Annotated in this window: 30 protein-coding genes (1 of these 30 running past the window's edge); 20 read left to right on the plus strand and 10 right to left on the minus strand. The window is 47.4% G+C overall.

Features of this window, described 5'->3' with window-relative positions:
- The 4 genes from BC792_RS13065 to BC792_RS13080 all read left to right on the plus strand — a co-directional run.
- Positions 1-1,563, plus strand: the 3' portion of a protein-coding gene (locus BC792_RS13065) for a PspC domain-containing protein (RefSeq protein ID WP_148909460.1). Its footprint begins 171 nt before the window's first position; 1,563 of the gene's 1,734 nt are visible here — the last part of the coding sequence; the start codon falls outside the window, past its left edge; its stop codon occupies positions 1,561-1,563.
- A 90-nt stretch (positions 1,564-1,653) separates the two neighbouring features.
- Positions 1,654-4,077: an outer membrane beta-barrel family protein gene (locus BC792_RS13070; RefSeq protein WP_148909461.1), complete on the plus strand. Its 2,424-nt coding sequence runs from the start codon at positions 1,654-1,656 to the stop codon at positions 4,075-4,077.
- A gap of 325 nt (positions 4,078-4,402) precedes the next feature.
- Positions 4,403-5,221 (plus strand): SMP-30/gluconolactonase/LRE family protein, encoded by an 819-nt coding sequence (locus BC792_RS13075; protein WP_148909462.1) that lies wholly within the window; start codon positions 4,403-4,405, stop codon positions 5,219-5,221.
- 92 nt (positions 5,222-5,313) lie between these two features.
- Positions 5,314-6,615: a UDP-N-acetylmuramoyl-tripeptide--D-alanyl-D-alanine ligase gene (locus BC792_RS13080; protein WP_148909463.1), complete on the plus strand. Its 1,302-nt coding sequence runs from the start codon at positions 5,314-5,316 to the stop codon at positions 6,613-6,615.
- 100 nt (positions 6,616-6,715) lie between these two features.
- Here BC792_RS13080 and BC792_RS13085 read toward each other — a convergent pair whose 3' ends face one another.
- The 5 genes from BC792_RS13085 to xseA all read right to left on the minus strand — a co-directional run bounded on the left by BC792_RS13085 (position 6,716) and on the right by xseA (position 13,432).
- Positions 6,716-7,168 (minus strand): RrF2 family transcriptional regulator, encoded by a 453-nt coding sequence (locus BC792_RS13085; RefSeq protein WP_148909464.1) that lies wholly within the window; start codon positions 7,166-7,168, stop codon positions 6,716-6,718.
- 62 nt (positions 7,169-7,230) lie between these two features.
- Complete coding sequence (gene pafA, locus BC792_RS13090) at positions 7,231-8,871, minus strand: alkaline phosphatase PafA (protein WP_148909465.1); 1,641 nt, start codon at positions 8,869-8,871, stop codon at positions 7,231-7,233.
- A gap of 11 nt (positions 8,872-8,882) precedes the next feature.
- Positions 8,883-11,696 carry an excinuclease ABC subunit UvrA gene (gene uvrA / locus BC792_RS13095; protein ID WP_148909466.1) on the minus strand — a complete coding sequence of 938 codons (2,814 nt, stop codon included), beginning with the start codon at positions 11,694-11,696 and terminating at the stop codon, positions 8,883-8,885.
- Positions 11,697-11,878: 182 nt separating this feature from the next.
- The gene (gene xseB / locus BC792_RS13100; RefSeq protein WP_148909467.1) at positions 11,879-12,100 is read right to left on the minus strand and encodes an exodeoxyribonuclease VII small subunit; all 222 of its coding nucleotides are present in this window, start codon (positions 12,098-12,100) and stop codon (positions 11,879-11,881) included.
- Positions 12,101-12,163: 63 nt separating this feature from the next.
- Entirely contained in the window at positions 12,164-13,432 is a 1,269-nt protein-coding gene (gene xseA / locus BC792_RS13105; RefSeq protein WP_148909468.1) for an exodeoxyribonuclease VII large subunit, read from the minus strand.
- A gap of 266 nt (positions 13,433-13,698) precedes the next feature.
- Here xseA and BC792_RS13110 point away from each other — a divergent pair, with 266 nt between their 5' ends.
- Both BC792_RS13110 and BC792_RS13115 read left to right on the plus strand, forming a co-directional pair.
- On the plus strand, positions 13,699-15,432 hold the full coding sequence (locus tag BC792_RS13110) for a serine hydrolase domain-containing protein (RefSeq protein ID WP_148909469.1): 1,734 nt from the start codon (positions 13,699-13,701) through the stop codon (positions 15,430-15,432).
- Positions 15,429-16,583 (plus strand): dipeptidase, encoded by a 1,155-nt coding sequence (locus tag BC792_RS13115; protein WP_148909470.1) that lies wholly within the window; start codon positions 15,429-15,431, stop codon positions 16,581-16,583. Before BC792_RS13110 ends, BC792_RS13115 begins: the two co-directional genes overlap by 4 nt.
- Here the strand turns inward: BC792_RS13115 and BC792_RS13120 are convergent.
- Together BC792_RS13120 and BC792_RS13125 are read right to left on the minus strand one after the other, a co-directional pair.
- The gene (locus tag BC792_RS13120; protein ID WP_148909471.1) at positions 16,580-17,200 is read right to left on the minus strand and encodes a hypothetical protein; all 621 of its coding nucleotides are present in this window, start codon (positions 17,198-17,200) and stop codon (positions 16,580-16,582) included. The two genes, BC792_RS13115 and BC792_RS13120, sit on opposite strands and share 4 nt — an antisense overlap.
- The gene (locus BC792_RS13125; protein ID WP_148909472.1) at positions 17,200-17,706 is read right to left on the minus strand and encodes an RNA polymerase sigma factor; all 507 of its coding nucleotides are present in this window, start codon (positions 17,704-17,706) and stop codon (positions 17,200-17,202) included. The genes BC792_RS13120 and BC792_RS13125 overlap by 1 nt, the downstream gene beginning before the upstream one ends.
- 232 nt (positions 17,707-17,938) lie before the next feature.
- Between BC792_RS13125 and radA the strand changes: the two genes are divergently transcribed.
- A complete protein-coding gene (radA, locus tag BC792_RS13130; protein ID WP_148909473.1) occupies positions 17,939-19,327 on the plus strand; it encodes a DNA repair protein RadA in 1,389 nt (462 codons plus the stop codon).
- Between the two features lie 41 nt (positions 19,328-19,368).
- Here the strand turns inward: radA and BC792_RS13135 are convergent, their stop codons facing one another.
- On the minus strand, positions 19,369-20,034 hold the full coding sequence (locus BC792_RS13135) for a peroxiredoxin family protein (RefSeq protein WP_148909474.1): 666 nt from the start codon (positions 20,032-20,034) through the stop codon (positions 19,369-19,371).
- 68 nt (positions 20,035-20,102) lie between these two features.
- On the opposite strand from BC792_RS13135, the gene BC792_RS13140 reads away from it, so the two are divergent.
- Complete coding sequence (locus BC792_RS13140; protein ID WP_148909475.1) at positions 20,103-21,266, plus strand: methionine aminotransferase; 1,164 nt, start codon at positions 20,103-20,105, stop codon at positions 21,264-21,266.
- A gap of 123 nt (positions 21,267-21,389) precedes the next feature.
- Positions 21,390-23,312 carry a glucosamine-6-phosphate deaminase gene (gene nagB, locus BC792_RS13145; RefSeq protein WP_148909476.1) on the plus strand — a complete coding sequence of 641 codons (1,923 nt, stop codon included), beginning with the start codon at positions 21,390-21,392 and terminating at the stop codon, positions 23,310-23,312.
- A gap of 592 nt (positions 23,313-23,904) precedes the next feature.
- On the opposite strand, the gene BC792_RS13150 is transcribed toward nagB, so the two are convergent.
- Positions 23,905-24,813 carry a helix-turn-helix domain-containing protein gene (locus BC792_RS13150; protein WP_148909477.1) on the minus strand — a complete coding sequence of 303 codons (909 nt, stop codon included), beginning with the start codon at positions 24,811-24,813 and terminating at the stop codon, positions 23,905-23,907.
- Between the two features lie 91 nt (positions 24,814-24,904).
- On the opposite strand from BC792_RS13150, the gene BC792_RS13155 reads away from it, so the two are divergent.
- From BC792_RS13155 to BC792_RS13180, 6 genes are all read left to right on the plus strand, one after another.
- Positions 24,905-27,376 (plus strand): TonB-dependent receptor, encoded by a 2,472-nt coding sequence (locus BC792_RS13155; protein WP_148909478.1) that lies wholly within the window; start codon positions 24,905-24,907, stop codon positions 27,374-27,376.
- Between the two features lie 22 nt (positions 27,377-27,398).
- On the plus strand, positions 27,399-28,799 hold the full coding sequence (locus BC792_RS13160) for a hypothetical protein (protein WP_148909479.1): 1,401 nt from the start codon (positions 27,399-27,401) through the stop codon (positions 28,797-28,799).
- A gap of 63 nt (positions 28,800-28,862) precedes the next feature.
- Positions 28,863-30,413 (plus strand): ankyrin repeat domain-containing protein, encoded by a 1,551-nt coding sequence (locus BC792_RS13165; RefSeq protein WP_148909480.1) that lies wholly within the window; start codon positions 28,863-28,865, stop codon positions 30,411-30,413.
- A 269-nt stretch (positions 30,414-30,682) separates the two neighbouring features.
- Complete coding sequence (locus BC792_RS13170) at positions 30,683-31,165, plus strand: DUF2271 domain-containing protein (RefSeq protein ID WP_148909481.1); 483 nt, start codon at positions 30,683-30,685, stop codon at positions 31,163-31,165.
- A gap of 10 nt (positions 31,166-31,175) precedes the next feature.
- Positions 31,176-33,356, plus strand: a complete 2,181-nt coding sequence (locus BC792_RS13175) for a PepSY domain-containing protein (protein WP_148909482.1) — start codon at positions 31,176-31,178, stop codon at positions 33,354-33,356.
- Positions 33,325-34,320 carry an FAD:protein FMN transferase gene (locus tag BC792_RS13180; RefSeq protein WP_246155056.1) on the plus strand — a complete coding sequence of 332 codons (996 nt, stop codon included), beginning with the start codon at positions 33,325-33,327 and terminating at the stop codon, positions 34,318-34,320. The genes BC792_RS13175 and BC792_RS13180 overlap by 32 nt, the downstream gene beginning before the upstream one ends.
- Here the strand turns inward: BC792_RS13180 and BC792_RS13185 are convergent, their stop codons facing one another.
- Positions 34,321-34,671, minus strand: a complete 351-nt coding sequence (locus BC792_RS13185; protein ID WP_170250033.1) for a phage holin family protein — start codon at positions 34,669-34,671, stop codon at positions 34,321-34,323.
- Positions 34,672-34,943: 272 nt separating this feature from the next.
- On the opposite strand from BC792_RS13185, the gene BC792_RS13190 reads away from it, so the two are divergent.
- From BC792_RS13190 to typA, 5 genes are all read left to right on the plus strand, one after another.
- Positions 34,944-35,357, plus strand: coding sequence for a DUF2147 domain-containing protein (locus BC792_RS13190; protein WP_148909483.1), 414 nt, complete (start codon positions 34,944-34,946; stop codon positions 35,355-35,357).
- Between the two features lie 79 nt (positions 35,358-35,436).
- Positions 35,437-36,684 carry an ABC transporter permease gene (locus BC792_RS13195; RefSeq protein ID WP_148909484.1) on the plus strand — a complete coding sequence of 416 codons (1,248 nt, stop codon included), beginning with the start codon at positions 35,437-35,439 and terminating at the stop codon, positions 36,682-36,684.
- 263 nt (positions 36,685-36,947) lie between these two features.
- Positions 36,948-38,135, plus strand: coding sequence for a glycine C-acetyltransferase (gene kbl, locus BC792_RS13200; protein ID WP_148909485.1), 1,188 nt, complete (start codon positions 36,948-36,950; stop codon positions 38,133-38,135).
- A gap of 74 nt (positions 38,136-38,209) precedes the next feature.
- Entirely contained in the window at positions 38,210-39,457 is a 1,248-nt protein-coding gene (locus BC792_RS13205) for a serpin family protein (protein WP_148909486.1), read from the plus strand.
- 94 nt (positions 39,458-39,551) lie between these two features.
- Positions 39,552-41,357, plus strand: coding sequence for a translational GTPase TypA (gene typA, locus BC792_RS13210; RefSeq protein ID WP_148909487.1), 1,806 nt, complete (start codon positions 39,552-39,554; stop codon positions 41,355-41,357).
- Positions 41,358-41,527: the final 170 nt, after the last annotated feature.

Consider the following 41,527-nt stretch of genomic DNA (forward strand, 5'->3'; position numbering starts at 1 on the left):
GAACGTATACAGACGGGGCGGAAAGAGGTAATCAACTTAGAAGACGTGCAGCAGGTTATAGGGCAGATGGGAAGGGTAAGCGACTTTGAGGATAGTGAAGAGACAGCTGGCGAGTTTCGTCAGGAACAGGCCAGGCCCAATTTCGGAGGTGGCGAGCATGTGGGACGTAAATTAATGCGCGACCCCGACGATAAGGTGCTCGGCGGTGTGTGTAGCGGGTTGGCGCATTACTTCGGAATGGAACCCCGTTGGATTCGGGTCCTTCTGGTGCTCTTCGTATTAATCGGTGGATCGGGGTTTTTGGTATATGTCATCCTGTGGATTGTCATGCCGCTTGCCGAAACGCGTGCCGATAAAATGGCGATGCGCGGCGAAGTGCCCAACCTGCAGAACTTTAAGAAATCTTTCGACGAGGAGGTGAAGACTTTTTCCGAAAATTTTTCTGGAGCCGGCGAGCAAATTAGCCGCGGTGCCCGCACGGCAGGGAATGCTCTTGGCGGCTGCCTTGGATTCATCGGCAAGATGATTGCTTGGCTGATGCTTATTTACACAGGACTCAGTATTCTGGGAATGTTCATCTTTTATGTCTTCAACATGATGAACCTGTTTGGTTTAGAGAACCCAATATTATTCCCTCCTTTACAGATTCTGTCTCCGGACGATGCTGTGATTGCGCTGTCCCTAGGCTTTATGGCGGCAACGATCCCCTTTCTGGCACTTTTTTTATGGCTGGTCCGTATACTCTTCAAAACAGATAAGCTTAATAACTATTTGTCTTTGACCATGTTTGCCGTATGGATCGTCTCGGTGGTCGGCGTAATTTACTATTGTGTATACGCGGCTCAGGACTTCCGTGAAAAGAGCACGATTAACGTCCAAAAGAATATTACTCCGCAGAAAGTGTATTATTTTACAGAGAAGGATGTACGTGTCTTAGATGCCAGTGAGAAGGATTCTCTACGCTCTAAGTTCAACATACAGATAGATGGCCAGGACTTGCGAAACCATCTACACACCAACATCGGTATCTACTTCGAAAGTATTGACTCACTGAGCCAGCCTTACATACAATATAGCTATTCAGCGAAGGGAAAAACGTACCAGCTGGCAGCAGAAAGGGCGAAGAACATCGTGTATGAAAGCGTTCAGGAAGGAAATACGGTATTGTTCCCAAGCCACTTTATTCTGAAAAGGGACGAACTGGATCGCGATCAATATGTTCGGGCGACCGTTTATTTGCCCCGTGGATCAAAAGTTGTTTTGCACAGAGAAATAGAAAATAAAGTGCGGGATGTGCCATGCTGGGAATGTCTTAACAACTATCCGGATCGGGACCATCAGAAGTTTACGGAATGGACGATGACAGCGACCGGCCTGGTCTGCTCGCAGGTGCCGCAGCCGCAAACTGACGAGGAGACTCCGGAAATAGAAGAAAGCGAATCGCCTAAAGCCGAAGAAGAAATCGGCAGAAAAGATTCGATCATTCGGATTGACGGCTCGAATGTTACGATCGAAGTGAAAGACAACAACGTGAAAATTAACGCCAAGAAGGAAACAGAATAGTGGCGTAATTTACAGACTACCAACGAAATGAATATCATTCTCCTGTTTCTGAGAACAGTGAGTCGGGAGAAACATGTACTATAATTTTTTATGAAGAAACTATCTACACCATTACTTTTGAGCTTTTTTTTCACTTTGTTTACGGCAATGACACTCCGCGCGCAGCAAGCAGAAATTGCGGGGAAGGTGGTCGACAGTCAGGGGGAGCCCATGGCTAACGTGTCCATCTATCTTCTGACAGTGCGGACCGAAGCGATCATCAAAACGGCAGTGTCCGATGCCGAAGGCTTATATAGTATTAAGAACGCCCCGAACGGCGAGTTTGTTGTACAAGCATCCTCCGTTGGATACGAAACTTTTAAATCGGCAACCATTCAGGTCGCCGGACGAAAAATTGCAATGAGCGATATTGTCCTGACTCCACAGGCGCAGACGATCGGCAACGTGACAGTCGAGGGGCGTGTTCCGCTCGTGCAGCAGCGGGACGGAAAGCTTATTCTGAACGTTGAAAATTCCCCTCTTGCAGCAGGTAACAACGCCTTGGAAGTCGTGCAACGCGCCCCGGGAGTAAGTGTGGATAAAGACGAGAATCTGCAGCTAATGGGGCAGCAAGGTGTAAACGTTACCATTGACGGCCGTCAGACGTTCATGAGCGGGGAGCAACTGGCAACGTTTCTAAAGGCAATGAATGGCGACCAGATAAAAAGCGTCGAAGTAAGCACCCAACGAAGCGCAAAAGATGATGCCGAAGGCGCCGTGGGAACGATTAATATCGTGTTGAAAAAAAATCGCATGGAAGGCTTCAACGGGACTTTCCTCGCGAGTGCGGCGCACGGCCAGCATTTTAGGGGCAACTCCTCGCTTAACTTAAATTATAAGAAGAATAACACCACCGTCTTCGGATCCTATGGCTATACGCACAACGAAAGGCAGTTCGATCTGGACCTAGCCCGTATCATCCCTTCTGAGGAAATAGGAGACCGGTATTTTGATCAACGTTCCAGCCTTATTGAAACGAATAAAACACACAACTACAAATTTGGTATCGAACAGAAAACTTCGGAACGGAACACCATGCTTCTTCAGTTTTCGGGCGATAACGACGAAGAAAGCTCAGCGAACAATAGCCTGACAGACATCGGGCCCCGCAAGGGCATGGCCGACTCTGTCCTCACGTCTACTTCCATAAACCGCGCACCATTTAACCGGTATTCCCTGAATTTTAATAACGAGTTGAAGCTAGATAGTACCGGTGGAAAGGTCGTGTTAGATCTCGATTGGAGTGCCTTCCGAAATAATTCGGACATAAATTACGAGTATAGGACAGCCGACCCTCAGGGCAATCTCCTATACGATCCCGAGTTTGAGCGCAGCCGCATGCCGGTGAATATCGACATCTATGTAGGAAGACTCGATGTCACGAAAGGTCTAGGGAAGGGTACTTTGGAAGCGGGAATCAAATACAGTAACGTAAAGTCGGACAACGACCTGCAGTTCGAACATATTGTAGGTGGGGAATGGCAGGACTATGAAGGACGTCCAAACCACTTCGTTTATACCGAGCAGATAGCGGCCGGATATGTGGATTATAGCAGAGCTTTCGGGAAATTAAGCGCGAAAGCCGGACTGCGGGCGGAACATACCGTTTCCGACGGAAACTCTATTACGTTGTCAAAGCGCGTGAAAAGGAACTACCTGAACTGGTTTCCCTCTGTCAATCTGAGTTACACAATCGATGAGAACAACATCTTATCGCTTAGCTACGCGAAGAAGATATCCCGTCCAAACTACAGGTTTCTGAATCCGTTCGCCTACTATATCGACAAATTCACGTATATGTTAGGAAACCCCTATCTGAACCCGCAATATACCGACGGCTTTACACTGAATTACACCTTGTATAAGATGTTTAATATCACGCTGGGGACAGATATCACGAACGACGCCATGGTCGAAAGTATGGGACAGGACGAAATCAAGGGCGAATCGTGGGTTACACGTGAAAACCTTGCGACAAATGTCACTTCCTATTTAAATATAAATGCTCCTGTACAGATCGGTAAAATCTGGACAATGAATAACAACCTAACGACGATTTATATGCACTTTAAAGGTCCGATAGCAGGAGAATACGCGGATTTAGGGTCTGTGTTTTTCCAAGGGCGCAGCACGAACAATTTTAAGTTCGGGCGAGGCCTGTCAGCCGAACTGTCCGTCAATTATAATAGTCCGTTTTTATATAACATTTACAAAATACATAGCAGATGGGGAGCCGACGTCGGCCTGAATTATAACTTTAAGGATCAGCGGAGTTCGTTGAAACTTGCCGGAACAGATATATTCCGGACGCAGAGGAACAATGTTTCGACAGACTTTGGACAGTTTAACTCCGATATCAGGCAATATAACGATAACCGGACGATACGTTTAACATATACCTTTAAGTTTGGCAATCTAAAGCAACAGACGCGCAGAAACAGCGATGACTCGGAGGAGAAGAGTCGTGCGCTATAAGACACACCTTGTTTGTCCTATTTAGTTTAGTTAGCCGCAGGTCATTTGCCTGCGGCTTTTTTATTGGTGAAAATCCCCATATCGCTGGAGCCTGCCGGTCGGATGAACGCCCGGTAAATCTGATGTCCGGACTCTCCAAAACTTTCCTTTCCTCCGGTTGTTTCTTAATAGATAAGAATAAAATTACTATCTTGTGGATTTACTATAACTGGTTAATATACAAGGAGCAGACGGACATGTTGTCAAAGCTAAGCGTGTTTTCTGCTAAAATACGCCCAACATATCATGAAACAATTAAACAGATACACTAAATAATTATTTACTTATGAAACAGTTCATATTTTTAGCGTTGTGGCTGGGAACGGCCGGTGCAGCGTTCGGACAGAGGCAGCTCGCCGAATTATGGGAAACGAAAGATCTTCCGACGCCGGAGTCTGTCTTATACTCACCAAGCAATAACCTGCTTTATGTGTCTCTAATAGACGGAGAGGCGATGGGCAAGGATGGAAAGGGAGGCGTGGCCGTTTTGAACATGGATGGCACCGTTAAAACGAAGGACTGGGTCACGGGCATGGATGCACCAAAAGGGCTCGCTATTTATAAAGATATGTTGTATGTTGCCGACATTACCTCGGTCTCTGTCGTCGATATCATCACCGGTAATGAGGTTAATAAGATAGAATTTCCGGGGGCGGTGATGCTTAATGATGTAACTGTCGACGACAACGGTGTGGTGTACGTGTCCGACACCCGCGCGGGAAAGATTTATCAGATGCGCAATAACAGGCCTTCTGTCTTTTTGGAAAATACACCATCCGTGAACGGCCTCAAGTATACGAACGGACACCTCCATGCGCTGGTTGGGCCGGAGCTGTGGAAAATTGACGGCGACGGAAAATCGACCATAATAGCAAAAGGGTTCGAGCTCGGCGGAGATGGGCTGGAGCCGCTGAAGGACGGGGAGTTCTTGGTGACATGTTGGGGAGGATTGGTGTATCATGTGAAAGCCGACGGCACTTTTGACAAGCTGATGGATGTTCGGGGGCAGATGAATACTGCGGATCTCGGATTCCATCCGGAAACCAACACCGTTTATATTCCCACATTTAACAATAACAGTGTGAAGGCATATCAACTAAAGTAGCCGTTAAGAGGTCGATCCCGACTTTTTCGTTTGATCATACAGCATATCATTTTTAACGAGATGATGACTACCTTTGCTAAAAATAAATCAGTATGACGATCGATCATTTATATAAGCTATATAAGGAAAGCCCCTTTGTATGTACCGACACAAGGCAGATTGTTCGGGATAGCCTTTTTTTTGCATTGAAAGGGGAACGGTTCAACGCGAACAAGCTGGCAGGTAGTGCCTTGGAGGCAGGCGCGCGGTGGGCGGTAGTTGACGATCCTGACGTGGTTACCGATGATCGCTATATCCTCGTCGACGATGTGCTGACGACCCTGCAGGCATTAGCACGGCACCATAGACAGCAGCTGACCATCCCTTTTATTGGAATAACAGGGACGAACGGAAAGACAACAACCAAAGAACTTGTATATGCGGTACTATCACAGCAGTACAAAACATACGCAACAAAAGGGAATTTAAATAATCACATTGGGGTGCCGCTGACGCTGTTGGCTATCGACGATTCCGTAGAGATGGCGGTAATTGAGATGGGGGCAAACCATCAGGGCGAAATCGGCTTTCTTTGCGGCATGGCACAACCTACACATGGGCTGATTACCAACGTGGGAAAAGCGCATTTAGAAGGCTTTGGCTCGTTTGAAGGCGTGAAGAAAGCAAAAGGCGAGCTGTACGATTTTTTAAAAGCGCACGACGGCGTGCTCTTTTTACAGGGTGACAACGCGCATCTGGTAGAAATGGAAAGCGGACGGTCGGTGCGTAAGATCTTTCGCTATGGCTTCTCGGCATCTAATGATATCGTTGGCGAATTGGCCCAGGCCAACCCGTTTCTCACCGTACGCTGGAGAGAGAAGGAGGGAGATGCCGGCTATCCGGTAGAAACTCATCTGACCGGGTCATATAATACAGAGAATATTTTAGCGGCTGTAGCAGTTGGACGTTTCTTCGGGATGGAAGCAGCACTTATAAACGCCGGAATCGAGGCCTATCACCCGACAAACAACCGGTCGCAGATTGTTGAAACCGATCGGAATACGGTGATTGCAGACTATTACAATGCCAATGCGAGTAGCATGGCCGCGGCACTGGAAAACATTGCCGTTATCAATGCTGAAAGAAAGGTAATCATCTTGGGAGATATGTTTGAAATGGGCGACGAAACATATGAAGAACATCGCCGGATTGTCGAGAAGGCGACAGCTTTAGGTGTAGAACGCACGCTCTTTATAGGAAAAGCTTTTTTTGAACATCGGTGCCCACAGGGAGAGTTCTATAGAACCACTGACGAGGCGAAAGAACAGCTAAGGCAGCGACCTGTGGAGAACAGTACCGTATTGCTTAAAGCTTCGAGAGGGATGGCTTTCGAAAGCTTAGTGGAGTTGTTATAACGGCAATGGTCGCTTTCGATCTTTCGGAAGCGGCCATATACCTACGTAAAGAACGCTTCTCGAAGGCGTAGAACCTTGGTTCACCATCAAAACCATATTTCTATTGCTCTCCTGTATCCAGATTAAAAGATAGCTGCTTTTCTTTATTGATCAGTTGGGCGATACTTGTGTCATTCAGGATCTGCAGCATCGCGTTTCTGACCTCGATAAAGGTGTCGCGGATTCCGCAGGCATGCTCCTCAACACATTCTTCACACGACCGGTAAAAATTCAGGCTGACGCAAGGTAACAAAGCAATAGGTCCATCGATCAGACGCATCACCTGAGAAAGAAAAATATCTTCAGGCGCCTTATTGAGGCTATAGCCGCCACCGGCGCCTTTCTTGGAATACAGGATTCCCGCGTTACGCATCTCCAGAAGTATCTGCTCTAGAAACTTTTTCGGAATCCGCTCCTCCTCTGCAATCTTTACAATTTGCATGGGCTCTTTTCCATAATTACGTCCTAGAACCATCAGCGCCTTGATGGCATATTTTGTTTTCTTAGAAAGCATACGTTTCCTTTTTACGAATAATCCTATTGTACAAAGGTACAGAAATTAGTTTGCTCCTGAAACTATTGTCCTAACACCTCAACGATAGGCTTGCCGATATTGCCATTGGGCTCCATGACATGTAATAATGACGCGATGGTCGGAGCAATATCAACAATGTGAACCTCTTTATTGCTCACGCCCGGTTTTATACCCCAACCCATGAATATTAGCGGAATATGCGAGTCGTACGATGACCACACCCCGTGTGTAGTACCTGTAGAACGTGGTGTGCCGGAGTACCATTGCGGCTCTGCGATGATTTGAATGGCGCCGCTGTTTTTACGGTGATATCCATTGATAACCTTCTCACGGATAGGAGCAGGGATAAACATGTTCTGGCTGCCCTCCATGTCGATTGCATAAGCAATGCCATCTTCCTTATGAAGCTGTTCGATGATGATCTCCTTCACCTTCTTAAGATCAAGATTTAATGAGTCGATGAGCGGATAGTTCAGGTGGACCTGATAATTGAGTAAACTACGTACCAGCTTGTCGCTACCGAAAGCGGAGGACAACACCTTGTTGAGGTTTCGCTGAATTTGTCTGGTGAACAGATATCCACCGTTTCCTTTCTGATCAGTGTAATACATGGGGTTGTAAGACGCGGCGTGGTCGGCCGTCAGGAATAGGGTATAGTTGTCTTTCCCGACATGTTCGTCCAAATAACGGAGAAAATCTGCAATGTCCCGGTCAAGACGCAAATATGTGTCTTCAATCTCTACGGCGGAGAGTGAATAACGGTGGCCTACGTAGTCGGTGGCAGACAGGCTTACACAGAGAAAATCTGTATTGCCGGTCTGGTTTTTGCCCAACTGCTCGTTCTCCAGAGCCGCCCTGGCAAAGTCCAGGGTAAACGTGTTGCCCTGCGGTGTTGTCTTGATGAGCTCGTATCCGGCGTCTTTCATCAGTACGGATGTCTTGCGGGGAAACGTTGCGGAGGTTTCTCCTGCCCATTTTCCTTCGTAAGGATTGTCATCTGAAATACTGTTACGCTGATATGTGTCGATAGGGTACAACGTGTTCCAATCCTGTTTTAGGTATTTCTCCGCTAAATTCTGTTTATTGAACGACTGCACCCAGGAGGGCAGGTTCTGCATATAGAATGTGCTCGTCACCCAGTTGCCCGACTTGCTTTCAAACCAGTAGGCTGCGTCAGCGAAATGGCCCGCAGGAAGGATGCCGCCGCGGTCCTTTATTGATATTCCGATAACTTTAGACCGGAAGTTTGTAGCTAATTTCAGCTCATCGGTCACCGTTGAGGCCAAGAGATTTCGGGGCGATTGCTGTCCTTCTTTCTCTGCGGTGCCCACACCCTGTACATGGTCGTCTTGTGTGCAGTACATCTGCTGGCCCGTAGCCTGAATAATCCAGTCGTTACCCGCTATCCCGTGTATGGAAGGAACGGATCCCGTGTATACAGAGCTGTGTCCGACTGCCGTATAGGTCGGTACGTAGTTGATGATCGTGTTTTCGCAGGAGAATCCCTCACTTAACAAGCGCTTAAAACCGCCCTCCCCATACCGATCAGCAAATCGGTACAGATAGTCCCAACGCATCTGGTCTACCATAAGACCAACAACCAGCTTCGGACGGGCCGGCTGAGCGCCAGCTTGGAAAGCGAGCGCCATACTCAAAAGGCCTGTACAAAATGATTTCCACATAATATTTTTTGTTAAGAACGCGGTGATAAATGTAGGTGATTTTTCAAAAACTTCCCTGTATAAGATTCGTTACAGTCTGTCAGGTCTTCCGGTGTTCCCTCAAAAACCAAGCGGCCTCCTTTGTTGCCTCCCTCCGGGCCGATATCGATCACCCAATCGGCCGTCTTGATCATCTCCATGTTGTGCTCGATAACCAGTATGCTATTACCTAAAGCTATTAAAGCGTCAAAAGCTTTAATTAATTTGTGAATATCATGGAAATGCAGACCCGTGGTCGGCTCATCGAAGATAAACAGCGTTTTTTTACTGTTATTTCCCTTGATCAAGAAGGATGCCAGCTTGATCCGCTGAGCTTCTCCTCCGGACAGCGTGCTCGACGGCTGTCCCAGTTTTACATATCCCAGGCCTACATCTTGAAGAGGCTTAATCTTCGCTATTATCTTAGGCTGATCGCTAAAAAATTCAATGGCTTCATCTACGCTCAGGTCGAGAACATCTGCTACGGACTTTCCCTTGTAGGCCACATCGAGTACATGTTGCTTGAAGCGTTTTCCCCCGCAGGCTTCGCAGGGTAAAATGATGTCTGCCATAAATTGCATTTCGATTTTGACCTCGCCGTCGCCCTGGCAAACGTCACAGCGCCCACCTTCGACATTGAAAGAGAAGGCTGCAGGCTTGAGCCCCGCGGCCTTTGCTGCGGGAAGGTTTGCGTATACAGCGCGGATCTCATCCCATCCTTTTACATATGTGACAGGGTTGGACCTGGACGACCTGCCGATCGGATTCTGATCAATCATCTCGATCTGTTCCACCCGCGTAACATCGCCTTCAAGTCCATCAAATATGCCGGTCTGTTCGCCGGCGTAATGTCCGATAGCCTTTTGCAGGGCGGGATAGAGAATCCGCTTGACCAAGGATGTTTTGCCCGACCCCGACACGCCCGTAACGACGGTAAACACATTTAAGGGGAACGCTACATTTATTCCCTGGAGATTGTTTTCGCGTGCTCCTTTTACGATGACAGCATCTGTCCACCTCCGCCTTTGTGTAGGGGTTGGAATAGTTAATTTGCCGTTCAGATACTGCCCTGTCAGGCTTTTTTTGTCGGCAATGATTTCGTCGTAAGTTCCAGCGAAGACCAGCTCTCCACCGTTGATGCCGGCTTCAGGTCCGATGTCGATGAGGTAGTCTGCAGCTTCCATCATTTCCTGCTCATGTTCAACGACGATGACGGTATTTCCTACATCGCGGAGCGACTTGAGAACGCCAATTAAACGCTGGGTGTCGCGTGGATGAAGGCCGATACTCGGTTCGTCCAGTACGTAGATCGACCCTACCAACGAGCTGCCCAGCGACGTCGCCAAATTGATCCGTTGAGATTCTCCGCCCGAGAGCGTGTTGCTGAGCCGGTTCAACGTAAGGTAGCTCAGGCCGACATCACATAGAAACTGAATCCGGTTGACAATTTCTGATAGCAGCCTTTTTGCGATAGTCTGCTCATGCGGCGTCAGGATCAGATTTGAAAAAAAGACAAGCGCCTCATCCAGCGGAAGCAGTACAACGTCGGTAATAGACATGCCACCTACTTTTACATAGGAAGCGTCCTTCCGCAGGCGGGAGCCTTTACACTCCGGACAGTCGGTTTTTCCGCGATAACGGGACAACATAACCCGGTATTGTATTTTATACGTTTGTTGTTCAAGTTCCTCGAAAAACTGGTTTAAACCTGCAAAATACTTATTGCCGGTCCAAAGTAACTCCTGCTGGGCTTTGGTCAGGTCTGCATAGGCACGATGGATAGGAAAATCAAACTTCAGCGCATTTTTGACGAGTTTGTTCAGCCATTCGCCCATCTTTTCGCCGCGCCATGGTGCAATGGCTCCGTCGTATACAGACTTACTTTTGTCCGGGATGACGAGGTCTGGGTCAATACCGATAACTTTACCATAGCCCTCGCAGCGTTTACACGCTCCATAGGGATTGTTGAAGCTGAAAAAGTTAGGCGTTGGCTCTTCAAAGGTCATCCCATCCAGTTCAAACTTGTCGGAATAGTGCCTTTTGTGGCCGTCGATGTCCACGTCGCATTCTCCCTTTCCTTCAAAAAAAGCTGTCTGCAAAGAGTCGGCGATACGGCTATATGTATCGTCCTGTTTATCCAGACGGATGCGGTCAACGACAATCTGAACTTCGCCGGCTTTAAAGTCTCTGTTTTTGATGGCCGTGTCTTCGATGATGCTTTCGACCTTCTGGATCTTCCCTTCAAAAAAGACGCGCACGAATCCCTTTTGCAACAAAAGCGACAGTTCTTCTTTTAATTTTCTTTTATTTAGCGGTATGACCTCCGCGAAGATGGTAACCGTGGTTCCTTCCGGATAAGACATAAGCTCATCAATAATAGAGGATACCGTGTCCTTGGTTACTTCTTTTCCGGAGATGGGCGAAATCGTTTTGCCAACCCGCGCGTATAATAGTTTCAGGTAGTCGTATATTTCCGTTGAGGTGCCGACAGTCGATCGTGGGTTGGACGTGATGACCCGCTGTTCGATAGCTATTGCCGGTGCGATGCCTTTGATATAGTCCACCTCCGGTTTGTGCATCCGTCCCATAAACTGCCGTGCATACGACGAAAGGCTCTCCACATAACGTCGTTGCCCTTCGGCGTATAAGGTGTCAAATGCCAACGACGATTTCCCCGAACCTGACATGCCGGTAATAACAACCAGCTTGTTTTTCGGGATGTTGACATCGATGTTTTTTAGATTATTTACACGCGCGCCCTTAATTTGAATATAGGATTTTGCGTTTTGTTCGGATTTATTTGACATAACTTACAAAGGTAATCAATTTCTTAGATTTCAGTCCGTACGTGTTTGGGTGGCCTCGCATTTTAGGCGGCTCTAAGGAAGCTATAACACCCCGCAAAAAAATGGACCGAATCACCGTTAGAATGATTCTCCCACATACAGTCTGACTGAAGAGTCCTCGCTTAGTCCGTTAGGCGGGCTAACTACTCATCCTCTGTATTATCCTGTTGGGCTAACTTTGCTAAAAGTTTTTCTACTTCCGCTTCTGACGAAGTGAGCTTTGCTTTACAGACGGCGATCAGATCGGAGGCCCGGCGGATTTTGTCTGTTAGCTCGTCTACGTTAATCTGTCCCGACTCGATTTCAGAAACGATAAGCTGAAGCTCCTGAAAGGCGTCGTTATATGTATATGCATTGTGTTCCATGTCTTTTCTATTATGTTGTCAAAGTAAAAGCAGTCGTTTGCTCCCCGTCAAAAAGCTGCTGCTCTATTCGTGTAGGTCGTTCTTGTCTGTTATCCGGCTTCGGAAGCTTCCGTTAAACAGGATGGTCTCCACCTCGTCGCCGATGTTCACGTTCGCTTCGCTGGAAATCGCCTGACCATTGACGCGTGTAATGCTAAACCCCCTTTTTAGCAATTGTTTCGGATCTGCCAGCTGGAGAAGCCTGACCATACTGTTGAGGTCGTTCTTTTGATCCCTTATCCGTTGGCGGCTGACGAGCTGCAACCGGCCCGTCAACGTGTGTAAGAGGTGTGAATGCGTGGATAGAACGGCCTTACTATGCCACGAAATAGACTGTGAAAGATGATCTAACAGCCGGCTTTCCTGTTGGAACAAAGCCTGGCTCGCCTGGATGAGCCGTCGTTGTGCTTCGTCAACCGGTATCGCAAATTGATGAAATCGCTGAATGAGAAAGTCGGCCAGTTCGCTGGGCGTGATGGCATTCTTGTGCGCAACCAGCTCGCTGACCGTCTCGTTGGTAGAATGTCCAATCCCGGTGATCACGGGAATCGGAAAGATCGCAATGGCTTTAGCAAGCTGATAATTGTTATAAGAAGAAAGCCCTACCTCGCCACCGCCACCGCGGATAATAGCGACAGCATCAAACTGTTCGATCCGCCCGGCGATGACAGCCAGCTGGTTTATAATAGATGGGATCGACTTATCGCCCTGCAATAACGCAGGGAACAACGTATATTCGAAGCGGTATGACCAGGGATTATTGTGAATAATTTTAAAAAAGTCTGATAGCCCTTTGCTTGTCTCGACCGAAATAATGGCCAGGCGCTTGGCTACCGTCGGAAACGGTAAGCGTTTGTTCCGGAAAAAAAGGCCTTCCTCCTGAAGACGCTGAATGCTTTCCCTCTTCTCCCGCTCGAGTTCACCTAATACAAAGGTTGGATCAATGTCGACAATCTTGAGACTGAGCCCATAAAGGGGATCGTAAGAAATAGCGGCCCGGAAAAGGATTGTGATACCGTCTTTTAAAGGTTCGTTAAGCAGCTGTAAAAACTGCTGGTTTATCCGTTGGTAGTCGGCTTTCCAAAGAATGGAACGCATTTCCGCAACAATCCGGCCGTCGGTTTTCTCCACCAGCTCGGGGAAGCAATGTCCCGAATGCGAATAATAGTTGAGCTTATTCATCTCCGCTTTTATCCAATAAAGACTCTTGTAGCGTTCGCCGATCGTTTTCTGAATGCTACGGGATACCTCTAAAAGAGAGAATATCGTTCTGTTTTCAGCAATCTCCGGCATATTTCAAACCTGGCAACTATAATGGGTGAACAAATTAAGGGCAATGGTGCCTTCGTTATCATACAACCAAACTTACTGAAATTTATGCTGGATCGAAAGCGAAATCGGCTGAATGTGCTGAACGCGCCCCGTTTGTTATACAGAAAGCAGTAGGGCGTGTCAAGGACCATCGCAATTTATTGATTAGGATGCGGATTGTTGCGTTTTATTTTTATATTTACTGATAAATACTTAACTAGAATCGTTTTTTCCACACCTACACGATTATGAAGATTTTTTATTTACGTCTTTTATTCTGCGCGACTTCTTTCTTCTTAGCTATAGGAAGCCAGGCACAATACCGCCAGACGATAGCCAACGAAACGGTGCTTTTACGGAATGTGAACAACCTTTTGCCTTTTAAAAGATTGGATCAACATAAGATTGCTATCGTCACGTCCATGCCTGAGAAGTACAAGGCGTTCATTGAAGTGGCTCAACGTTATGCCGAGGTGAGGAGCTACGATTTTAACAGGTATGATGAAAATACGAAGTACTGCAACACGATCATCGTTGCAGGAACCAGTCAGGACCTGAGGAGCGATCTCCTGCTTATGGTAAAGCAGTCATTGATAAACAAAAAACAAGTTGTCCTTGTGCGGTTTGACGACGGCGGAAACCGACAGCCCTGGAACAACCGTGTTCTTGGCGAAGGGGCCGTTGAAGTGGCCGTACCAAGCATGCAAACACAGGCCCAGGTTAACGCTGCTATGTCGCTATTTGGAGGCCTTGCCATTACGCAGGGATCAAATAAAACAGAACAGACGAGGATACAATATGCGGGGGGAGCCAATTTCGGATTGGATGTTTCCCGGATGGAGAAAAAAATCGATGCTATCGCTGCCGAGGCAATACGCGAGCGCGCCGCTCCGGGAATGGTGGTGATGGCGATAAAAAGTGGGCAGGTCATTTTTGAAAAAGCATACGGCCACCACACGTACGCGGGGAACGTTCCTACGCGGGTCTCGGATATCTTTGATCTTGCTTCGGTAAGCAAAATAGCGGGGACGACACCGGTTGTAATGCACCTGCAGGAAACGGGTGTAATCCATCTGGACAGTACAATGGGCAGATACCTCTGGCAGGCAAAAGAGACGAACAAGAAGGATATCCCGTTACGGAGGGTCCTGCTCCATGAGGCAGGTTTTACGCCATATATCCCGTTTTATAGGTATCTGAAAAAAGGCGACCTACAACGGCAGCCCGATGTCGACCACCAGGTTAAAGTGGCTGATAGCGCCTACTTGAGAAACAACTATTATCGCGACGTCATGTGGCCGGAAATGTTAGCGTCGCCGGTAAAGCCTGTTGGCAACTATGTGTATAGCGATATCAGCATGTACGTGATGAAGGAAATCGCAGAGCATGAGACGGCAGAGCCTATGGAGGAATATGTACAGAAGCTACTCTACCGTCCCATAGGGATGAAGACGGCCGGCTATAATCCGAGAACCCGTTTTCCCAGAGAAAGAATTGTGCCTACTGAGCACGACACCTCCTTTCGTAAGGTATTGCTGCAAGGCTATGTCCACGACCAAGGCGCAGCAATGGCCGGCGGAGTGGCGGGACACGCAGGGCTGTTTGCTACCGCGAACGACCTGGCTATATTTGGACAGCTGCTGTTAAACCGCGGCGAATACGGTGGCGTGCGGTATTTCAAACCGGAGACGGTGGACCTGTTTACGTCAAAACAATCGAGGACAAGCCGGCGTGGCCTTGGGTTCGACCGCGCTGATCCCGACCCTAAAAAGGAGTACCCCTCAAAGCTCGCTAATGAGGCCGTTTACGGTCATACGGGCTATACCGGAACTTGCATCTGGGTCGATCCCAAACATCAGCTTATATATATTTTCCTGTCCAACCGCGTACATCCACAGGTTACTACCAAGCTTTTGGACCTCAATATCCGGAGCCGCATCCAGGATGCCATTTACGAAACAATTAACGAAGCGAAAAGATGAAGCGCAACCTTTCGATAGCCATTGCCATGTTCTTATCATCGGCCCTGCATGCGCAGACGCACGATTTTCACAAACACCTGACCGTCGTAGACGGGCACAACGATGTTATTTATGAATCGCTGTTGAAGGGACGTAATATCGGGGAGCGCATGTCCGTAGGTCACACAGACCTACCCCGCCTCAAAGAAGGAGGGGTGGATGTACAGGTGTTTGCCGTGTGGTCCGACGACAAGAAGTACGGTAAAGGGAAAGCATTTAAACATGCCAACGCGCAAATTGACGCATTGGAAAAAGCGGTTCGCGATCATGCGAAGGCTATCGCCATAGCGAAAAGCAGCACGGAAATCGAGGAAATTCTACGGAGCGGTAAAATTGCTGCGATTATCGGCATAGAGGGAGGTAATATGATTGAAAATTCGCTCGAGAATCTGGAGGCGCTGTATAGACGCGGAGCCCGGTACCTCACCATGACGTGGAACTATAACCTGCCGTGGGCAACAGCTGCTGCTATGGAAGTTAAAACCGCAGGAAGCAAAGGGAAAGGGCTTAATGAACTCGGAAGGAGCGTGATCAGAAAGATGAACGAACTCGGCATGATGGTCGACCTTTCCCACGCCGGAGAAAAGACGTTTTACGATGTCCTCGCCGTAACCTCGAAGCCGGTATTAGTGTCGCACAGCAATGCGTATGCCTTGATGCCACACTATCGCAATTTAAAGGACGAACAACTTGAGGCTTTAAAGAAAAATGGCGGCGTCGTCGGGGTTAACTTTTATTCGGGTTTCCTGGACCCCGATTTTGAGACACGGGTGAAGAGGCTATATAGACAGTACTATGGAAATAAAGGCGACTACCGGCTGTCTGCCTCCCGGCAATATGAGAAGCTCCCCTTAAGATTGAAACGTCAGGCTGACGCTCCGCTTTCCATATTGCTGGATCATATCGACTATCTGGTGAAGAAAATCGGCGTAGCCCACGTGGCCGTAGGGTCCGACTTTGACGGGATAGAATCGTCTCCGCAGGGGCTGGAAGACGTTTCAAAATTTCCGGTGCTCACTGACGCATTGTTAAAGCGGGGATACGCCGAGGATGATGTGGCTAAGATCATGGGTCTCAACTTTCTCCGGATTTTAAAGGAAAATGAACACTAGGCGGGCTCTTCCTGCTCCATGCTCGTCAATTCATCGTAGTTCCTGTTAAGTTTCTTCACGAGCCGCTGATAAAGGAGTTTATAGTACAGTTTGACCACGAAAAGAAATAGCCAGCAGAAAAGAGATACCAGAACAGCAACGAGGACTGCCGTAAAAATAAAGTGTCCTGTAGACGTTGTCTGGTAACGCTGGAATAGCTTTTCGACAGATACAAACACGCATGAGCAAATAATGCAATAAATATTAAACCGGATGTAGTGATCCACATGCCGTCGGGTCTTCAGGATAGCGTTCAGCAGCACCTTTGTGCTGGTCGTATTTTTTATCCGTCTATAGCTCGAAAAAAACTGATAAATAAAATAGAGGATTACCGCGTAGAAAATGATATCATATACCACATAGCCCACGGTATATACCAGGCTGTGTTCGGTTTCCTCAGGCCCTACCACAAAAAATAAGGCCAGCCCCAAGAGCAGCTCGATAACGCTGATCAGAAAAATCCATTTTATAATGGAAGAAGAACTCCGGTGGAGCATTTGCCGTATCTGCTCCTTGTCTACTTTTGGAAAATTGCCCTCGTTATTCCAATGTTGTTTCAATAAATCCAGTTCGTCCATTATATACCTCCTTGCTGGGTTAACATGTTTTTCAGTTTCGTTTTGATCCGATTCATTTTGACTCGCGCATTTACTTCGCTTATTCCCAATGTTTCGGCAATTTCTGTATAGTCTTTGTCTTCTAGGTACATATATACCAGCGCCTTTTCGATGTCGTTAAGTTGCCTGACCGCCTTATATAGAAACCGTAGCCGCTCTTCCTGTTCATCATTGTACTCTTCATAGCGTACCTGCTGAAGGGAATTGTCCCACTCCACCGTGACCACCTTTCGCTTCTTCGTGCGATGGAGCGAAATTGCAGTGTTCAGTGCGACGCGATAAGCCCAGGTGGAAAATTTGGCGTCTCCTTTGAACGAAGGATAAGAATGCCAGAGCTGGATGGCCATTTCCTGGAAAAGGTCTTTATGTGCTTCGACGTCGTCCGTATATAGCTTACAGATCTTATGGAAAATATTTTGATGTTCTTCCAGTAAATTGATAAAGTCGTTCTCCAGATCGTTGGTCATATCAGCTAATATGTCGGAGATGGTAAGAAGAAGTTACACGTTGGACACAATTAATTGTAAAGTTTTTCCGACTTTTTTTCTGAAAGTATCTATTTTTATCATCAAAACAAAATAACGCAGCATATTCCGTCGCCGAAGTGGTTTAGGTGTAAAGAAAGCCGACGGGCTCTAACGCTGAAAGCTCATGGAACCCTTTGTGTCAGCCTATCTTTCGCGACAATAATTTAATAGAATGGCCAAAACAAAATCGACATATTTTTGTCAGAACTGCGGTTATGAATCAGCTAAATGGCTGGGTCAGTGCCCCTCCTGTAAACAATGGAATTCTTTTGTTGAAGAGATAGTGGAAAAAGCAGGGTCGAAAGTCCCTGAGTGGCGTAGTTCGGCAAACGTGACATCGTCGCCGAAAAGGCCTAATAAAGCTGCAATCATTAACGAAATCGTTTATCAGGATGAGCAACGCCTGGCTACTCCGGACAAGGAGTTCAACCGTGTTCTGGGCGGCGGCATCGTGCCAGGATCATTAGTGCTGATAGGTGGTGAGCCGGGTATCGGAAAGTCAACATTAATGCTCCAGCTCGCACTGGGTATTCCCAAGGTGAAGACTCTTTACATTTCGGGAGAAGAAAGTGAGCAGCAGATCAAAATGAGAGCCGAGCGGCTCGTACAAAATGCCACCGCAAACTGCTACATACTGACCGAGACGTCCACACAGCAGATCTTTAAGCAGATCGAGGTTGTTCAGCCCGATATCGTGGTTATCGATTCTATACAGACCCTTCATTCTTCCCAGATAGAGTCTGCTCCCGGATCCGTTTCACAGGTCAGGGAGTGTACTGCTGAACTGTTGCGGTTTGCGAAAGAGACCAGTACGCCGGTGTTTATCGTCGGACACATAACCAAGGATGGCTCTATAGCAGGCCCGAAGGTGCTGGAACATATGGTCGATACGGTGCTGCAATTCGAAGGAGACCGGCATCACGTGTATCGTATCCTGCGTTCCGTTAAAAATCGGTTTGGCTCCTCGTCCGAACTCGGTATTTACGAGATGCAAGGCTCCGGACTCCGGGAAGTGTCTAACCCTTCGGAGATTATGCTTTCCCAGCGGGAGGAACCAATGAGCGGAATTGCCATTGCAGCTATGCTTGAAGGTGTGCGGCCGATCATGATCGAGGTGCAGGCGCTCGTAAGCAACTCGGCATTCGGAACGCCACAGCGGACATCAACAGGCTTTGATACCAAACGGCTAAGTATGTTGCTGGCCGTTCTGGAAAAACGCTTCGGATTCCGGCTGAGCGCGCAGGATGTGTTTCTGAACATTGCGGGAGGATTGCGTGTCGAGGATCCCGCAATCGATCTGGCCGTTGTTGCTGCACTCATATCCTCACAGCAGGACATACCGCTGCCCACGCAGGTCACGTTTGCAGGCGAAGTGGGGCTGTCGGGGGAGATACGTGCCGTAAACCGGATAGAACAGCGTATTGCAGAGGCAGAAAAACTGGGGTTTGCATCAATTTTTATATCGAAGTATAATACCAAGGGGCTGGACGCCAAAAAATACGATATCGCTATCCGCCCGCTTGCTACATTGGAAGACCTGTTCCGTGCCTTGTTTGGATAATTGCTGCAACGGCCACGTCGATTATCGGCATGGCCGTTGTTCTATAATACTTCACGTAATTTCGCGTCAAGCGCTTCGCCGTGGAGATTCCGGGCGATAATAATTCCGTTGGGATCGACCAAAATGTTCTGTGGGATGGAACGCACTCCATACAAAGTACCGGCAGCATTTTGCCAAGCCTGCAGATCGGAAATGTGTTTCCACGTTAGCTTGTCTGTTTCAATGGCGCGCACCCAATCTTCCATTTTCCGATCGAACGATACACCTAATATCTCGAAGTTCTTATCTTTAAACTGTGCGTACGTTTTTACGAGATTAGGATTTTCCCTCCGGCAGTCCGGACACCACGACGCCCAGAAGTCGATAAGTACATATTTTCCACGTAGGTCGGACAATGAAAAAGGCTCACCCTCTGGCGTCAGCTGCGTAATCGCGGGCGCTTTTTTGCCTACTGACGATTCCTCCAAACGCTTTAGATAGTACGCAAATGCTTTTCCCTCTTTAGACTTGCGCACGGATTTATCTAAACCTTTAAATAGACCGTTTAATTCGTTGTAGTCGGGGTAGTACCCGCCGACACGCTGAATAGTTTTTAAGCTTTCTATGCTCTTTGGGTTCGCTTTTACCTGAGCGATAAGCTCCTCCTTCGTCTGTGCAAAAATGAAGCCCGGCAATAACAGCAAAGCCATGAATAGTAGATTTTTCATCTTTCTTTCGTAATTAATGGGCCAAATATAAATAATCTATTACTTTAGTGGAGTAATTCAAATGTAAAATGTCTACCACGTTTCAAAGTCCTTTCTTCCAATCGAAGCTGCCCACCACAGCTTTGAGCATTTTTTCCCAGATGTCAGCCCTGGCGGAAACCCACGGCGCCGTGAACCTCTCCCAGGGTTTTCCCGACTATCCGGTAGCGGAGGAGTTGCTCTCTCTGGTTGATCGATATATGCGCAAAGGGTACAATCAATATGCGCCGATGGCGGGAGCTTTACCCTTAAGGGAAACATTGGCTGCGAAAGTAGATACGTTATACGGTGTGGCAGTCGATCCTCAGGAGGAGATCACGGTTACGGCCGGCGGAACACAGGCACTGTTTACCGCGATCACGGCCGTAGTACGTCCCGGGGATGAGGTCATTATTTTCGAACCGGCGTACGATTCATACAGGCCCAGCGTGGAACTGTGTGGAGGCAGGGTCGTTCCGATCCGGTTAAAAGGGCCGGACTTTAAGATAGACTGGGGAGCCGTTCGCCGTACTATCACCGCACACACTAGGTTAATTATTATAAACAATCCGAATAATCCGTCGACCAAGGTACTTACGCGGCAGGATTTAGAAGCCCTGGAGCAGCTACTGCAGGAATCCTCCATATTTGTCCTCAGCGACGAAGTTTACGAGCACATGGTTTTTGATGGTCGGAAACACTATTCTGTGCTCCAGTTTCCCGGGCTCCGTTCCCGGAGTTTCACGGTGGCGTCTTTTGGGAAGCTTCTGCACGCAACCGGATGGAAAATGGGCTATGTTGTCGCTCCTCCTTCACTGACCGCGGAGTTCCGTAAGGTGCATCAGTTTAATGTATTCAGTGTCAATACACCCATGCAGTATGCCATCGCAGAATATCTGCAACGGGAAGAGCACTATTTATATTTGTCCCCCTTTTTTCAGGAAAAAAGGGATTATCTGACGAAAGGTTTGGAGACGTCGCGTTTCCGTGTGCACCACAGCGAAGGAACATATTTTTTACTGGTAGACTATTCGGAAATCAGCAGCCAGTCTGAGTTGGCATTTGCAAAGCAGATGGCCGCCGAATATAGAGTGGCGGCGATACCGCTATCGGCTTTCTATAGCGAACCAACCGAGCAGCGATTGCTAAGATTATGCTTCGCTAAGGCGATTCCCACACTGCAGCAAGCGGTCGACCGGCTCCTAAAGATATAGCACAATCGATTGCACGACGCTTCCTGCATTTTTTTGCCTGATTTCGCCTGATTTTTTAGATTTCATATCGTTTTATTGTTAAATTTGTTATTCAGGTTGTTAACAATATAATATTCCGTATTAATGGCAAGATTAAACTTATTGGAGGAGACGCGTTTTGAACGTGTTCCTGTTAAGGTATATCCCAATCAAGAGGTTGCCTCTGTCGACGTTGCTAGACGCATAGCAGCAATCATCAAAGAGAAACAGGGCAGAGGTGAAACGGCAGTTTTGGGTTTGGCTACCGGAGCGACGCCGATCAAGGTGTACCGGGAGCTGGTTCGCCTGCACCGTGAAGAAGGCCTCAGTTTCAAGAACGTCGTCAGCTTCAATTTGGATGAGTACTACCCAATGAAACCTGACGCAGATCAGAGCTATGTGACGTTTATGAACAAGCATCTTTTTGATCATGTCGATATTCCCCGCGAGAATATTAACATTCCGGATGGCACGTTGCCGGAAGATGCGGTACACGCGTTCTGCGAGGCGTACGAGCAAAAGATCTCTGCTTTGGGCGGTATCGATATTCAGCTCCTGGGAATTGGGCGGACAGGACACATCGGTTTCAACGAGCCTGGATCAGCACCCAACTCCGGAACCCGTCTTGTTATCCTGGACGATCTTACACGCCGTGATGCGTCGCGCGACTTCGGGGGGAAAGAAAATGTGCCGACCAAGGCAATCACCATGGGCGTGGGCACAATATTTAAGGCCAAAGAGATCATTCTTATGGCCTGGAATGAAAAGAAAGCCGAGATAGTAAAAAAAGCAGTGGAGGGAGAGATATCATCTGATATTCCGGCCACATATTTGCAGCTGTCCGATCATGTGGAATTCGTGCTCGACGAAGACGCCGCCTCGCATCTGACACGTTTCGACCTGCCTTGGCTGGCACACGATGTGGTGTGGACAGACTCGTTAATTAAGAAAGCGGTCGTATGGCTTTCCCTAAAGCTTAACAAGGCAATTCTGAAATTGACAGACGACGATTATAACAACAATGGTATGGCCCAGCTCGTGACAGAAAAGGGACCCGCCTATAACATTAACATCCGGATTTTCAACGAACTCCAGCGCACGATTACGGGTTGGCCGGGAGGTAAACCGGGGGTAGACGATTCAAGCCGTCCCGAAAGGGCTGAGCCGTCCCGAAAAAATGTTCTTTTATTTTCTCCTCATCCGGATGACGATGTCATCTCAATGGGCGGTACCTTCATTCGTCTGGCAGACCAGGGACACAATGTCCATGTGGCGTACCAAACGTCTGGAAACACGGCTGTGTGGGACGATGACGTACTTCGCTACCTGGAGTTTGTTCAGGATTTTGCCAAGGCGATCGACGACGACAATGGCGTAACAACACGGATATATAACGAAGCCCGGGAGTTTTTCAAGAGCAAGCAGCCGAACCAGGTCGACCCTGAGATTATCCGTACCATTAAAGCGCTTATCCGTAAAGGAGAAGCCATTGCCGGGGCCCGTTTTGTGGGACTTCCCGACGCGAACATTCATTTTCAGGACCTTCCGTTTTACGATCGCGGAAAGTTTTCCAAAGACGTCTCCTACGAAGACGATATTCAGCAGACCATCGAGCTGCTGCGTAAGGTGAAGCCGCACCAGGTATTTGCGGCGGGCGACTTCGCCGATCCGCACGGAACACATAAGGTGTGTTTTGATATCCTATTTGAAGCACTGAAGCGCCTATCAAAAACAGACGAGTGGACAAAAGACTGCTGGTTATGGTTATACCGCGGAGCTTGGCACGAATATCCGATACACGAGATTGAGATGGCCGTGCCGCTATCGCCGCAGGAGGTAAAACGGAAGCGGCTAGCGATCTTTAAGCATCAGTCGCAGAAAGATGTGCCGGTGTTCCCGGGGGATGATCCCCGTGAGTTCTGGGTGCGGGCGGAAGACCGCACGAGCGAGACTGCTGAACTTTACCATAAACTGGGACTTGCGGATTACGAAGCTATTGAAGCGTTCGTCCGCTGGAGATTTGACTAAAAAGATAGGCCGTCTAGCGGTATACCCCGATAGACGGCCTTCTAAGTAAGTCGTCACCATCCCCGCACGGAGTAAGGATGACGGCAATGCAATCTGGTTACAATCGTGTCTGTCTTCAAAGGCATTCATGAGCTCACTGCGTCCGGTTGTCGCGTCGTACCTCTCTTGGCGATCTCGTATTTGTGATTCTGCTACTCGTTAACATCGTATCTATAGAAACACACGCGCTCTATGGTTCGGCCCAGATAGGACTTAGGAATGATAAATTATCCAGATACGATACATATCTGAGGGAACGACGGTAAAAAATTGTCATGTTGCGCTTGTCGAACACACCATTTAATGAAAATGTGTTGTCCTTCGACAATGTCAGGCTGAGCCTGTCGAAGCCCAGGACGCACCAAAAGAAAGCTTTGACCGCGTTTCTTTACCGAACCCAGAAATTCACAATAGTATGCAACCCTATTTGTTTTGCTATTTTAGTTCCCTTGCTTGGTTGGCATGCCAATGTCATGTTGGCTTGTCTGTTTTCTTAAACCTTATGCGTCGCGATGCCGGGTTTTTATTGTCTTCATTAAGGCTTCTTCTATCATCACAGCAATAACGTGAGTATTTCAAACTCCGTAAGTTCTACGGAAGCCCCCTGTAGCAGGAAAACAAGATAACGGAGGGAGGTAGGTAATATCCCAAAAAACTTCTTGAAACTCATGCTGAAGTGCGTGGCATGCTTATAACCGGTCATCCGGGCCACATCGGCGATCCGCACGTCGTCATTTAAGATCAGCTTCTTGGCATAAAGCATTTTCGTCTCCAGCGTGTAATGCATGATCGTCTTGCCGACGTGCTGCTTAAAATACTTTTTTAGATACTGCTCGTTCGTTCCTACAGCCTTCGCAAGCTCGCTGATGGTATAGCTTCTGGACAGATTCTGCTCGATCAGTTTCTGCGCTTGCATGATCTTCTCCAATAAGGGCGTGTGAATGGCCGTATCCGTGCCGGATGAGACCGCCTCGAGCTGGAGGGCCAGTGCATCGAGTAAGATGCTTTGCATACGGATACTTTTGGCGATATGTTCGGATCGGTGGTGATCGAAAGCCAACTGTTTTAAGAGGTGCAGGCGATTGGTGTCTGCGACGGCTACACGGCCATGTAAAAACTGGCAAAGAGGGCCCGTTAACGTTTCTTCAGGGATGAAAACCACCATCATGCCTTCGCTGCTGGGAGCCCCTTTTAGCCGGAATCGCTGCCCAGGGCCAATTTGCTGGATAATACTTTCGTTCTGTTCAGCACTTATGGGTGAATTATCCAAGTGGTAAAAAAAAGGGACGGAAACCTGGCAGAATATATTAATGTACCCCGCAGCGGGAAATGTCAAATCGAAACTGTCGTTTTCGGCTAGTACGGCATATGCCAATGACGTATGGATCCTCTCAAAATTTCTCGCGTTTTTTGAAGGGATATAATTTTCGGAAGTTATATAATTATTTTCCAATTTTATCATCTACGCTATTTAGATTAATTCTATTTTTGCGTCGTCCTCTAATTTAGACTTGATCTAAAGACGTTCAAATATAGTACATTAATCTAGTATAATGAAACAGCTTTTTTCCGTAATCCTATTTTTTAGCGCGTTTACTTCGGCTTTTGCGCAGTTTGGGACGCTGAAAGGAGTGGTGAGGACATCCGGTGGCGACGCGGTTAATGGGGCGACACTGAAAGTTATAGGAACTGCACTGACCGTCATGTCGGATGAAAGAGGCGCTTATGTCTTAGATCGCGTTCCCTATGGAAAACATATGCTGGAAGTAAGCTCCGTAGAAGTACACCGTGAACGGATTGCCATAAATATCGACCAGGAAGTGCAGGAACGCCATATAACGGTGAAAGCAAAAGGAACGATCGGTATTGAAGATGTACGAATAGAGGGTAAGACCGTGAAAAGGGATATAGAAACAAGCGGATTTGCAGTCGCGGTTATCGAAACCAAAGAAGCCTCGCTTAGAAACCTCACGACCAACGAACTTTTGGATCGCGCCGTCGGTGTGCGCGTAAGACAAAATGGTGGTGTGGGTTCACAGGTAGATTATAATTTGAACGGGATGTCCGGGAGTACTATCGGGATATTCATAGACGGTATAGAATCCTCGACTTTTGGCTCATCTTTTAATTTGAATAATATTCCGCCGGCGATGATTGAACGAATCGAAGTCTACAAAGGTGTGTTACCCGCACATTTATCAGGAAATTATATCGGTGGAGCGATAAATGTTGTCTTGAAGAAAGATTTTTCCCAAAATAATATAACTGTCGCGGCATCCTATGGGTCTTTTAATACCTATAATACCGATGCAAGTGCAATTTATAGAGATAATAAATCTGGATTTACTTTTCGCGGAAGCGGCTTTCACACGCATTCAGACAATAGCTATACAACGTGGGGAGAATCGACGACTTATGTAGATTACCGGGGAGCTGTAACTCGGCCGTTTCGAGCCGAACGTTTCAACAACGTCTATTATTCAACAGGAGGGCGTTTTGAAGCTGGCTTTACAGACGTCAAATGGGCGGATGTCTTTTTCCTCGGATATAACATTTCCAAAAGCTATGCAGAAGTGCCACATGGCATATCTATGGCAACACCTTATGTAGGACGTTTTAATGAAAGCAAGGCCAATGTCCTTAGCCTAAATTATCTTAAAAACAATTTGTTTGTGGAAGGGCTGACCTTAAATGTGAACGCTACAGCGAGCAACAGGAATACCTATTTGCAAGATACCGTGACTTATCTGTACAACTGGGATAACACGATTCGTGAGATAATCGACGATGGCGAGCGTAAACCCCTTCGGAGGATTTATACGGATGAACTCGGTCAGATACGCTATATGGCGCAACAGGGAAGGCCAACGATGACTAGCGTGGACCGGAACATAATCAATTCGCGTTCCAACTTAGCCTATACCGTACTCCCCGGACATAGATTGTCGCTAAACCATACCTATCGAAAAACAGATAGAGATGATAATGATTTATTGAACCCGGTTGACAAAGATTTGGTGACTACCAGCCAAAATATTCAGAATATATTGGCATTTAACTATGAAGCTCAGTTTTGGCAGGATAGGGTGAGAACAAACGCCCAACTGAAATACACGGGAGACCGCAATAATCAACGAAGAGTGGATTTCGTGAATCAAGGCGGACAGCAGGTCATCCATAGCAGGGATACCTCTATTTATTCAGACAACATCGGATATGCCTTCGCACTGGCGTTTAAATTTGCTTCCAGATTGTATCTGGTAACATCGCATGAAAATTCGTACGTTTCTCCGACCGAAACACAGATGTTTGGAGAGCCCGAACAAAATATCATCTCAAATCTTGATCTGAAACCGGAGAGGAACGCAAACTTTAATCTGGGCGTCCGTACGGACGCTTTCGATTTTGACAAACATAGAGTATCCGTGTATGCCAGCGCATTTTGGCGTAACGGCTATGATAAAATAGCAACAGAAACACTCGACGCGTCCGAAATCGACAACGTTGATAATGCAACGTTGGATGTCACAAGATTTATCAATCTCGGTATGACCCAGGCACGAGGTTTTGAAGCAGAGATAATATACATATGGAATAACAGGTGGAATACCGTGTTTAACTTTTCCAAGTTTAACAACCTTTACAAGCAGGAATTTGACGATCAGGGCAATCCAAGCCCTTACCATAATCAGCAGGTTGCCAACGAGCCTTACTTTAATATCAACTTGAATACACAGTATCGATTGAATAATGTTTTTCAACAAAAATCCGTATTGAATTTGTACTACAATTTTGGTTATGTGCATTCCTATAATATTGCTTGGGGCAATCCAAACTGGGGGATTACGCCTACGCAATATATGCATGACCTGGGGATGAGCTACCGTTTTCCGTCGCAAAGGCTTGTGGCTAGTGTTGACATAAAAAATATGTTTAATGGCGAGCTGTACGATAATTTTAAAAAACAGAAGCCCGGTAGGGGTATATATCTAAAGCTAAATTACACGATCAACAAATTTTTATAAAAAATATAAATTACTTAATAGTATGAAAAATAATTTATTCAAAACGGCTCTTTATGGCGCAGTTATAGCAAGCATATCTTTGGCTGGTTGTTCTAAAAACAATGATCCCAATCCCGACGAGCCGGGAGGACAAGAAGGCACACGGTGGATTACCTTGGCTGCTGCGCAATCCAGTGGGACGGGGGGAGCGCCTCCTACATCAGCTAATGGTAACGGTGGTATTTTCGTCTATGGTATAACCCACGAGCAGGCCATAGACCCCACTTTTGAATTGGATATCCACACTGGAGCAAATAGAGGCTTTCAAATTACTTCTCCCCGTACATCCCGTATACAAGCGTCTGAAGATGGATCAACCTTATGGGATATCCAGTATACCGGGGATGATGCCGGCGTATTTTCAAGCTATGCTGTAAATGGTCAGAGCAACTATGAAATGGTCGGAAGACAGGTCAATACTCAGCCCATATTGGGGAACAACCCGCGGTGGGTTAAATCAACAGATGAGATCGGTATCGCGGTTAATTCAGATGGCGAAACATTAACCACAGAATACACCGGAACAGGGCTAAATGCCACGTTTGTACGTAATGTGCGGACGGTTTCTATTGTTTCTTTGGACCTTAAGGATCCTGGGATGACCAATACGCGTCAAGTCCCTGTAGCATTTCCCGATGCGCTTGCTGCACAGGGGTACACATTGGGTCGTGTTGATGTGCCGGTACTAAATAAGGCGCAGGATAAGGTTTATATCGGGTGTAATGTGAGCAAGATAGACCCTACCAAGCCAACATTAAATTCGAATGGTCAGGTCGTTTGGACAACAACTGATCCAAATAGGGAGATAGGAACGGTGACGCTAGTGATGGATTATCCGTCGTTCAGAAACCCTGAATTTATCATTTCTGAAGTAGCACACGTTAATAATCACGGTTATAGAACTAAAAATCAATATGTAGCAGACGATGGCCATGTTTACCAAGCGGCTGCTTCACACGGTACAGGGCATCAAATATTGCGCATTAGTAGTTCGACCAATAAATATGACGATTCTTATGAATTCAATCTGAACACGGCTTTGGGTATAAATGATGCGGGCATAGCCGTATGGAAATATATCAAAGGCGGTATCGGTGTGGTATTGTATAGAAGAGGGGGAAGTGGGGCTCATCTGGCATTGATCGATTTAAATGCCAAGACAGCAACGCCGATAACCACGGATATACAACAAGCCGATGAGGATTTGTCTACAGCTATAGGGCAATATCAGAACATTACTACTGTAGGCGATTACGTCTACGCGCCGATATCTCCGTCCGGCAAAGATGGCAACTTGTGGGTGATCAATTGGAAAACGGGAGAGGTTACAAAAGGAGCCAAATTAAAAGGATATTCTTTTGCGCATTATATTGGTTCTTATTAATTGTATAACAATGAGATCAGGTAAAGCGTATCTTTGCTTTACCTGACTATAAAGAAAATAGAGATGAAAAAAATCATTTTATCCGCATTCCTGCTCGCAACGTTGACTGTTTCCGCGCAGCAACCGGCTCCTTCCAATACCCTAATGAACCCCGATTTCTGGAAATCCAAACCATCCATTGAACAGGTAAAAGCGGAAATAGCCAAAGGCAATAGCCCGTCTGAGCCCGATGCAGCTTCCTGGGACCCGACAGCGAGAGCTATTCTGAATGGGGCTCCCCTGGAAACTATTAAGTTTATGGTCGAATACGACGGTAATGGTGTCCACAAAAAGACCCATCACAGTGCTTCCTACCTGCACTGGGCCGCGGGAACAGGAAACGCAGATTTAGTGGCCTACCTTATCGAAAAGGGTTCAGACATACATCTGAATGACAGTCACGGCCGTTCTGTGGCCGAGAATGCTGCCGTAAGTAACAGCAGTGATAACCTGGCGGTGCTGGAGGCCCTTTTTAAAGCGGGCGTAGATCCGAAGCAGAAATTTGGCGATGGTGCCACGTTGTTATTGCTGGGGATCGCCACAGACCCCGAGCTTACCAAATCTGACTATCTTGTGTCTAAAGGGCTGTCATATGCGGACACCGATGAATACGGAAGTACGGCGGTGGACTATGCCGCGAAATTGGGCAACAGGACATTGATGGAAAAATTGGTGGCTAAAGGTATAAAGCCGACGAACAATGCCTTGTTCTTTGCGACACAAGGTTCACGGATGCACCAAAACGGCCTTGAAACCTATCAATATTTGGTAGAACAACTTAAGCTCGACCCGAAAGCGATCTATCCGAAAGACGGCGCCACAATTCTACATCCGCTGGTTCGCCGCCCCAATGCAGAGGTAATCCAGTACTTTCTCGAGAAGGGTGTGGACGTCAACAAACGCGATTTAGAAGGTAATACGGTGTTGATGAATGCCGCTGCCGGAAGAGACGCGGAATTGGTTGCCACGCTGATAGAAAAAACTGCAGACATTAATGCGGTCAACGATAAAGGCGAGTCGGCATTGACCAAGGCCGTGGCCAACAGCTCCGCGGAAGTGGTGGCGTTGTTATTAAAAAAAGGTGCCGATGTACAGGTGGTTGATCGGGATGGAAACAACCTGGCGTCTTATTGGTTTAACTCGTTCCGCGAAGGCAGAGCCGGAGGTTTGATGGGCGCTCCTCAGGGCCAACGGCCGGAGGCCGCTGCGTCTGGTCGCCCGCAGGTAGACGACTTTTCAGAGAAGTTGGCTCTATTAAAAGATCACGGACTGGATGTAACGAAGCCGCAGGGCAACGGAAGCTCGCTGTTTCACCTGGCCGTGGCGAAAGAGAGCGTTTCCCTCGTTAAAAAAGCGGCAGCTCTAGGTGCCGATATCAACGCTCAGGACGCCGAAGGAACAACAGCGTTGCACAAAGCGGCTTTAATAGCGAAAGACGATGAGCTGCTCAAGACGCTGGTAGCGCTGGGCGCAAAAAAAGACTTGAGAACAGAGTTTGATGAAACCGCGTATGAGCTTGCTCAGGAGAACGACTTTCTGAAAAGCAACAACGTGTCTGTCGATTTCTTAAAGTAATCCCCTTCACCGTCATTCGACGAGGACGAGGGAGAAACTACGGTTAGGACGGAAAGAAGTTGCAAGGTAAATTCAGCTCGTCTATTCGTTTTCAGATTTATCGGAGAGGGGCCCTTGGGTCTCCTGCCGATGTTGTTGAAATAACGTTTAAAAGAGGGATGTCGTCGGATGACGTTTTAAAACCAGTCCTCTTCGATGTTATGAACGGTTTAAAATAAAGTTGTACAGTACATGACGCTAGTTTTGTCGTGTGCCAAATAAAATTGATAATGAAAATAGTACACAAAGTGGCGGTAGCGTTTGTTTTCTGCTTTGTAGCAAATTTCACGCTGGCGCAAACCAGCAAGTACAAGTGCATGATTCAAATGACCGCTTATCAGGGTGAAAAAGCCTATGTCATTGTTTCCCTGGTCAACCCCAAAGGTGAATATGAAAAAACACTTGCCGTACTTGGCCCTGACAAACAGTGGTTCAACACCTTAAAGGAATGGTATAAGTTCCAGACAAAGACGCGGGAAAAAATCAATACAGTTACCGGAGCGTCCGTGGGCGGGGGCGACCGCGCCGTGCGCACCCTTGAAATCGACGATTCAAAACTGAATAAAGGATATAAACTGCGCTTTGAGTCGGCCGTAGAGGAACAGAAATACCATGTTAAAGACGTGGAGCTCGCGGTAACGCCTGAGGGGCTGGTAAAACGTACGGAGGGTAGTGGATATATCCGTTTTGTTAAACTAAGCAAGGTGCAATAAAGCTGCGAGGATGACGCTATCTATCTGGCGCTATGCCCATCTGGCCTTAGCCCTTGTCTCTTCGCTGTTTTTGCTGATTCTATCGGTTACAGGTGTGATCCTGGCCTTCGCTGCCGTCGAAGAAAAAACATATGGCTTTAAGGTGAGGGACTTCGGGGAAATAACCTTGGCCCAGACCGTGGACGCGCTGCAGGAAACCTATCCTGAAGTCGTCGAGCTAACGGTAGACCATAATCAGTTTGTTGCAATCGATGCATTCGACGAGAACGGCGAGCCTGTAAAGGGGTACATCGACCCGAGGACAGGCGCCATGCTTGGAGAACTAAAACCTCAAAGCGACTTCGTCCAATGGAACATAGCGCTGCACCGATCTCTTTTCCTCAAGGAGACAGGCCGGGCCATTGTGGGGGTGGTTTCCTTTCTACTGTTTCTCATCACGATTTCAGGCGTTGTTCTGATTGCAAAACGCCAGCAGGGCCTGCGGAATTTTTTTGCTAAGATCAACAAAGATTCGTTTTCCCAGTATTTCCATGTAGTCACCGGGCGTCTTTTCCTTATTCCCGTATTGTTGCTTGCCTTAACGGGCACCTATCTTTTTATGGTCAGAATGGGATTGGTGGGAAGCCAAAATAGAAATATTGCTACTATCGTCGCCAGTGAAGATACGAAAGGCAGGCAAGCAGTAGATTTTCCTGTATTTCAGGAGACTTTCCTTGCCGACGTGGAGAAAGTAGAGTTTCCCTTCGTACCGGACGATCCGGAGGAACACTATGTGCTGAAGCTCAGGGATCGCGAGCTGGTGGTTAACCAGATTACGGGCACAATCGTCGAAGAAATCCGGTATCCCTATAGCCTGCTGCTTGAAAAGCTCAGCCTCGACCTTCACACGGGACGAACAAGCGTAATCTGGGCCGTTATCCTAGGTTTTGCATCGCTGAACATCCTGTTTTTTGTGTATACCGGCTTTGCCATAACCATCCGGAGGAAAGGAACAACAGTCAAAAACAAGTTCAACCCGTCGAATGCGAATTACGTTATCTTAGTAGGGTCGGAAAATGGCAGTACATGGTTTTTCGCCAACAAAATACATCAACAGCTGCTTGCCTTGGGACAAAAATCTTTTCTCACCGACATGAACAGGTTTGCATACTTTCCGGAGGCCACACATCTCCTAATCTTCAGCTCAACCTATGGTTTAGGAACGGCGCCGGCTAACGCGGTACAGTTTGAAAAGCTCGTTTCGAAATTTCCGCAGCGCCATTCTGTGCGGTATTCGGTAGTCGGATTCGGATCAAAGGCTTATCCGGATTTTTGTGCATACGCCAAAAGCGTCGATACGCTGTTGTCAAAGCAAGGCTGGGCGGTACAGCAGCTCGGCGTCTGTACGGTCAACGATCGGTCGGTCGAGGAATTCTTAAGTTGGGGCCGTGCCTGGAGCAGTCAAATGCCTTTCCGTATCGACCTTACTCCAGCGCTATATACCTCTAAAATAACGGGTCTAAAAACCTTTTCTGTTCTCGAAAAGACGGCCGTCAGTGAGGATAATGCAACATTTAGGGTGGTGCTTCGGCCGCAACGCAGACGCTCGTTTCAGTCGGGTGACCTCCTGGCCATTTATCCCGGCGACGATGGCCGCGAGCGGCTGTACTCCATCGCGAAGGTCGGAAACGATATACAGCTGATGGTTAAGCTGCATCCGGATGGGCTGGGTTCCTCTTTCCTTTATCGTTTAGAGAAAGAAGCGCGGATCAAAGGCCGGATAATAGTCAATAAGGGATTTCATTTTCCTACCAAGGCACCTGCAGTTGCGATGATTGCCAACGGCACCGGTATTGCTCCGTTTTTGGGCATGATTGCGGAAAACAGGAAGAAACGACCAATCCGTCTTTATGTCGGCTTTCGCCACGGCAACGCGCTCACCGAGCAATATCATAGGTTTGCTCAGCAGGAAATCGCGGACGGTAGGTTAGCTGGCTTTAACATTGCTTTTTCGCGTGGCGACAATCCGCAGTACGTGATGGACCTGGTACGGAAAGATGCAGATTTTTTCCGTGACCTGCTAGAGAGCGGCGGTGTTGTCATGATCTGTGGATCGCTGGCTATGCAGAAAGATATAGAACAGCTTCTTGCGGGGATATGTGCTAAAGATCTGACCTCTTATGGCAGGCAAATTCTCACGGATTGTTATTAACGTGATGATGAAGTGTGTAACGGTAATACTGATTTTCCTTTGTGGTATAGGTGTCCCGACGGCTGACGCCCAGCTTCTGGTCAAAAAGCAGCTCACCAAGATGGGATCGCTTTTCGATATCACCGTCGTCGATCGGGACAGTACACAGGCTCTTCAGTATATTGACAAGGCCGCTGCAGAGATCGAACGTATCGAAAACCTCATCTCCGAGTGGCGTCCGCATACACAGATTTCCGAGGTAAACAGGTGCGCCGGCATCCGCCCTGTGAAAGTGGATGACGAAGTTTTTGAGCTTACACGCCGGGCCATCCATTATTCCCAACTTACTGACGGGGCGTTTGACATCAGTATTGCTGCTTTGGACAAAGTTTGGGTATTTGATGGAAGCATGGATCGGCTGCCGTCTGACGAGGCAATCCGTCGATCGGTGAAGCGTGTCGGATATCGGCATATTGTCTTAGACACCGTGAAAAAAACCATTTTTCTGGAGAAGAAGGGCATGAAAATAGGCTTCGGTTCAATTGGCAAGGGCTATGCAGCAGATAAAGGCCGAGAGCTCCTCCGGGCCTTGGGCGTAAGGGGAGGAATTGTTAACGCCTCCGGAGACCTTTCCGCCTGGGGCACACAGCCTGACGGTCAGCCCTGGAAGATCGGCGTGCGTAACCCGTTCAAGGCATACGACGTGTCCAGGATACTACACATCACCTTTAATTCCGTTGCTACCTCTGGGAACAATGAAAAGTTTGCCGAGATAGACGGCAAACGTTATGCACATATTATTAATCCTAAAACGGGATGGCCATCCAGTGAACTGGCTAGCGTTACCGTGTCGGGCCCTTCCGCCGAATTTGCCAACTTTCTGAGCACGTCGATCATGGTCCTGGGTAGCCGCGAGGGTAAAAGGCTGCTAAAGCAATTTCCGGAATACCGGGCAATCATTGTGAAAGATAAGAGGAGACGCTGATCAATCGGCCTTATCGCCCATGATCCGCCCCATAATCATCTCGATCACTGCCACAACAATCGCAAAAAGCGTCGCCGTCCAGAAGCCGCTTACATCGAATTTACTTCCCATAAGGTTGTCCGTCAGCATGATCATGAGCACCGTAATAATAAACGACACCAAGCCGAACGTAAGCCAGTTTAGCGGAAACGTGAAAATCCGTAAGATGCCACCTACAACGGCATTGACAAATCCTATGACCAAACCGGTTACTATTGCCCATCCAAATCCTGCCACCTGAGCTCCCGGAACAATAAATGCTGCTACAGCAATTACAAGGCCCGTAATAAACAAACTGATAATAAATCGCATACGCTATGGTTTACATCTAACAATGTGTATGACTGGTCAAAAAAAATGCCAAAAAACAGAAAATTATGTCTATAAAAAAAGATATAAAAAGTCCGGAGATGGACGCCGACATTCTGCGGAAAATTGTCTATCTTTAAAGGAACGATTATAAACGAAACTTTCGTGACAAACGTCAAGGATCGCAGTTATCCACTTGCTGGCTCAAGCTTTTGCGAATGAATACGTTTGTCAGAAAGAGAAACACGAAAGAATAACCAAAAATATTCGGAAAGATGAAAAGTTTAATGACGACCTGTTGCGCCTTGCTTGTTTCTATTTTTGCATTTGCGCAGAATGCCGACCCCATACTCGGGAAGTGGCAAAATCCAAGCGGAGAAGGAAAGATAGAGATTTACAAAAAGGGAGATAAATACTTCGGTAAACTCTATTGGATCAAGGACGCGAACAAAAAAGACGAAAAAAATCCTGACGCGAAGCTGCGGAACAGAAAGATTCAGGGGCTTGAAATTCTGTCCGGCTTTACGAGGGATGGACAGAACTATTCGGGAGGACAGATTTACGACCCGAAGTCGGGGAAAACGTATAGCTGTAAAATGACGGTTAAGGGACCCGACAAGCTGGATATTAGAGGATATCTAGGCGTGTCGCTCCTCGGCAGAACGGAGACCTGGAAGCGTATAGAGTAGCCGTCGGGAAACGCCTCTTTTTAAATTTTTTACTTTTAAATTTTTACTTTTTACCGTACTTTGGTGAAAACAACTTGCCATGTCCGTTAACATGTCTTACGTCGAGAATGTCAAACTTGCGCTGCAATCGATTATCAGCAACAAGTTGCGTACCTTTTTAACGGCGTTAATCATCGCAATCGGTATTATGGCGCTGATCGGAGTATTAACCTCTATAGATGCTATCCAGAGCTCGCTCACGAACTCTTTCTCATCGATGGGGTCCAACTCGTTTAATATCCGGAATCGGGGCGTGAATGTCCGCATAGGCGACTCCGGCAGTCAGGCCAAGGTGTTTCCTTCTATAACGTATCAGGACGCGCTCGATTTTAAGCGTCGCTTCGACTTCGACGCCGTGGTATCGTTGAGCGCAAATGTCACATGGGGAGCCACGGCAAAATATAAGGCCGAAAAGACCAATCCTAACATCGGTGTGCTTGGTGTCGACGAAAACTACCTCCAGACATCGGGATACAAATTGGAAGACGGCCGGAACCTGACCGCTCAGGATGTTGATAATGCCACAAGTGTGGTGATCATCGGTCAGGAGGTTAAAAGCAAGCTGTTTAAGAACAACAAGAGCCCTGTCGGGGAATATATAACCTTGGGTGGCGATCGTTTTACCGTTGTCGGCGTGCTCGAAAGTAAGGGGTCCAGCGCGGGTTTCGGAGCAGATAAAGCCTGCTTTGTCCCCTTATCCCGCGGTAGGGCTATGATGGGACAGGTTAACCCCTCCTATACCATCACGGTGATGACAACCGATCCCTTTAAGATGGATGGCGCAGAGGGGGAGGCTATTGCGACCTTTCGGAAGGTGCGCGGATTAAACGCGAAACAAACGAATGACTTTGAAATTGTAAAGTCCGATGCGGTGGCCCAGATATTGATGCAAAATCTGGCTTTAGTCACCGTCGGCGCAATCGTTATCGCCTTTATAACGCTGGTTGGAGCCTCTATAGGTCTCATGAATATTATGCTGGTTTCCGTAACCGAGCGCACCCGGGAGATAGGTGTCCGTAAGGCGATAGGAGCAACACCGACCGTTATCCGGAAGCAGTTTCTTATGGAGGCCATTGTAATATGCGTAATGGGCGGAATCGCGGGCATCGTTCTCGGTATTGCCATAGGCAACCTGCTCGCGTTAACATTGGGAGCAGACTTTATTGTGCCGTGGAAGTGGATGTTACTGGGACTATCCGTCTGCGTAGGGGTGGGCATGATCTCGGGGTATTACCCGGCGTCGAAAGCCTCGAAACTCGACCCCGTAGAGGCTCTGCGCTACGAATAAACAGTGCGCCCCGCCAGCTTCCTGCGGTGTGCACGCCGGTTGTCATTTGTCATATTCGTATTCTGAGAGCCAAAGCGATTTTGCCAGGCTGCGCCTGCCGAAACTTCCGGATAAAAAATAACTTTTTTCTGAAAACGGATTTTGTCGTGGAGCCTTTCCTGCGTTATTCTAAAATAAGCGCTATCTTCGTAGTATCAAAATACGTCTTTTGATCATTGACTTTAACGTCTAATTTTTAAAAATTCTAACTTTTAATTTCTAATATGTACAAAACGTTAAAACCGGCATTGGAAAAAGAACTTGCAGCCATCAAGGAGGCGGGTTTATATAAGGAAGAGCGAATCATTGTCACGCCGCAGGGGGCAGACATTCAGGTGAATACAGGGCAGGAAGTGATAAATTTCTGCGCCAACAACTATCTGGGGCTGTCTTCTCATCCCAAGGTAATAGAAGCAGCGAAGAAGGCTATTGATTCGCATGGATATGGAATGTCGTCGGTACGATTTATCTGCGGAACACAGGACCTACATAAAGAGTTAGAAACCAAGATTTCCACCTTTTTAGGTACAGAAGATACGATCTTATACGCAGCCGCGTTCGACGCGAATGGAGGAGTGTTTGAGCCACTATTCGGAGCGGAAGATGCTATCATTTCTGACGAGCTGAACCACGCTTCTATTATCGATGGTGTCCGTTTATGCAAGGCGCAGCGCTTTCGGTACAAGAACTGCGATATGGACGATCTAGAAGCGCAGTTAAAGGCCGCAGCAGGGGCACGGCACAAGATCATCGTCACCGACGGTGCTTTCTCCATGGACGGCTCCGTGGCACCCCTGGATAAGATCTGCGATCTGGCCGACAAATACGAAGCATTGGTAATGATCGACGAGTCCCATTGTTCAGGCTTTATCGGTAGAACAGGACGCGGTACACACGAACTGTTCGATGTGATGGATCGTGTAGATATTATTACAGGGACACTGGGCAAGGCACTCGGCGGCGCGTCAGGTGGCTTCACGTCGGGACGTAAAGAAATTATCGATATGTTGAGACAACGCTCGCGTCCTTATCTTTTCTCAAATACGCTGGCTCCGGCGATAGCGGGAGCCTCCGTGGCTGTATTGGATATGCTGAGCGAAACGACCGATCTGCGCGATAAGCTTGAGCATAACACAGGTTATTTCCGTGAAAAGATGGTAGCAGCCGGGTTTGATATTAAACCTGGGTTCCATCCGATTGTGCCGGTTATGTTGTATGAGGCTAAACTCGCGCAGGAATTTGCTGCGAGGATGCTCGAAGAGGGTATCTACGTGATCGGATTCTACTATCCGGTTGTGCCACAGGGAAAGGCACGTATCCGCGTACAGATATCAGCCGCCCACGAAGTGGAGCACCTGGACAAGGCGATTGCCGCGTTTACGAAAGTAGGTAAAGACCTTGGGGTGATTTAAAGCCGCGAAGCGCTGTCGCATTTCATGATCATTTCTCGTTATGTTTAAATATTAAGCAGTTTAACGGTAAAATTATGAAGAACGTAATACTTACGGCGATGTTATCCACAGCCACCTTTATGTCATGCGAAAAGGGTGATAACGGTAATTATATTCCCGGACAAGAACTACAGCTCAGCGACACGGATCAGCAGCAAATTAAGCGGACCAATGCGTTCACCGCAAACTTTTTTCTAGAAGTGACAAAGGACTCGCATAACGGTAACAATGCGTTCCTTTCTCCTTTTGGTATTAGCACTGCCATGGCGATGGTCTATAATGGGGCTGGTGGAGAAACAAAAGAAGCTATTTCTAAAGTTTTCAGATTTGATCAGATCGGCGACGCACAGCTCAACACTTATTACCAGACGCTGATTAAAGGGCTTCCTTTGGTAGAATCGCAAACAGAGCTGCATATCGGAAATGCCATTTGGCACAGCCAAAACGTGCCGGTGAACCCGGATTTCCTGAAAATAAACGAGCAGTTTTATGATGCTAGAGTAGGGAAATTGGATTTTTCAGACCCGAACGCGAAGGATGTTGTCAACAATTGGGTGAAAGAGAAGACGAGGAGCAAAATTGATAAAATACTCGAATCTACGTCCGCACGGGATCTCGCTTATCTCATTAACGCTATATATTTTAAAGGGATGTGGGAGCAAAAGTTCGATAAGAAAGACACAAAGAAAGCGGCCTTTCACCTTCCTACGGGCGGGACCGTTCAGGCCGATTTTATGCACAGGCGACATTCCTACGGCATGTTGACAATGGGCCCCGCGGGTGTTCTGGCTATCGAAATACCATATACGAACAAACGGTTCAGCATGTTGCTAATACAGCCTACAGATGCACTCGGAGGGAATTGGAGTGCCGTGAAGCTGGCGGAGTTTATCGGAGCCTTAGGGTCAGAGTCTGCGAAATTTCAGCCGACGTTGATGAATTTGTACCTCCCCAAATTTAAGTTCTACTATGAGCAGGATCTAAACGACGTGCTGACACAAATGGGGATGGGGATGGCCTTCCAAGATGATGCTGATTTTTCAAACCTTTCGGACAAACCTGCAAAAATTTCGGAGGTGAAGCATAAAGCGTTTATCGAGGTGGATGAGGAGGGGACGGAAGCTGCTGCGGTAACAAGTGTAGGTGTAGAGGTAACGAGTACGCCGCCAGAAGTGAGATTTGATCGGCCTTTTATATTCGTTATCAAAGAAAACAAAAGCAATCTGGTCCTGTTTATCGGAAAAATAAACAATCCGGTGAGCGGCGAGACAGCGGGAAGATGAGCGGCTTAATAAAATAATAATCCAAAAAATAAAAATTTGAGGGGCAAAATAATTATCTTTGCACCTCAAAATTTTTATAATACATTATCGCTCAATGCAAAACATCAGAAATATTGCGATCATCGCACACGTTGACCACGGTAAAACTACCCTCGTTGATAAAATCTTATATTTCACCAATCAGTTTCGTGAAAACGAAAATGCAGGTGAGCTCATTCTGGACAACAACGACTTGGAGCGGGAGCGCGGAATAACCATCGTTTCAAAGAATGTATCGGTAAAATATAAGGACACCAAAATTAATATTATCGATACTCCTGGTCACGCCGATTTCGGAGGAGAAGTAGAGCGCGTATTGAAGATGGCTGACGGCGTGGTGTTGCTTGTGGACGCGTTTGAAGGCCCTATGCCCCAAACCCGTTTCGTGACAGGTAAGGCGTTAGCATTGGGCATCAAGCCCATCGTTGTTGTAAACAAGGTAGACAAAGAGAACTGTCGGCCTGACGAGGTGTACGAAAATGTATTTGACCTTTTCTTTAATCTCGGAGCTACCGAAGAGCAATTGGACTTCCCTGTTCTTTATGGTTCATCAAAGCAAGGCTGGATGTCCACCGACTGGAAGCAGCCCACAACAGACTTTACCGACCTTTTAGAAGCTATATTAACACATATACCTGCTCCGAAGGTCTCCGAAGGTACATTGCAAATGCAGGTGACGTCGTTAGACTATTCCACATTCGTTGGGCGTATAGCAATCGGACGGGTAGCCCGCGGAACCATCAAAGAAAATCAGCCGGTGTCCTTGGTAAAACGCGACGGGAAGATTGTGAAATCCCGTGTGAAGGAGCTGCAGGTTTTTGAGGGGCTAGGACGTATTAAAGTGACAGAGGTACACGCCGGCGACATCTGTGCGGTGGTGGGTATCGAAGGCTTCGATATAGGCGACACAATTGCGGATTTTGAAAATCCGGAACAACTGGAGGTCATGCATATCGATGAGCCTACCATGAATATGCTATTTACCATTAACAATTCGCCGTTCTTCGGCAAGGAGGGTAAGTTTGTTACCTCCAGACATATTTATGACCGTTTGCAAAAAGAGCTGGAAAAGAACCTTGCTCTACGTGTTGTGCCGACCGAGTCTCCCGATGCGTGGCTCGTATACGGACGTGGTATCCTCCATTTGTCGGTATTGATCGAGACAATGCGTCGCGAGGGATATGAATTGCAGGTTGGCCAGCCACAGGTAATCGTTAAGGAAATAGATGGCGTAAAATGTGAGCCAATTGAAGAATTGGTTGTTGACGTTCCCGCGGATGTTTCAGGTAAGGTTATCGAGCTGGTGACACAACGTAAAGGAGAGCTGTTAGTGATGGAGAGCAAGGGAGAAATGCAGCATCTGGAATTCTCGATCCCATCACGTGGTATTATCGGTCTACGTAACAACGTTTTAACTGCAACAGCGGGTGAAGCTGTTATGGCCCACAGGCTGAAAGGGTACGAACCATGGAAAGGTACCATTCCGGGACGTTTGGCGGGTGTATTAATTTCGTTGGATACAGGTACCACAACCGCATATTCTATCGATAAGCTGCAGGACCGCGGCCGCTTCTTTGTCGACCCCGGCGTCGATATCTATGAAGGCCAGATCCTCGGCGAACATATCCGTGATAACGATTTAACGATCAACGTAACAAAAGGTAAGCAGCTGACAAACATGCGGGCCTCCGGATCGGACGATAACGTGCGCATCGCGCCGGCCATCAAATTCTCGCTCGAAGAATGTATGGAATACATTCAGGCGGACGAGTACATCGAGGTAACGCCGCAATCGATCCGTCTGCGTAAGATCTATCTGACGGAGAACGAACGAAAAATAAACGCAAAGAAGTTCCAATAGCGAACTGTACCATATAGCATGGAAAAGAGCCTCTCCTATCAAAGGGCACTGAAAAAGTCCCCTTAGAAAAAAGGTTAAAAAAAGGAGTGGAAAACAGCAGTTTTCTGCTCCTTTTTTCGTATCTTAATGTAGGCTTTAACGGACATCAGGATGCTCTCTACCCAACAAAA

Source organism: Sphingobacterium allocomposti, from assembly GCF_008124885.1.
Lineage (GTDB): Bacteria > Bacteroidota > Bacteroidia > Sphingobacteriales > Sphingobacteriaceae > Sphingobacterium > Sphingobacterium allocomposti.

Coding starts and splice junctions, on each gene's coding strand:
- BC792_RS13070 (WP_148909461.1), top strand. CDS start 1,654: ATGAAGAAACTATCTACACCATTACTTTTGAGCTTTTTTTTCACTTTG.
- BC792_RS13075 (WP_148909462.1), top strand. CDS start 4,403: ATGAAACAGTTCATATTTTTAGCGTTGTGGCTGGGAACGGCCGGTGCA.
- BC792_RS13080 (WP_148909463.1), top strand. CDS start 5,314: ATGACGATCGATCATTTATATAAGCTATATAAGGAAAGCCCCTTTGTA.
- BC792_RS13085 (WP_148909464.1), bottom strand. CDS start 7,168: ATGCTTTCTAAGAAAACAAAATATGCCATCAAGGCGCTGATGGTTCTA.
- pafA (WP_148909465.1), bottom strand. CDS start 8,871: ATGTGGAAATCATTTTGTACAGGCCTTTTGAGTATGGCGCTCGCTTTC.
- uvrA (WP_148909466.1), bottom strand. CDS start 11,696: ATGTCAAATAAATCCGAACAAAACGCAAAATCCTATATTCAAATTAAG.
- xseB (WP_148909467.1), bottom strand. CDS start 12,100: ATGGAACACAATGCATATACATATAACGACGCCTTTCAGGAGCTTCAG.
- xseA (WP_148909468.1), bottom strand. CDS start 13,432: ATGCCGGAGATTGCTGAAAACAGAACGATATTCTCTCTTTTAGAGGTA.
- BC792_RS13110 (WP_148909469.1), top strand. CDS start 13,699: ATGAAGATTTTTTATTTACGTCTTTTATTCTGCGCGACTTCTTTCTTC.
- BC792_RS13115 (WP_148909470.1), top strand. CDS start 15,429: ATGAAGCGCAACCTTTCGATAGCCATTGCCATGTTCTTATCATCGGCC.
- BC792_RS13120 (WP_148909471.1), bottom strand. CDS start 17,200: ATGGACGAACTGGATTTATTGAAACAACATTGGAATAACGAGGGCAAT.
- BC792_RS13125 (WP_148909472.1), bottom strand. CDS start 17,706: ATGACCAACGATCTGGAGAACGACTTTATCAATTTACTGGAAGAACAT.
- radA (WP_148909473.1), top strand. CDS start 17,939: ATGGCCAAAACAAAATCGACATATTTTTGTCAGAACTGCGGTTATGAA.
- BC792_RS13135 (WP_148909474.1), bottom strand. CDS start 20,034: ATGAAAAATCTACTATTCATGGCTTTGCTGTTATTGCCGGGCTTCATT.
- BC792_RS13140 (WP_148909475.1), top strand. CDS start 20,103: ATGTCTACCACGTTTCAAAGTCCTTTCTTCCAATCGAAGCTGCCCACC.
- nagB (WP_148909476.1), top strand. CDS start 21,390: ATGGCAAGATTAAACTTATTGGAGGAGACGCGTTTTGAACGTGTTCCT.
- BC792_RS13150 (WP_148909477.1), bottom strand. CDS start 24,813: ATGATAAAATTGGAAAATAATTATATAACTTCCGAAAATTATATCCCT.
- BC792_RS13155 (WP_148909478.1), top strand. CDS start 24,905: ATGAAACAGCTTTTTTCCGTAATCCTATTTTTTAGCGCGTTTACTTCG.
- BC792_RS13160 (WP_148909479.1), top strand. CDS start 27,399: ATGAAAAATAATTTATTCAAAACGGCTCTTTATGGCGCAGTTATAGCA.
- BC792_RS13165 (WP_148909480.1), top strand. CDS start 28,863: ATGAAAAAAATCATTTTATCCGCATTCCTGCTCGCAACGTTGACTGTT.
- BC792_RS13170 (WP_148909481.1), top strand. CDS start 30,683: ATGAAAATAGTACACAAAGTGGCGGTAGCGTTTGTTTTCTGCTTTGTA.
- BC792_RS13175 (WP_148909482.1), top strand. CDS start 31,176: ATGACGCTATCTATCTGGCGCTATGCCCATCTGGCCTTAGCCCTTGTC.
- BC792_RS13180 (WP_246155056.1), top strand. CDS start 33,325: ATGGCAGGCAAATTCTCACGGATTGTTATTAACGTGATGATGAAGTGT.
- BC792_RS13185 (WP_170250033.1), bottom strand. CDS start 34,671: ATGCGATTTATTATCAGTTTGTTTATTACGGGCCTTGTAATTGCTGTA.
- BC792_RS13190 (WP_148909483.1), top strand. CDS start 34,944: ATGAAAAGTTTAATGACGACCTGTTGCGCCTTGCTTGTTTCTATTTTT.
- BC792_RS13195 (WP_148909484.1), top strand. CDS start 35,437: ATGTCCGTTAACATGTCTTACGTCGAGAATGTCAAACTTGCGCTGCAA.
- kbl (WP_148909485.1), top strand. CDS start 36,948: ATGTACAAAACGTTAAAACCGGCATTGGAAAAAGAACTTGCAGCCATC.
- BC792_RS13205 (WP_148909486.1), top strand. CDS start 38,210: ATGAAGAACGTAATACTTACGGCGATGTTATCCACAGCCACCTTTATG.
- typA (WP_148909487.1), top strand. CDS start 39,552: ATGCAAAACATCAGAAATATTGCGATCATCGCACACGTTGACCACGGT.